Consider the following 55120-nt stretch of genomic DNA (forward strand, 5'->3'; position numbering starts at 1 on the left):
AAGCCATGCCCGGTGCCGGAGTCAAGAAGGGCGATGTGGTCAAGGCCGTCATCGTCCGGCAGAAGAAGGAACGCCGTCGTCCGGACGGTTCGTACATCCGGTTCGACGAGAACGCCGCCGTCCTGGTGAAGCCGAACGGTGAGCCGCGGGGCACCCGCATCTTCGGGCCCGTGGCCCGCGAGCTGCGCGACAAGAAGTTCATGAAGATCATCTCGCTCGCGCCGGAGGTGTTGTGATGAAGATCAAGAAGGGCGACTCGGTCGTCGTCATCTCCGGCAAGGACAAGGGCGCCAAGGGCAAGGTCATCCAGGCCTTCCCGAAGGAGCAGCGGGTCCTCGTCGAGGGCGTCAACCGGATCAAGAAGCACACCAAGGTGTCCCGGACCGAGCGCGGTGCCCAGTCCGGTGGGATCGTCACGCAGGAAGCTCCGATCCACGTCAGCAACGTGATGGTGCTGGACGCGGACGGCAAGCCCACGCGGGTCGGCTACCGCATCGGTGAGGATGGCAAGAAGGTTCGCGTTTCTCGTCGTAACGGTAAGGACATCTGATCATGACCACCGCTGAGAAGATCGTCCCGCGGCTCAAGACCCGCTACCGCGACGAGATCCGCCAGGAGATGACCGACCAGTTCGGCTACAGCAACCCGATGCTGGTGCCCGGCGTGGTCAAGGTCGTGGTGAACATGGGCGTCGGCGACGCCGCCCGGGACAGCAAGCTGATCGAGGGCGCGGTTCGCGACCTGACCATCATCACCGGCCAGCGGCCGGAGATCCGGCGGGCTCGCAAGTCCATCGCCCAGTTCAAGCTCCGCGAGGGGATGCCGATCGGCGCGCGGGTGACCCTGCGCGGCGACCGGATGTGGGAGTTCGTCGACCGCCTGGTCACGATCGCCCTGCCGCGCATCCGCGACTTCCGGGGCCTGTCGCCGAAGCAGTTCGACGGCAACGGCAACTACACGTTCGGGCTGAACGAGCAGTCGATGTTCCACGAGATCGACCCCGACAGCATCGACCGTCCCCGCGGTATGGACATCACCGTCGTGACTACGGCCACCAGTGACGAGGAAGGCCGGGCGCTGCTGCGCAAGCTGGGCTTCCCGTTCAAGGAGAACTGACGTGGCCGGCGTCGAGGGTCGAAACGAGGAGAACTGAGCCGATGGCCAAGAAGGCGCTGATCATCAAGGCCGCTCGCAAGCCCAAGTTCAAGGTGCGCGGGTACACCCGCTGCCAGAAGTGCGGGCGTCCGCGTGCGGTGTACCGCAAGTTCGGCCTGTGCCGGGTGTGCTTCCGCGACATGGCGCACGCGGGCGAGCTGCCCGGCGTGAGCAAGTCCTCCTGGTGAACGCCCGCCTGATGGGGGACTGCCGGTAACCGGTACCCTCATCAGGCGTTAGGAGTGCTTTCAGAACTGCGTGCGGAGCGGTGCTGGTGGCGGAACCTCAGCCGCCGCCTCGCTCCGGGAGCCCTTCCTCATGTACCACCGCGTACACAGCGTCAGGGCTTCCTCACGAGGCGACGACTGAGAACCCGCGGCGGTGCCGGTCGCGTGCCGCACCGCAAGCGGCTCCGCCGCTTTCTGAGAGGACTTCAACCAGGGCTGATGCCCGCTCCGCGGCGAACGCCGTACTTGCACGCCCCATGACGAGCTCCGCCGCCCGCGGCGGGCGCTCCCCAGACCCCGACTTCGTCCAGGCCAGGGTCCAGACGGCCAGCCGGTGCGCCGGGTGGTACGCGGTCCGGACCCGTCGGAACCAGACGAGAAAGGTGAGTTGGTCATGACGATGACCGATCCCATCGCAGACATGCTGACGCGTCTGCGCAACGCCAATTCGGCGTTCCACGACGAGGTCGTGATGCCGCACTCGAAGCTGAAGGCGAACATCGCCGAGATCCTCAAGCGGGAGGGCTACGTGTCCGGTTCCCGCGTCGAGGAGGCCGAGAAGGGCAACAACCTCGTCGTCGAGTTGAAGTTCGGCCCGAACCGCGAGCGGAGCATCGCGGGCCTGCGCCGGGTGTCCAAGCCCGGTCTGCGGGTCTACGCCAAGTCGACCAACCTGCCGAAGGTGCTCGGTGGTCTGGGCGTGGCGATCATCTCGACGTCCGGCGGTCTGATGACCGACCGGCAGGCCATGAAGAACGGCGTGGGCGGGGAAGTTCTCGCCTACGTGTGGTGAGGGAGGAGGAACGGCGCATGTCGCGCATCGGAAAGTTGCCGATCACCGTCCCCTCCGGCGTCGAGGTGACGATCGCCGGTCAGCAGGTGACGGTGAAGGGCCCCAAGGGCTCGCTGGAGCAGAACATCGCGGAGCCGATCGTCGTCGAGCACGACGAGGACGGCTCGGTGCTGGTCAAGCGGCCGGATGACGAGCGGGTGAACCGCTCGCTGCACGGGCTGTCCCGCACGCTGGTCAACAACATGGTGATCGGCGTGAGCCAGGGCTACCGCAAGGACCTGGAGATCCACGGCGTCGGTTACCGCGTGCAGCTCAAGGGCGCGAACCTCGAGTTCGCCCTCGGCTACAGCCACCCGATCGTGGTCGAGCCCCCGGAAGGCATCCAGTTCGCGACCGACGGGCCGACCAAGCTCTCGGTCAGCGGCATCGACAAGCAGCTTGTCGGCGAGATCGCGGCGCGGATCCGCAAGCTGCGCCGTCCGGACCCGTACAAGGGCAAGGGTGTCCGGTACGCGGGTGAGAACATCCGCCGCAAGGTCGGAAAGACGGGTAAGTGACCATGAGCGAGAGCACAGCTACCAAGCGCAAGCCGGTGGGCAAGGACGTCTCGACCGTGCGTCGGATCTCCCGCGCCAAGCGGCACACGCGGATTCGCAAGAAGATCAGCGGCACGGCGGAGCGCCCCCGTCTCGTCGTCACCCGGTCCACGCGGCACATCGTCGCGCAGGTCATCGACGACACCCGGGGCCACACGCTCGCCTCGGCCACCAGCCTGGAGACCGACGTCCGGGCCTTCGAAGGCGACAAGAAGGCCAAGGCCACCAAGGTGGGCGAGCTGGTCGCCGCCCGGGCCAAGAACGCCGGTATCGACAAGGTCGTGTTCGACCGCGGCGGTAACGCCTACCACGGACGGGTCGCCGCACTGGCCGACGCCGCCCGTGACGGCGGTCTGGAGTTCTGACAAGTGCGCAAGAACAACGAAAGGGACGCCTGATGCCTGGACGCACTCGGCGTGAGGGCGGGGAGTCCGGCGGCAAGGACCGCCGGGACCGCCGCGACGGTGGCCGTGGCGGGGCGGCCCAAGAGAAGACCCCGCAGTTCGAACGCGTGGTGACCATCAACCGCGTCGCCAAGGTCGTCAAGGGCGGTCGGCGCTTCAGCTTCACCGCGCTGGTCGTCGTCGGTGACGGCGACGGCATGGTCGGCGTCGGCTACGGCAAGGCCAAGGAAGTTCCCGCGGCCATCGCCAAGGGCGTCGAGGAGGCGAAGAAGAACTTCTTCCGCGTCCCGCGCCTCGCCGGCACGATCACCCACCCGGTCCAGGGCGAGGACGCCGCGGGCGTCGTGCTCCTGCGTCCGGCCAGCGCCGGTACCGGTGTCATCGCCGGTGGCCCGGTGCGCGCGGTGCTGGAGTGCGCCGGTGTCCACGACGTGCTGAGCAAGTCGCTGGGCAGCGACAACCCGATCAACATCGTGCACGCCACGGTGGACGCGCTGAAGCAGCTCCAGCGTCCGGAGGAGGTCGCGGCCCGCCGCGGTCTGCCCCTGGAGGACGTCGCCCCGGCGTTCGTGCTGCGCGCCCGCGCGGGTCAGGGGGCCTGATCGCGATGGCACAGCTGAAGATCACGCAGGTCCGCGGTCTGGTCGGCACCAAGCAGAACCAGCGGGACAGCATGCGCACGCTCGGGCTCCACAAGATCCGCCAGACCGTCGTGCGTCCGGACGCCCCGGAGGTCCGCGGCCTGGTCAACACCGTTCGCCACCTGGTGACGGTCGAGGAGGTCGACTGACATGGTCATCAAGATTCACGACCTGCGGCCGGCCCCTGGCGCCAAGCGCGACAAGATCCGCGTCGGTCGCGGTGAGGCGTCCAAGGGCAAGACCGCCGGTCGCGGTACCAAGGGAACCAAGGCCCGCAAGAACGTGTCGCCGCGCTTCGAGGGTGGGCAGATGCCCATCCAGATGCGGCTGCCGAAGCTGCGGGGCTTCAAGAACCGGTTCCGCGTCGAGTACCAGGGCGTCAACGTCGGCAAGCTGGCGAAGGCCTTCCCGCAGGGCGGCACCGTCGGCATGGACGAGCTGGTCGGCGCCGGCCTGGTGAAGCGCAACGAGCTGGTGAAGATCCTCGGCGACGGGGACCTCGAGGGCATCAAGCTGGAGGTGAGCGCCCACGCGTTCACCGGCAGCGCCCAGGAGAAGATCAACGCCGCCGGCGGTTCGGCCACCAAGCTGGAACGCTGAGACAGCACGAGAGGAGCCGACCGGTCCACCCAGGACCGGTCGGCTCCTTTTCTTTCTCCCGAGGCCCAACCACCCGCACCACCGGCACCCCCGGACCACGCCCGGACGTGAAGTGAGTGAGGGGCACCCTTGCCCAAGTAACTGGGACAAGGGTGCCCCTCACTCACATCACCAACGGGTGAGCCGAGCCCGTCGGTGTTCCAGGTGAGGGGCACCCTGTACCCAGTGACGTGGTACAGGGTGCCCCTCACTCGGGTATCGGACGGGTGAGGACCCCTGGCGGATTCGGCCGGAACCCCTGGCGGATTCGGCCGGAACCCCGGGTGGGGTCGGCTGGAACCCCGGGCGGGAGTCCGGTGCGGGGTGGGCGGTGCCGGGGGTCGCCGGGCGGGTGCGGTCCGCCGGTGGGGGTCGTGCGGGAGCCGTCCGGTTGCCGGGTTCGGTTGCGCCGGTGGGGGTTTCGGGCGCGCGGTGGTTGCGGCGGAGGATCGGGCGTGCACTGACCGTGGTTCTCGTCGGTGATCCTTCGGTCGCTGATTGTGCACGTGTCGGCGCCTGCTAGAGTCGCCCCGGCGGCACCTGCCAACCGGCGGTGCTGCGATGCTTTTACCGCCGCGCCGGCCTGCCAGCCGGCCACCGTCCCGGCCGGTTCCCACCGGCTCGCGTACAGGAGGTTCGCGTGCTCGGCGCCTTCCGCTCGGCTCTGACGACGCCGGACCTGCGGCGCAAGATCCTGTTCACCCTGGGCATGGTCGTGCTGTACCGGGTCGGGGCGACGATTCCGTCCCCCGGGGTCTCGTACCCGAACATCCAGCAGTGCATCCAGCAGATCGAGGGCGGCGATTCGCAGAGCGTCTACTCGCTGCTGAACCTGTTCAGCGGTGGTGCGCTGCTCCAGCTCTCGGTGCTGTCGCTGGGGATCATGCCCTACATCACCGCGAGCATCATCATCCAGTTGCTCCAGGTGGTCATCCCCAGGTTCGAGCAGCTCAAGAAGGAAGGCCAGTCCGGCCAGACCAAGCTCACCCAGTACACCCGGTACCTGACCATCGCGCTCGCGGTGCTGCAGGCGACCGGCATCGTGGCGCTGGCGGTGCGCGGGCAGCTCTTCCAGGGCTGCACGGTCGAGGTCATCCCGGACGACTCGATCCTGAACCTCATCGTCATCGTCGTCACGATGACCGCCGGTGCGGCGCTGCTGATGTGGATGGGCGAGCTGATCACCGAGCGCGGCGTCGGCAACGGCATGTCGCTGCTGATCTTCGTGTCCATCGCGGCCCGCATCCCGGCCGAGGGCGGCGCGATCCTGAACTCCCACGGCCCGCTCGTCTTCACCGTGGTCTGCGCCTTCGCCGTGGCGATCATCGCCACCGTGGTGTTCATCGAGCAGGCCCAGCGCCGGATCCCGGTGCAGTACGCCAAGCGGATGATCGGTCGCCGGATGTACGGCGGCACCTCCACCTACCTGCCGCTGAAGGTGAACCAGGCGGGTGTGATCCCGGTCATCTTCGGTTCCTCGCTGCTGTACCTGCCGCAGCTCCTCGGCCAGCTCACGGGCAACGCCGACAGCTGGTGGAGCCGGTTCATCCAGAACCACATCGTCGATCCGTCGAGCTGGGTGCACATCCTGCTGTACATGGCGTTGATCATCTTCTTCGCCTACTTCTACGTGTCGATCACGTTCAACCCGGAGGAGCGGGCGGACGACATGAAGAAGTTCGGCGGGTTCATCCCGGGCATCCGCCCGGGGCGGCCGACCGCCGAGTACCTCAGCTTCGTGCTCTCCCGCATCACCCTGCCCGGGTCGCTGTACCTGGGCATCATCGCGATCCTCCCGAACTTCTTCCTCGGCCTCACCGGCAGCGGGCAGAACCAGAACTTCCCGTTCGGCGGTACGGCCGTGCTGATCATGGTCAACGTCGGTCTCGACACCGTGAAGCAGATCGAGAGCCAGTTGACCCAGCGGAAGTACGAAGGTTTCCTTCGGTAGTTGACCAGCGCGCCCCGTTCGGGGCGCAGGTCGCCGAGGGCCTCGCCCGTCGGGATCCGGTGTGCCATGCGTATCGTGGGAACATGTGCCGGTCCCCCGGGGAGGTGGGGCGGTACGCGGTGCGCTCGTCGGCAAGGCGGCGTGCGAACGGATGATTCGGAGGCAGACCGTTGGTGCGATTGGTTCTCGTCGGCCCGCCCGGAGCGGGCAAGGGCACCCAGGCGGCCGTGCTGAGCGAACAGCTCGCGGTACCGCACATCTCCACCGGAGATCTGTTCCGCGCGAACATCGGCAACTCGACGCCGCTGGGCCAGAAGGCGCAGAGCTTCATGGACGCTGGTGAGCTCGTCCCCGACGAGGTGACCAACGAGATGGTCCGCGAGCGGCTGGCGGAGTCCGACGCGCAGCAGGGCTTCCTGCTGGACGGCTACCCGCGCAACACGGCGCAGGCCGACGTCCTCGCCGACATCCTGGCCGAGAACGGCACCGAGCTGGGCGCCGTGCTCAGCTTCGACGTGCCGGAGGAGGAGCTGGTCCGGCGGATGCTGGCCCGCGGCCGTTCGGACGACACCGAGGACGTCATCCGGCGCAGGCTGGCGGTGTACCGCTCGGAGACCGAGCCGCTGCTCCAGCACTACGGCGAGAAGGTCATCACCATCGACGCCGTCGGCTCCGTCGAGGAGATCACCGCGCGGGCGCTGGACGCGCTCGGCGCGCGGAGCTGAACCCGACGTCGGGGCGGGTGCGCACCGCCTCGACGTCCCATCGAACCTGCGGAGGGGCGGCAGTGTTGCGTCGAGGCAAGGGCATCGAGCTCAAGTCGACCGGTGAGATCCAGGCGATGCGGGCGGCGGGCCTGGTCGTGGCGCGCGCGCTCGGCGCGGTGCGGGCGCACGCCGCGCCCGGGGTGAGCACCGGTGAGCTCGACGAGGTCGCCGACCAGGTGATCCGGGACGCGGGTGCGGTGCCGTCGTTCAAGGGCTACCACGGGTTCCCGGCGTCGATCTGCGCCTCGGTGAACGAGAAGGTCGTGCACGGTATCCCGTCGCGCACCGAGGTGCTGGCCGAGGGCGATCTGCTGTCGGTGGACTGCGGCGCGATCCTGGAGGGCTGGCACGGCGACTCCGCGGTGACCCTGCCGATCGGCGCGATCAGCGCGGCCGACCAGGCGCTGTCGGCGGCCACCGAGGCGGCCATGTGGGCGGGCGTCGAGCAGGTGCGGGCGGGCAACAAGCTGACCGACATCTCGCACGCCGTGGAGTCGGCGGCGCGGGCCGCGGCGGACCGCGACGGCGTGGCCTACGGGATCATCGCCGAGTACGGCGGGCACGGCATCGGCACCCAGATGCACATGGAGCCGTTCCTGCCGAACCTGGGCAAGCCGGGCAAGGGCCCGAAGCTGCGGGTCGGCATGGCGCTGGCCGTCGAGCCGATGCTCACCGGCGGGACGGCCGACACCGAGGAGCTCGACGACGAGTGGACCGTGGTCACCGCCGACGGCTCCCGGGCGTCGCACTGGGAGCACACGGTGGCCATCACCGAGGACGGCCCGTGGGTGCTCACCGCGCCGGAGTGAGCGGCCGCCGGCACGCGTAGACGCGGGCCGGCGGGACGTTGCGCCACACCGCGCTGCGCGGCAGCACCTCGTCGAACACCTCGTCGAGGGCGCCGACGAACTCGCGGGTCCGGACCCGCCAGAGCGTCGTGAGGTACGTGACGGTGGTGAACACGCCGTTCGGGTCGAGCACCCGCGCGATCTCGTCGAGCAGGGCGCGCTGCTCCCCGGGCGGCAGCAGGGTCCACGGGAGGCTGCTGATCACCGCGTCGACGCTGCGCACCCCGGCCTCGTCGAGCAGGGTGCGCAGGTGCGCGGCATCGCCTTCGACGACCTCCAGCCAGGGCTTCGCGCGGCGCAGGTAGTCGACCATCCCGCGGTCGATCTCGACGGCGAGGTGCCGGGACCCGTCCGGGATGCGGGCCCGCAGCGCGTCGCTGAGCGGCCCGGTGCCGGGGCCGAGTTCGAGGACGGTGGGCGTCCCGGTGGACGGGACCACCTCGGCGACGGCCTCGGCGACGTAGCGGGAGGTGGGCAGGACGGCGCCGAAGGTGGCCGGTTCGCGCAGCGCGCGGGTGGCGAACGTCCGGTACTCCCGCAGCTTCGCGGCGATGCTCACGGTTTCTCCTGGGGGCGCAGCGGGCGCCGGCAGATGTAGTGCAGGATCGGTGGTGCGTTGAGCCAGGTGACGCTGGTCAGCACCTCGTCGAAGGTACCGCCCAGCAGCTCCCGGAACCGCTTGCCGCCCACGCTGCGGCTGGCGGGCAGGTAGGTCAGCGCGGTGAACGCCCCGTGCGGCACCAGGACCTCGACGGCCTGGTCGAGGATGCGGCGCTGCCCGGCGTCGTCGATCAGCGACCACGGGATGCTGCTGATGACGGCGTCCACCCGCTCGACGCCCCGGTCGGCCAGCAGCGCGGTGAGCTCGCCCGCGTCGCCGTTGACGACTTCCAGCCAGGGCTTGTTCCGCCGCAGGTGGGTTGCGAGCTCGGCGCCGAGTTCGACGCCGAGGTGCCGGGCGCCCGGGGGCAGCCTGCGGTGGATGCCGTCGCTGAGCGAGCCGGTGCCGGGGCCGAGCTCGACGACCACCGGTTCACCCGTGGTGGGGACCACCTGGGAGACCACCGCGGCGACCGCCGGGGAGGTCGGGGTGGCGGCGCCCATCATCCGGGGGTTGTGCACCGCGCTGGTCAGGAAGGTGCGGTACTCGTCGAACTTGCCGACCGCGTCCCGCACGGTCCGGCCGAGCCGCGAATCGCGGTGGTCCTGGTGGGCTGTCACGATGCTCCTCGGAGTCGGTGTGTCCGGCGCGCCTGGCCCTGCCGGGTGACGATCTCCGGCTGCGCCGGGATGACTGTGACACGTGTGGCGGGCGGTGGCTGCCGAGGGACCGGGTGCCGTGGCTCACCTCCGACCGCTGGTAGCGGTGCTGCCGGTACCAGGGCGTTGCCTGGAACCTAGTGAGGCGGCGAGCGGCGTCGCAACCGCCGTGCCGGGGGCCTCACCCGGCGGTGTGGCCGCCATGAGCTGCCCCGATGTGGAAGCCGGTTCACGCGGCGCGTACGATGGAGCCTCGGCGCATTCGTCGCGCCGGTTCGTCGTGCCTGTGCACCTCGTGGCGGCTCTTCCGAGTCCGGTACCGGGGCAAACTCGTTCGTCCGGACCGTAGCGGCGTGCGTCCGCTGCTCCCGCCGGGCCTTCCGGTGCGCGCAGCGGGACTCCAAGTCCGAAAACCGTCACCGTCACGAAACGCGGAGGACATGGGCAAGAAGGACGGGGCCATTGAGGTCGAGGGTCGCGTGATCGAGCCGCTCCCCAACGCGATGTTCCGCGTCGAGTTGGAGAACGGCCACAAGGTCCTCGCACACATCAGTGGCAAGATGCGTCAGCACTACATCCGCATCCTGCCCGAGGACCGGGTCGTCGTGGAGCTCTCGCCGTACGACCTCTCCCGTGGGCGCATCGTCTACCGCTACAAGTGACCTCCACGGTGTCCGGGTCGAGCCCGGACACGCGTCCGAGCAGGAGAGCACGACCGTGAAGGTCCAGCCGAGTGTGAAGCGAATCTGCGACAAGTGCCAGGTCATCCGCCGTCACGGGCGGGTCCTGGTGATCTGCGACAACAAGCGCCACAAGCAGCGCCAGGGTTGATCGCGGCGCTCGTCGCCACCGCAGTGGAAGAACTCCCCAGACCTGCGGGCCCGCACGTGGGTCCGTTGACCCCCGGAGCCAGGCCGGGGCTGCCGCTCCCGCGGCAGGTGGTGGGGGAGCAAACCTGGACGACAGAAGGAGAACCTGCCTGATGGCAAGGGTTGTCGGCGTCGATCTCCCGCGCGAGAAGCGCATGGAGATCGCGCTCACCTACATCTACGGGGTCGGCCGCACGCGGGCCAAGGAGATCCTGGCGGGCACGGGCATCTCGCCCGACGTCCGTCCGAAGGAGCTCGACGACGAACAGCTCACCGCGCTGCGCGACTACATCGAGGCCAGCTACCGGGTCGAGGGCGACCTCCGCCGCGAGGTCCAGGCCGACATCCGCCGGAAGATCGAGATCGGGTGCTACCAGGGCGTGCGGCACCGCCGCCACCTCCCGGTGCACGGGCAGCGGACCAAGACCAACGCCCGCACCCGCAAGGGACCGAAGAAGACGGTCGCCGGCAAGAAGAAGGCCAAGAAGTAAACCTCGCGAGGAGCTGAGCTATGCCACCGAAGGCTCGCGCCGGGGCCGTCAAGAAGGTCAGGCGCAAGGAAAAGAAGAACGTCGCTCATGGGCAGGCCCACATCAAGAGCACGTTCAACAACACGATCGTGTCGATCACCGATCCCACGGGTGCGGTGATCTCCTGGGCCTCCGCCGGCCACGTCGGGTTCAAGGGCTCCCGGAAGTCCACCCCGTTCGCCGCGCAGATGGCCGCCGAGAACGCGGCCCGCAAGGCCGCCGAGCACGGCATGAAGAAGGTCGACGTCTTCGTCAAGGGCCCGGGCTCGGGCCGCGAGACGGCGATCCGCTCGCTGCAGGCCGCCGGCCTCGAGGTCGGCACCATCCAGGACGTGACCCCGCAGCCGCACAACGGGTGCCGCCCGCCGAAGCGGCGTCGGGTCTGAGCCGCGGGAAGGAGAGTAGACACCAATGGCTCGTTACACCGGTCCCGCGACCCGCAAGTCCCGTCGTCTGAAGGTCGACCTCATCGGAGGCGACCAGGCGTTCGAGCGTCGTCCGTACCCGCCGGGGCAGCACGGTCGCGCCCGCATCAAGGAAACCGAATACCTGCTGCAGCTCCAGGAGAAGCAGAAGGCGCGCTACACCTACGGTGTGCTGGAGCGGCAGTTCCGCTCGTACTACGAGGAGGCCAACCGGCTTCCCGGCAAGACGGGTGAGAACCTGCTGCAGCTCCTGGAGTCCCGCCTGGACAACGTCGTCTACCGGTCGGGCCTGGCCCGCACCCGGCGGATGGCGCGCCAGCTCGTCAGCCACGGCCACTTCGTGGTCAACGGCAAGCGGGTCGACGTCCCGAGCTTCCAGGTCTCGAAGTGGGACATCATCGACGTCAAGCCGAAGTCGCTGGGCACCACGCCGTTCCTGATCGCCAAGGAGACCCTCGGCGAGCGGCCGGTCCCGGCCTGGCTGCAGGTCGTCCCGTCGAACCTGCGGATCCTGGTGCACCAGCGCCCGGAGCGCGCGCAGATCGACACCCCGGTCACCGAGCAGCTCATCGTCGAGCTCTACTCGAAGTGATGCTGCGCCGCCGGCGGTCGTGCGACCGCCGGCGGTCGGCGGTGGTGGCTCCGGACGCCGCCACCGGGCTCGTTCCACATCGGAACGGGCACGCCATTCCATCGGCGTCATATGGCGGGCGCCGTGAGGAAAGGAAACCGAAGTGCTCATCTCCCAGCGACCCACACTGGCCGAAGAGGTCGTGTCGGACACCCGCTCCCGGTTCGTCATCGAGCCGCTGGAGCCGGGCTTCGGCTACACCCTCGGGAACTCGCTGCGCCGGACGCTGCTCTCGTCCATCCCGGGCGCGGCGGTCACCAGCCTGCGCATCGACGGTGTGCTGCACGAGTTCACCACCATCCCGGGCGTGAAGGAGGACGTCACCGACGTCATCCTGAACCTCAAGGAGCTGGTCGTCAGCTCCGAGGAGGACGAGCCGGTCACGATGTACCTGCGCAAGCAGGGGCCGGGCGAGGTCACCGCCGCCGACATCGTGCCGCCCGCGGGCGTCACGGTGCACAACCCCGATCTGCACATCGCCACGCTGAACGCGAAGGGCAAGCTGGAGATCGAGCTCGTCGTCGAGCGCGGTCGCGGTTACGTCCCGGCGATGCAGAACAAGCAGACCGGCGCCGAGATCGGCCGCATCCCGGTCGACTCGATCTACTCGCCGGTGCTGAAGGTGACCTACAAGGTCGAGGCCACCCGGGTCGAGCAGCGCACGGACTTCGACAAGCTGATCCTCGACGTCGAGACCAAGCCGTCGATCACCGCCCGCGACGCGGTGGCCTCGGCCGGTCGGACCCTCGTCGAGCTGTTCGGGCTCGCCCGCGAGCTCAACATCGACGCCGAGGGCATCGAGATCGGCCCGTCGCCCGCCGAGGCCGACACCATCGCGGCCTACGCGATGCCGATCGAGGACCTCGACCTGACGGTGCGCTCGTACAACTGCCTCAAGCGCGAGGGCATCCACACCGTCGGCGAGCTGGTCTCGCGCAGCGAGGCCGACCTGCTGGACATCCGCAACTTCGGTGCGAAGTCCATCGACGAGGTCAAGATGAAGCTGGCCGGTCTGAGCCTGGCGCTCAAGGACAGCCCGCCCGGGTTCGACCCGTCCGCCGCCGCGGCGGAGTACCCGTCCGAGGGCTGGGCCGCCGAGCCCACCGTCGGCTCGGTGGGTCCGCTCGACGACAACGGCTTCGACGACGGTCAGGACTACGCGGAGACAGAGCAGCTTTAAGGCTGTGTTGCGCGTCCGGGGTACCGGCGCGCCCTGAGAGGAGCTACCGATGCCCACCCCGACCAAGGGACCGCGCCTCGGCGGGTCGTCCGCGCACGAGCGGTTGATGCTGGCCAACCTGGCCACCGCGCTGTTCGAGCACGGCCGGATCACCACCACCGAGGCCAAGGCCAAGCGGTTGCGCCCGCTGGCCGAGCGGCTGATCACCAAGGCGAAGAAGGGCGACCTGCACAACCGTCGCGAGGTCATGAAGACCATCCGCGACAAGGACGTCGTGCACAAGCTGTTCGCCGAGATCGGGCCGTTCTTCGCGGACCGCAACGGCGGTTACACCCGCATCATCAAGACGATGCCGCGCAGGGGCGACAACGCGAAGATGGCCGTCATCGCGCTGGTGACCGAGAAGACCGCCACCGCTGAGGCGGAGGCCGCTCGGGGCACCACCTTCGCGAAGGACGAGCCGAAGGCCGAGGAGCCGGCCGCGGAGACCACCGAGGCCGCCGAGTCGACCGAGTCCGCCGAGGCCCCGGCCGACACCGAGGCCAAGGCCGAGGACACCGCTGCGGAGAAGAAGGACGAGTCCTGACTCCAGCTCGCGCTGACGAGCCCGCCGCCCCCACCGGGGACGGCGGGCTCGTCCGTCTTCGCCTCGAAGTGTCCTACGACGGGACCGGCTTCTCGGGGTGGGCGCGGCAACCGGGCCTGCGCACGGTGCAAGGCCTGCTGGAGGACGCCCTCGCCAAGCAGCCGCCGGGCGCGGAGGTCCCGCGTTCGGTCGTGGTGGCCGGGCGGACCGACGCCGGGGTGCACGCCGAGGGGCAGGTCGTGCACGTCGACGTGGTCCCGTTCGGACCGCAGGACGGCCGCCGGGGGCTCCCGGTGGACGAGGGCGGCATCCCGGACCTGGACCGGATGCGCCACCGGTGGAACCGCATCCTGCCCGGCGACGTCCGGGTGCTCGGCGCGGCGGTGGCCCCGGAGGGCTTCGACGCCCGGTTCTCCGCGCTGCGGCGGCACTACCGCTACCAGGTCTCGGACGCGCCGTGGGGCGTCGATCCGCTGCGCCGGGCCGACACCCTGGCCTGGAACCGCCCGGTGGACGTCGCCGCGCTCAACGCCGCGGCGGCGGACCTGCTGGGACTGCACGACTTCGCCGCGTACTGCAAGGCCCGCGAGGGCGCGACCACGGTGCGCGAGCTGCAGCGCTTCGAGTGGGAGCGGGTGGACCGGCACCTGATCGTCGCCCGGGTCAGCGCGGACGCGTTCTGCCATTCGATGGTGCGCAGCCTGGTGGGCTCGCTGCTCATGGTCGGCGACGGCAGGCGCGGCACCGGCTGGCCCGCCGAACTGCTCGGCGGCACCGACCGGACCAGCGCCGTCGCCCCGGCCCACGGTCTCACCCTGGTCGGCGTCGACTACCCGGACCCGACCGAGCTCGCCGCCCGGGCCGAACGCACCAGAGCCCTCCGCACCCTCTGAACCCCCCGAACGTGAACTGAGTGAGGGGCACCCTTGTCCCAGTAACTTGGGCAAGGGTGCCCCTCACTCATCTCCCGAACGGGTGAAACGGGTGGGGAATGCGCGAACCCCGCCTTCCCGGGGGAGGGCGGGGTTCGCGCGGTGGTGCGCCGGGATCAGTCGCCGCGGCGGACCGGGCCGAGGATCTCCTGCTCCTTGTCCTGGGTGACCAGCCGGATCTGCGACCAGAGCATGTTGCCCAGCGCGATGGCCTGGTCGTCCTTGAGCTGGGTGAGCTGGTGCGCCTGCTGCGGGTGCAGCGTCCAGATCCGCTGGGCGAGCTGCGCCTGGTTCAGCGGGAGCCGTTGCAGCAGCACCAGGTCCGCGGTGTTGGCCGCCGCGCCGCTGCTCACCTGCGGGTGCAGGTAGGGCAGCACGTAGAGCGTGGTCTGCCACGGGGCGCGCGGCGGGAACAGCTCCTGGGGCACGGCGCCGCCGTCGTGGATCACCAGCAGCGGGGTGTCCTCGGAGGACCGGGGCAGCGCGAACGGTTCGAGGCGGCGGACCTGCACCAGCGGCACCGGCTTGCCGTCGGGCGTCTGCCCGGCGGCGCGTTCCAGCATCTTCCAGGCCGCCGGGCGGCCGGTGGCGATGAGCACCCAGGCACCGGTGGCCATCGCGCGCAGCGCCAGCAGCCGGGCCAGGTAGAGCCCGCCGACGCCGACCATCCTGGTGGGCTGCGGGCGCAGCACCGAGGCGGCGAGCGCGTTGCCCGCCGCGTCGGACCCGATCACCATGCCGCCGCGGTCGCCGGGCGGGCTGACCGCGTCCAGGGTCTCGGGCGTCACCAGGAATTCCGGTGCGGCGCCCTGGGCCCCGGGAACGTCGATGGTCCTGCTCCGGCTCATGCCGCACCTCCCAGCGGCACCGTCGCGGCGTAGCCCGCGAGTTGCGAGCCGCGCAGCGGGGTCAGGGTCAGGCCGAGCCGGTTGCTGATCGACTGCAGCCGCTCGTCGGCCTTGTCGAGCTCGGCGGGGGTCCGGGCGCTGACCCGGACGAGACCGCGCAGGCCCACCTCGTTCTCCTCGCCGACCGGCGAGATGGACATCGCGATGCTGGTGGACAGCGCGCGGATGCCGCTGAGCGCGTTGAGGCTGTGGCTCATCTGGTTCGGCCAGCCCGTGATCGCGTAGCTGGAGTGGCCGACGCCGCCCGCGGTGACGCCGTTCCAGCGCTCCTTGAGCCCGACCGGGCGCTGCGAGCCGAGCACGCCGTGCAGCTCGGCCGAGGAGATCCCGGCCTGCAGCAGCTCGTCCGGGCCGAGCGGCCGGGTCGGGATGTTCTGCCGCTCCAGGGCGCTGCGGACCCGGGACAGGGCGCCGATCAGCGCCCGGTGCGCGCCGACGATCCCGCCGCCGCGCTCGCCGATCGCCTTGGCGCACAGCTGCGGGTCGAGGCGGACCGCGACCCAGGTGGTGCGCCGCGCGGCGGCGGCGAGCGGGCCGAGCACCTCCAGGTAGGAGTTCAGCGCCGGCGAGTTCGACGGCAGCGCGGCGCTGCCCGGGTAGCAGTGCCAGATGACCTGGATGGCGTCGAGCACCACCCCGCGGTCCTCCAGGCACGGCGCGAGCACGCCCAGCGGCAGGTTCTGCGCCGAACCCACGGTGTTGAGCAGCGACGGCGTCGGCTCGACCATGAGGACCGCGGTCCACTTGCCGTTGTGCCAGGCGAGTCCGACCGGGTTGCGGTCGTGGTCCTGGGTGCGCGCGATCACCAGGTCTTCGACGACCAGCCGCAGCAGCGCGATCCGGTGGTTCTCGTCCGGACCGATGATGCCGTCGCCGTCCTTGTCCTCAGCGGGCTCGGACAGGTCGACGTTCGCCGGGTCGGACACCCGGGTGTGGCTGCGGCCGCGGTATTCCAGCACCAGGCCGAACCACTGGGTGAACCAGCGGCCGCGGCGGCGCAGCAGCGCGATGATCAGCGCGACCAGCGCGACGCCCGCGCTCGCCGGCCACAGCATCGGGTTGATCAGCACGAGGACCAGGCCGATGGCCAGGCCCACCTCGATGAGCACGATGTTGGCCGCTGGAATGCCGCCGAGCGTCACGCCGTTGAGGCGCCGCCGCCGTGCGCGGATCCGGGCGCGGGGCGGGTTGGCGGACGCGGGAGCTTTCGGCTGGGCCGGATGTTGTGCGGTGACGGACATCCGTTCGGTCTCTCCCCCTCGCAGGTAGGTGCGGCACACGGCGCGCGGAGTAGCGGGCCTCGGAGCAACCGCGTGACGACAATACTGATGGACTAGGTCGAACCGCACCCATTCGGCATGTCTCTGCGGCTATCCTGCGAAACCGTACCTCGGACGGGAGAGCTGTAGGCGAAGAATGGCATCAACACCCACGACCAAATCACAGGTCCAGGCATATCGCTTCGTGCTGCGCCGGATGGAATCGGCGCTGGTGCGCAAAGACGCGGTGATGCTCCACGATCCCATGGGCTCCCACAAGCGCGCGACCGTCACCGGTGTCATCCTCGCGGGCATCGGGATGATCGGCTTCCTGGTGTGGGGCCTGTTCAGCGGCAAGGGAACCGTTCCCGACCCGGGCTCGATCGTCATCGCCAAGGAGAGCGGCAGCGTCTTCGTCGTCACCTCCGACGAAGCCGCGGACAAGCGGCTGATCCCGATGATGAACATGGCCTCGGCCCGGCTGCTGGTGATGGCGCAGGGCGGCGGCGCGGGCGGCGGTCCGGCGCAGCCGACCGTCGTCAAGGAGACCGCGCTGGCCGAGGTGCCGCGCGGCTCGCTCACCGGGCTGGTCAACGCCCCGACGTTCCTGCCGGACGCGAAGAACCAGGCCAAGCCGTCGTGGGCCATCTGCGACGTCGGCCAGGTCAGGGGCAACCTCAACGAGTCGATGATCGAGGGCGCGACCGAGGTCCACACCACGGTGATCGGCGGCGACGACCAGCACGGCACCGAGCTGGCCCCGGGCCAGTCCCTGTTCGTGCGGGACGAGTCCTCCGGCCAGGACTACCTGGTCTACCGGGTGGACGACCCGGGCCGGCCGAACACCGAGACGGTGAAGGCCAAGGTCGGTTCCGGCGAGAACACGGTGCGCGACGTCTACGGCCTCCGGGGCGCGACGCCGCGTTCGATCAGCACCAACATGCTCAACGCGATCCCGAACGCCCCGGACCTCACCGTGCCCGAGGTGAGCGGCACGGGGCAGAGCCTGGACTACATGGGCGGTCGCTACGAGGCCGGTGACGTGGTGCGCCGCACCGTGCCGGGCCAGCCGGACCAGTTCTTCGTCCTGCTGAGCTCCGGCAAGCAGGAGATCGGCGAGGGCGCCGCCGCGGTGCTGCACGCGGACAAGAACGGCGCCCAGGACATCCCCAACGCCACCGGTGCGGTCACCGACGCGCCGCAGGCCGAGGACGCCGACCAGCTCCGGGTCGGGCAGTTCCCGATCGAGGTGCCCGAGCCGGTGTCCTTCCGGGAGTCCGACACGTCCTGCCTGAGCTGGAACAACCTCAACGGCGACCACCACATCACGGTGACCCTGAGCAAGGGCTCGCCGACCGCGAAGGCGCCGGTGGAGCTGGCCCAGGCCGACCAGGCCGGCCCGCAGGTCGACTTCTTCTACATGCCGCCGGGCAAGGCCGCCGTCATCCGCGGGGCCTCCAACGAGGCGGGCGCCGACAGCGGGCCGATCTTCCTGATCAGCGACCGCGGTGTGCAGTACGGGGTCAAGGACGCCGCGACGGCCACCGGGCTCGGCGTGGTCGGCAGCGGACGGGACATCGAGGCCGGACCGGCGTGGTTGCTGCGGACCCTGCCGGAGGGCGACTTCCTCGACCCGGCCGCGGCGAACATGACCTACGACTCGGTGCCGGTCGGTCCGGGCGTGAACCGGGCGGCGGGCGACCAGCCCCAGCAGGACCAGCAGCAGCAGACCGGGGGTGGCTCCGGGAGCTGATGCCGGAACCGAACCGGCTGGTGCCGACGTCCGAGGGGTGAGCGATCCGCCCGCAGCGCCGCGTCGCTGCGGGCGGATCGTCGTTTCGTCCGGCGGGCGCGGGGCGCCGCCGGGGAGGGAGGGGTGCATGTCCGGGATCAGGGTCGACGTGGAATGGCTGGACCGCTACGCGGGCGAGGTGCGCGCGGCGGGGGAGGAGCTCGTCTCGGCGGAGGGCGCGCTGGAGCCCGCCGAGCTGGGGACCGAGGCGTTCGGCGAACTCGGCCGCGACGCCGCCCGCTCCTACCAGCGGTTGTGCGCGCTGCTGCGGGACCAGACGCGGCGCGCGGGGGAGGCGCTGAGCAGCGCCGGGGACGAACTGGGCGAGGTCGTCGCGCACCACTCCGGCGGCGACGACGACACCGCCGCCGATCTGGCCAGGAAGCAGGAGTGGTGACCATGACGCGCACCGGCGTGGAAGTGCAGGACCACCTCGACTACCTGTCCCGGGTCGCCCGGGAACTGGACACGAGCGGTCCGGTGGACCGGCGGGCCGCCGAATTCGTCGGCAGGCACGAGGAACTGCGGGAGGCGGCCGAGGTGTGGCGGCGCGCCGCCGACCGGGTCGAGACCACCTCGGACGACGTGCAGTCCCGTCTCGGCGCCATCGACTCGGCGTGGCAGGGCGCGGACGCCGACGCGTTCCTGGAGCACCTGCGGGCGGTCGGCCTGGCGGGCAACGACCTGCTGGACACCATGCGCGGACTGGCCGACGCCCTGGAGCACACCGCCGAGGCGGTGCGGCTGCTCCAGGAGGACCTCGTCGAGCTGGTCGCCGAGGTGGCGGACTCGGTGTCGGCGGCGCTGCTGGCGCCGGACGGCGCGCAGCGCGCGCGCAAGCACCTGGTCGACCTGGTGGGCCCCGCGGCGGAGCAGGTGACCGCGCTGGAGGAGGTCTTCACCGTCTTCGCGCGGTTCTGCGAGGAGTTGGCGGGCGGTCGCCCGGTCGGCGAGCTCGCGTTCGACGACCGGATGCCGGAGCAGAACTGGAACTTCACCGCGCCCGCCCCAGCACCCGACACCCCGGCACCCGACACCCCGGCACCCGACACCCCGGCACCCGACACCCCGGCTCCGGCGACCCCGGCCGCCGCGGGCGACGCCGCTTCGGACGCCCGCGGCGGCACCGGCCCGGGCGGCGGCGGTGGCGGTGTCGGTGCCGTGGGCGGCGGCGCGGTAGGTGGAGGCGCCGGAGGTGGGGGCGCCGCACCGGAGTCCCCACCCCTCCCACCGGGCGGAACCACCGGCAGCGCCGAACCCGTGTCGCCGCCCGCCGCGGCGGCCTCGGCAGCCCCGGGCGGTGCGGGCGGTTCCGGGGGGACGACCGGCGGCTACGGCATGATGCCGATGGGCGGCGGCATGATGGGCGGGATGGGCGGCGCCCAGGGCGGTGCGCAGGAGCGCCAGAATTCCTCGCGCATCAAGGCGAACCCGGACGAGCTGTTCGGCGGGCGGGGCGACGAGGCCGCGCCCGCGGTCTTCGGCGAGGGCAAGCGCCCGGCCACCGTCACCGAGGCGGACGAGACCACCGCGCAGCGAACCCCCACCGCACCCCCGGGAGCAGGTGCCGCGACCCCCGACCAGCAGAACACCCCCGCCACCACCCCAGGCACGACGACCACCCCACCCCCGAAGCCGACCGGCACGGCGTCCATCGACGACGCCCCGCCCCCGCGCCGCCGCCGCAAGCGCACCTGACCGCGAACCGAGTGAGGGGCACCCTGTACCACGTCACTTGGTACAGGGTGCCCCTCACTCACAACCCGAACGGGTGAGGCGCGGGCCCGGCGGTGCCACGCAGCGCACCCGCCGACGGCGAGCGCACCGCCCGTGAACTGAGTGAGGGGCACCCTTGCCCAAGTAACTTGGACAAGGGTGCCCCTCACTCATCTCCCGATGGGGTGAGGCGCGGTCAGTCGCCTCTGGTCCGGGCCCGGACGTTGCGGACGGCGTTGGTGAGGAACGCGGTGAACACGATCGCCGCGACTCCCGCACCCGCGCCACCGATCGAGATGATCAGCGCGGGCCAGTCCTTCTGCGGCAGGACGTCGGCCGACAGCTCGGTCGGTCCCGGCGGGGCGGGCGCCTTGCCCCACTCGGCGGGCACCACGTCGCTCAGCGCGGCCATCGGGTCGACCATCCCGTAGCCGACGATGTCGTTGCGCCCGCCGGTGCCGCCGGGGTGCAGCGCGGTGCTGGTGATCCGGTGCATGATCTCCTCGGCGGTGAGATCCCTGCCCTGCGCCTCGAACTTCTGCTTGATGAGCAGCACGAGCCCGGACACGTACGGGGCGGCGAAGCTGGTCCCCTGGATCGGCGTCATCTGCCCGTCGGGGCCGGAGGAGATCTGGGTGGCCAGCCCGTCGCCGCCGCGGCCCGGGTCCAGCGAGGTGATGTTCTCGCCGGGGGCGGCGACGTCGACCCACGGGCCCGGCACGGTGAACTCCGACGGCGCGCCCGCCTGGTTCACCGACGCCACGGTGAGCACGTACTCGTCGAACCACGCGGGCAGCACGGCGGTGCTGGGGCTGCCCGGGGAGTTCTTCTTGCACGCCTCGCTGACGTTGCCCGCCGCCGCGACCACGACGATGCCCGCGTCGTAGGCGCGCTTGACGGCGTTGTGCAGCATCTGGTTGAACCGCTCGCCGGGGTTGCTCGCCTGCTCCATCGGCTGGCAGGACGACTGCGAGATGTTGATGACCCCGACGTTCGCGTCCACCGCGGAGTTGATGGCCTCGGCCATCGTCTGGGTGTTGCCGATGGTCTGGTCGGTGTCGCTGACGTAGAGGTTGGACTGCTGCCGGATCGACAGGATCGACGCGTCCGGCGCCATGCCGACGAAGCCGACCTCGTCGTTCGTCGGCTGCCCGGAGATGAGTCCGGCCACGACGGTGCCGTGGCCGTCGCAGTCCGTGGTGGCGCCGCCTTCGGGGACGCTGTTCTCCCCGGCGGCCACCCCGCCGCCGAGCCAGGGGTGCTGGTTGACCCCGGTGTCGATCACCGCGGCCGTGTACCCACTGCCGGTCAGCCCTTGGACGTGGGCCTGCTCGTAGCCGAGCACCAGCTGGGCCCAGGGCTTCTCCTCGATGATGCCGCCACCGGGGTTGCCCTGCATGCAGCCCTGCCGCCGGTCGTACGGGAACGTCTCCAACGTGGAGTCGGCGGTGATGCCGGGGTTTCGCGGTGGTGGGCCTTCGTAGCCCTGGGCCGCGGCGGGGCCCGCCGCGACGCCGAGGGTGAGGCCCGCCGCGGCGGTCAGCGCCAGACCGCGGCGGACCCTCGGGAGGGTAGAGCGCATCACGCCGCTCCTCAGAAGAAGTTGATGTTGAGGTCGCGGAGGGTCATGTAGAGGTCCATCACGGCCAGCGCCAGCGGTAGCACCAGGGCGATCAGGATCGCCTCGATGATGTCGACGGTGCGGCGCTGCACCGGCGAGAACCGCCGGTTCGGGAAGACCACGCCGAAGATGATCGCGAGCACGCCCAGCAGCAGCAGCGGCGGGAACGTCCACGCCACCGCGATCGGGGCGGTCGAGACCTGGATCAGCAGGCCGACGGTGACCCCGAGCGAGGCGAGCAGGCCGCTCATCAGCAGCGCGATCGCCTGGCTGCCGTTGGCGTAGTTGCGGCCGCGCAGCAGCAGCACCGCGGAGACCACGACGGCGAACACCGCGCCCCAGACGCCGGCCAGCGCCGAGACCATCGCGCCGATCGCCGCGACCACGCCGCAGCCGATGATCAGCCCGGTCATGTACTGGTGCGCGAGCCCGGTCTGCCGCTCGATCTCCCGGTAGTCCGGGAAGCCGCTGTCCTCCTTGAGGTCCTCGGCGCTGCCCGGCACGTGCGGCAGCGGCAGCTTGGCGAGCTGGATGGTCAGCCGGGGCAGCAGCGAGATGCCCGCGAGGCCCACGGCGGCGGCACCGGCGGCGATGCCCGCGCCCGGCGTGTCCGGCATCAGGGTGGCGACCAGGAACGAGATGGTGCCGAACGTCGCGGCGGTGGCGGCGGCGATGAAGGTGATGATCCCGGCGCCGATGACCATGATGGACACCGCCGCGAAGATCAGCACCAGGGCGCTGCCCAGCAGCATCCGCGGTTCGGCCGCGTTTCCGGGCACGATGTTGAAGCCCGCCACGAAGGCCATCGGCAGCCCGCCCGCGGCGGCGATCACGGTGCCCGTGGTGGGCGCCGCGTAGGCCCGGGTGACGATCGAGCCGACGCCGGTGGCGAAGATCGCGACGACCGCCCCGACCACCGCGGCGATGATCTGGTAGACGATCGCCAGGGTGCTGTTCAGCCCGGGGTGCAGCATCCCGGCCGGTCCGGCCAGGCCGAGCCCGGCGGCGGCGGCGATCAGCGCCAGCGCGCCGGCGGTGTGGCCGACCTTGGCGGCCGTCTCCTTGGTCCACGGGCGGTAGCTGCCCGGCTCCGCCTCGGCGAGCGCGTCGACCACGTCGTCGTAGAGCGGCGGCGGCGGGTCGTCCGAACGCCTGCGGAGCTGGAGCATGTCGCCGTCGACGATGCCCTGCGAGGCGAGCGTCTGGCTCGGGTCGAGCGGCTGGCTGGCACCCAGCTTGGCCAGGGCCCAGCCGCCGTGGCGCGAACCGCCGTCCGGTTTGATCTCGCGCGCCATGTCGAGCAGCATCGGCAGCAGGTCAGCCACGGACACGTCCGCAGGCAGCGCCAGGTCGATGCGAGTTGTCGGTGCCACCACTGTCACGCGGCTGAACACCGTGGTCCCGGTCGCCACTTGGGCCCCCTACTCCCTTGGTCGATTGCCTTGCAACTTTCGGCTCGGCTCGATCCAACCAAGGCCGGTTTTTCTTCCGAAACCCACCCGCCCGGTCGGAGAGCGCCCCTAGTATGGCCGCACCGACCGCCGTGAGGTGATGGGTTTGGTGGAACTCGCACCGATCAATTCGCGACCGGCTCGCGCGAGCCGATCGGTGGTCGGGCGATCCGCTCCGCACCCCGCTGCGCGCGGCGACGTGGGCAGTGCGGAATGCTGCTCGCGGGAAGGCTCTTCGAGCACGTTCGACAGGGAAGGAAGCTGCGTCCGGTGAGCACGCTGCAGTTCAAGCGCACGCCACGCCTGGCCGCTCCCAGGCCACCGGGCGGGGAGGTGCACCTCGAACCACCGCCGGAGATCCCGAGGACGATCCCGGGCAACGTCGTCCAGAAGATCCTTCCGGGCGTCATGATCGTCGCTTCGCTGGGGATGATGGTCTTCATGCTCCAGCGGGCCCGGGACAACCCGATGATGATGATGATGCCCATGATGATGCTCATCTCCACCTTCGGGATGATCGCCGGCGGCGGCCAGAGCGGCGGTCAGCAGAAGGCCGAGATGAACGAGGACCGCAAGGACTACCTGCGGTACCTCGGGCAGATGCGGGATCGCGCGCGGGAGGCCGCCGACGAGCAGCGGCTGGCGCGCGAGTGGGTGCACCCGGACCCGCGGGCGCTGTGGTCGATCGCCACCAACACCCGCCGGATGTGGGAGCGCCGCCCCAACGACAACGACTTCTGCCAGGTCCGGGTCGGCCGCGGTTCGCAGCGGCTGGAGACCCGCCTGGTGCCGCCGCAGACCGGTCCGGTCGACGAGCTGGAGCCCATCACCACGCTGGCGCTGCGCCGCTTCGTCCGGGCCCACTCGCTGGTGCCGGACCTGCCGATCGCGACCTCGCTGCGCGGCTTCGCCGCGGTCGGGTTGCAGGGCGAGCGGGAGCTGGCCCGCGGGCTGGCCCGCGCCATGATCTGCCAGCTCGCCACCCTGCACACGCCGGAGGACGTGCTCATCGCGGTGGCCAGCAGCGGTCGCGCGCGCAGCGAGTGGGACTGGGTGAAGTGGCTGCCGCACGCCCAGCACCCCGAGGAGACCGACGGCATCGGTGCCATGCGCCTGATGTCCGGGTCGCTGCGCGCCATCGAGGAGATGCTCGGCGAGCAGCTCGCCGAGCGCCCGCGCTTCCAGCGCAACGCCGCCCCGCCGGACGGCCAGCCGCACATCGTGATCATCATCGACGACGCGGAGATCAGCCGGGAGGAAGCGCTGATCGTGGAGGGCGGCCTGGCGGGCGTCACCATGATCGACGTGTCCGATCTGCTCGGCCAGCTCACCGCGCGGCGCGGGATGCGGATGGTCATCGAGGAGGACCGGATCGGTGCGCGCGGCGGCACCGGCGTCGAGTGGTTCGGCACGCCGGACTCGCTGAGCCTGGAGGAGGCGACCGCGCTGGCCCGCCAGCTCGCCCCGTACCGGGTGGCCGGCGGGGTCGCGGCCGACGTGGACTCCGGTGGCTACGAGCCGCTGACCACGCCGCTGAACTACGTCGAGCAGCTCGGCCTGGCCGGGGACGTGGTGACCTTCGACCTCAACGAGGCGTGGCGGCCCAAGCCCAAGGACGACCTGTACCGGGTCGCGATCGGCCCCGGCGAGACCGGCGAGATCGTGCACCTGGACATCAAGGAGACCGCGTCCGGCGGGATGGGCCCGCACGGCCTGTGCATCGGTGCGACCGGTTCCGGCAAGTCCGAGTTCCTGCGCACCATCGTGCTGGGGCTCATCGCCACCCACCCGTCCTCGATGCTCAACTTCGTGCTCGTCGACTTCAAGGGCGGTGCGACGTTCAACGGGTTCGACCCGGCGCCGCACGTGTCGGCCAACATCTCCAACCTCGGCGACGACGCCACGCTCATCGACCGGATGCAGGACGCCCTGGCCGGTGAGATGAACCGGCGCCAGGAGGTGCTGAACAAGGCGGGCGCGAAGAACGTCTGGGACTACCGCAAGCAGCACGAGGCCGGGGACGGGCGCGCGCCCGAGCCGATGCCCGCGCTGTTCGTGGTCATCGACGAGTTCTCCGAGCTGCTGTCGAAGAACCCGGACTTCATCGACCTGTTCAACGAGATCGGTCGGCTCGGCCGGTCGCTCCAGGTGCACCTGCTGCTGGCGTCCCAGCGGCTGGAGGAGGGCAAGCTGCGCGGCCTGGACGCGCACCTGTCGTACCGGATCGGTCTGAAGACCTTCAACGCCGCCGAGTCGCGCGCCGCGATCGGCCTGCCCGACGCCGCCGACCTGCCGGCCACCGGTGGTCACGGCTTCCTCAAGCACCCCAACGGGATGGACCGGTTCCGCGCCGCCTACGTCTCCGGGTTCCTGCACCAGACCAGCGGTCGCCGCCCGGCGTCCCAGGGCGGTGCCTCCCCGGTGACCGGCGACAAGATGCCGCGCCTGTTCATCCCGGACTTCATCGAGAAGCCGCCGGAGCCGGAGGTCCCGGAGGTCGTGGAGGAGCCGGTCCAGGAGCGCAACGAGCTCGACCCGACCGACTTCCAGGTGGTCATCGACCGGGTGCACACCGCCGGTGGCGCGCCGGCCCACCAGGTGTGGCTGCCGCCGCTGGACGCCCCGCCCACGTTGGACACCATGCTGCCGCCGATGCAGCAGACCGACGACCGCGGCTACACCGCGGCCGGGTACACCAACAGCGGACGGCTCCAGGTGCCGGTCGGCATCATCGACGTGCCCTACAAGCAGCGCCAGGACACGATGGTGCTGGACTTCAGCGGTGCCAACGGCCACGGTGCCGTGGTCGGCGGTCCGCAGACCGGCAAGTCCAACATGATGCGGACGCTGATCGGGTCGATGGCCGTCACGCACACCCCGCAGGAGGTGCAGTTCTACTGCGTCGACCTCGGCGGTGGTTCGATGGCGGCGCTGCGGAACCTGCCGCACGTCGGCGGCTTCGGCGGTCGGCGCGACCCGGACACGGTGCGCCGCACGGTCGCCGAGATCAAGACGCTGATGGCCGAGCGGGAAGCCCGCTTCCAGCAGCACGGCGTCGAGGGCATGCAGGACTTCCGGGCCCGCAAGCGGCGCGGCGAGATGACCGAGGACCCGTACGGCGACGTCTTCCTGCTCATCGACGGGTGGCGGGCGTTCCGCGAGGACTTCGAGGCGATCGAGCCGGACGTGCTCAACATCGCCGCGCAGGGCCTCACCTTCGGCATCCACGTGGTCGTCTCGGCGAACCGGTGGGCGGAGATCCGCCCGGCGCTCAAGGACCTGCTGGGCACCCGGCTGGAGCTGCGGCTCGGTGACTCCAGCGAGTCGGAGATCGACCGCAAGATCGCCAAGAAGATCCCGGCCGGCCGACCCGGTCGCGGGCTGCACCCCTCGGGGCTGCACTTCCTCACCGCGCTGCCCCGGGTGGACAGCGAGAACATCGGTGACCGGATCGGCCTGGAGGCGGAGCGGTTCGCCCGCGAGATGCGGGAGGCCGAGGAGGCCAAGGACGGCCGCGAGGTCGCGCCGCCCCGGATGGGCTGGGAGCTCTACAACGACGACCTGTCCACCGGTGTCTCCGACCTGGTCAACCGGGTCCGCAGCTCCTGGAAGGGACGTCCGGCGCCGCAGGTCCGCCTGCTGCCGGAGGTGCTGCCTGCCGAGCAGCTCCCCCGCCCGGAGCAGCAGCCCTACCCGAAGCTGGTGCCGATCGGCGTCAACGAGGACGGCCTCAACCCGGTCTACCTCAACTTCGCCGCGGAGCCGCACTTCTACGCCTTCGCCGAGCGCGAGGCGGGCAAGACGTCGCTGCTGCGCACCATCGTCCGGGGCATCACCGAGCGGTACACGCCGAAGGAAGCCCTCATCCTGCTGGTCGACTACCGGCGGACCATGCTCGGCTTCCTCAACACCGGTCACCTGATGGAGTACGCGGTCGGCGCCGACCAGCTCAAGAGCAACGTCAAGGACGTGTCGGCGGCGTTGAAGAACCGGCTGCCCGGCCCGAACGTCACCCAGGAGGAGCTCAAGAACCGCTCCTGGTGGAAGGGCCCGGAGCTGTTCGTCATCGTCGACGACTACGACCTGGTGGCGCCGCAGGGCAGCAACCCGCTGGCCCCGCTGGCGGACTTCGTCCCGCAGGCGGGCGACGTCGGCCTGCACATCGTCGTGGCGCGCAACTCCGGTGGTGCGCAGCGCTCGCTGTTCGAGCCGATCATCGGCAAGATGCGCGAGGTCTCGACCCCGGGCCTGGCGATGAGCGCGAACAAGGACGACGGCCAGCTCGTCGGCAACATCAAGTCGCGGCAGCTCCCGCCGGGACGCGGTGTGCTGCTGAGCCGCCAGTTCAAGGAAGGTCCGCAGACGATCCAGACGGCGTTCCTGCCGCCGGAGTGATTCGACGCCCCGGAGCCTCCCCCGCCGACCAGGTGGGGGAGGCTTCGTCGTTCCGGGGTCCGGTCAGGACAGCAACCGGTTGATCCAGTCTCGTCGGGTGGCGCGGGCCCGGCGCGCGGCGGTGGACCCGGGCACGAACAGGTCGAACCCGTGGAAGGCCCCGGGCCAGACGTGCAGCTCGGCGTCCCCGCCGCTGTTCCACATCCGCTGCGCGTAGGCGACGGTCTCGTCGCGGAAGGTCTCCGCCGAGCCCGCCTCCAGGTAGGCCGGGGGCAGGCCCGCCACGGTCCGGGCGCGGGCCGGTGCCGCGCGTTCGGGCGGGTCGTCGCGCAGCGCTCCGAGCACGCAGTCCCACGCCGTCCGGTTGGACACCTCGTCCCAGACGCCGAGTCCGCGCATCTGCCGGTGGGACGGCGACTCGTCGCGGTCGTCGAGCATCGGGTAGAGCAGGACCTGGCCGCGCGGGCGCACCTCGCCCGAGTCGCGGGCGCGGAGCGCCAAGCCGGCGGCCAGGTTGCCCCCGGCGCTGCCGCCGTGGAGCACGATCGCCCCGGGGTCGCCACCGACGTCGGCGATGTGGCGGGCGGTCCACAGCAGCGCGGCGTAGGCGTCGTCGTGGGCGGCGGGGAAGGGGTGCTCGGGGGCGAGGCGGTACTCCACCGAGACGGTGATCGCGCCGAGGTCCGCCGCGAGGTCGAGGACCTCGGGCAGGCCGAACCGGTTGTTCCCCATGATCAGTCCGCCACCGTGCGCCGTGAACAGCACCGGGCGACCGCTCGGGCGACCGGTCGGCACCGCCAGCAGCACGCCCACGTCGGGGCCGCCGGGCGGTCCGGGGACGGTGCGCTCGGAGAACTCGAACCGGGGGTCTGCGGCGATCTCGTCGAACGAGGGGATCCCGGCCGCGACCGCGGCGCGGCTCGCCGCCACGGCGTCCGGGGTGACCCCCACCGAGAGGGTCCGCACCCCCATCGCGTCCAGTCCGGCCTGGAGTTCGGGGTCGAACTCCGGTGCGCTGCTGATCGGTTCGGCGGTCGGCATGGATTTCCCTTCGCGGTGCGGGGCTCGGTCACGGATGGGGGTGCCGGTGCGACGACGCGCGCAGCTGGGCGGTGAGCGACTCGGCCGCGGTGAGGAACGCCTCGACGTCGACCCCGGCGTCGGAGGCCGCGCCGTGGAACCCGTCGGCGAGGAACACCGCGCAGTCGTGCTCGGTGGCGGCACCGGCGCGGGTGAGCCGGACGCGGCGGCGACGCCCGTGCGCCGGGTCGTCCTCGACCAGGCACCAACCGCCGTCGATCAGGCCAGGCAGCATGCGGCTGACCACCGCGTCCCCGACTCCGAGGCGGCCGGCGAGCTCGTGCTGCGTCGCGGCGCCGTCGCGCCGCAGCGCGCGCAGGACTCGGTAGCGCGCGAACGAGATCCCGTGCCGCTGGTGGAGGAGCGCGTCCGCCGCCCTGCCCAGCTCGGCCGCCAGCTCGTGGACCGTCACCGCCGGATCGATGCGCATGGCACGATGTTGACCCATCAATATTGATGTGTCAACACTGAGATCGCGCTCAGCGCGGGTCCGCGGGCGGAACGTCTTCTCGCCGCCGCTCCCGGCGGCCTCCTCGGCGTGGTCCGACACCTGGCATCCGGGCGTCCCGGACCGGCGCGGCGCGGCGGCGCACGGCGATGGTGCCCGGAAAAGGTGACGGCCCCACCGGCGGGGAGCACCGGTGGGGCCGTCCTGGGTCGAGGGTCAGGAGACGGACTCGATGTCCGACTTCTTCACGTAGACCCAGCGGTGGTTGTAGGAGATCGGGACGAACTCCTGGTCACCGTTGATCAGCGTGTGGTTGTTCGGGTCGTCGACGCCGTCGAAGCGGGCGTAGTAGTCGAACGACTCGATCGCGGGCTGGGCCACGTAGCGCTGCCCGGCCGGGAGCTCGTAGGGCAGCGCCTCCAGCGTCTGCGGCTCGATGCCCTCCGGGTACGCCCCGGGTTCCGGCAGCGCGCGGCCGTAGACCGGGATGCCGTCCCGCTTCGGCCGCACCAGTTCGGCGTCCTCGGCCGGGGTGGTGTTCTTGCCGCCCGGGTCGCGCAGCCACGCCTTCTTGCCGTCGAACCAGATCGCCAGCCAGTCACCGGAGCGCTCGGCCACCGCGTACTGCCTGCCGTGGGTCGCCTTGTTGCCCCAGTCGCCGATCCAGGTGCTGCCCGGAGTTCCGTCCGGGTGCACCACCTCCGAGGTCAGCAGCGGCGCGTCCGCGCGCGGTTCGGTGCGCAGGGGCAGGAAGTTCGCGCCCTGCTCGGGCAGGAGCTCGCACTTGCCGTCCGTGCAGGTCGTCACCTCGGGGCGATTGGTGTCGAAGTCGGGGGAGATCGTGACGGCCCGGTTCCCGCCGGTGCCCTCCTCCGCCGGGGCGCCGATCAGCTCCATGTAGCGGTCCCAGTCCCAGTAGGGACCCGGGTCGTAGTGCTCCAGGCCCGCCTTCGCCGGGGTTTCGGCGCTGACCTCGTCGTGCCCGATGATGTGCTCGCGGTCCAGCGGGATGTCGTACTTGTCCGCCAGGTGCCGCACCAGCTTCGCCGAGGAGCGGTACATCTTCTCCGTGTACCAGGTGCCGCCTTCGGCGGCCCAGCCCTCGTGCTCGATGCCGATGGAGGTGATGTTGCGGTCCCAGCTACCGGCCTGCCACGCCATGTCCTTGGTGGGGATCATCTGCGTGATCTGGCCGTCGGAGGAGCGCACCACGTAGTGCGCGGCGCTCCCGCTGGCCGGGTTCTGGAACGCCGAGATCGTCGCCTGGTACGACAGTTCGGTGTCGTGGATGACGATCGAGTCGATGCGGGCGTCGTCCGGGCGGTCGGCGGTGTCGTAGTTGCCGTAGCCGCCGGCCGGGTTCTCCGGGTCGGTCGGCGCGTAGGCCGCCGGGATGTAGCGGCAGTCCAGCTCGCTCGGGCACTCCGCCTTCGGCTTGGTGTCCTCGTCTTCGTTCCCCGCGGTCTGCCGGGTCGCGGTCCGCGCCTGGGCGAGTCCGGTGCCGGTGAGGTCGCGGTCCGCGGTCACGTCGGTGACCTTGGGGAAGGCGAGCTCCTGCCCGGTGGACGTGGTGCGCTTGCGGCCCTGCCCGAGCACGTCGTAGACGTCGTCGGCGAACGACCGCGCGCCGCTGGCCCGCGGGCTGCCGCTGAGCTCGGCGACCGCGGGGTACCAGCCGCCGATGGTCTCCGGCAGGTTCCCGTCGCCGAGTTCCCTGGCGTTGTCGGCCAGCAGCGCGGCACCGGCGCGGATGTTCTGCGCCATGTCCCGCTTGACCTGCTCCGCCGGGACGTCGATCAGCTCGGCGGCTTCCACCAGGGTGTGCAGCCGCGGGTTGTCCACCGCGAGCCCGATCAGCTTGGGGTTGTCGGCGCGCAGCTGCTCGGGGTCCACATCGGTCAGGTGCATGGGGCCGTAGCCGCCTGCCGTGCTCTGCTCGCCGCCGTGGTCCTCCCACCGGGTGAGCTGGAACGAGACCGCCATGAGCAGCCGGGTCGGCACGTCGAACTCGTCGGCGGCGGACTCGAACGCGCGCTGCTCGACGGTGTGCGGGGCGAGCGGGGTCCGCGGCTCGGCGGACGCTGCTGGTGCGACGCCGGCCAGCAGCCCGGTGGCGATCGCCGTCGCCACCACCGGCCGCGTCCAGCGCCGTCTGTTCGTTCTCAAGTTGGCCACCTCGTGATTCGCTTGCGGTTGCCCGTTTCGACGCGCGCAGGGGCAGCGGAGTTCCGCGCTGGCGGTCGCTGCGCGCATGCTCGGCCGCGCGGACGGGTCGACGGCGCGCGGGAGCCTCCGGTCGTGACGAATTTTCCGGGCCGGTGCCGAGCCTATCCATCCGAACGGGTGACTGTGCCCGGGTTCGTCGAGTCCTCCGGCGATGCTCGGGAATTCCCTCACCAACCGGCGCGGCTCCACCGCGGACGCGGCGCCCGCTCCGGGGCGCGGGCCCGCCGGTGGACCCCCGGTTGGCGGCCGGTGCGGGCGACGTGCGGCAATGGCGGGGTGATGCAGCGGAAGCACATGGTGTTCGTCGTCGTGGTCCTCGTCGTGCTGCTGGTGCTGGCGGCGGCCTCCCAGGCGTTGTGGGTGTTCTTCGACTGGCTGGGCTGATTCACGCCTCGCGGCGGTGCCGACCGGCGCGCGTCCGGCGGCACACCGGGCAGGCCGGGCGGGGCGGGGACTCGGCCGCGACGCGGGCGATGAGCAGCGCAGCGGGGTGCACCACCTCGGCGGCCGGCTCGCTTCGCGCCTCGACCTCCCGCATCGCGCCGTCCAGCAGCGCGAGCCCCAGCAGGCACAGCACCACCAGGTTCACGCTCAGGACCCAGACCACGGCACCGTTCCTCCCCGCAGCCCCGCCGCGATGAGCCGCCAGCACTCCATGCACGACTCCTCCCGGATCCAGTCCAGCTCGGTCCGGTCGTGCAGCTCCGCGGCAGCCGCCAACGCCCCGCAGAACGCCGTCACCTCGTCCTCCCGCGGGCGCTCCCGATCCCCAGCGGCGAACGCATGCCGCCCACCACTCACCGGCCGCCACACGTACGTCAAGTAAGGCGTCATAGGTGCCTCGATTCGTAAAGTTTTCGACATTATGGCAATTTTTGCCGGACGGACTCGCGGGTTCAACTACCTGAAAGGGCGAAAGACCTGCGAAGATGCTCATGTTCGTAAGCTCTTCGTCATGCCGGAGACTCCGAGAGCACGTGCTCTTGCCAAGGAACTGCGAGCGGCGCGCAAAGCCGCGGGCCTGACGCTGCGGCAGCTCGGGGATCTTCTGGGCTGGTCGGAGGCGAAGATCAGCCGGGTCGAGAACGCGCACCGCGGCATCAAGGAAGATGCGGTGGCCGCGATGCTCGACGCCCTCGGGGTGGAGGGTGACCCGCGTGAACGGATGCTCAAGTTGGCGCGGGAGATCCGCGCTCCTGCGTGGTGGGAGCTCGGCAGGACGCTTCCGCACCAACTGGTTGCGCTGGTCGACGCGGAGAAGCGGGCAACGAGGATTACGAGCCTGTCCCTGAACGTCGTCCCGGGCTTGTTGCAGACCCGCAACTACACACGGGAGATCATGGAAGCGGCCGGGGTCGATCCGGACGAGATCGAGGACCGCGTCTCGATCAGGCAGGTCAGACAAGGCGTGCTCAGCCAGCGGCGTCCCGTCGAGCTGTGCTCCTTCGTCGACGAGGCGGTGCTCAATCGTCCGCTCGGCGGGCCTCGGGTCATGGTCGAACAACTGCGGCACGTTCTGGTGGCCAGCGAGGTCGGCAATGTGGTGGTCCGGCTGCTACCGCTGTCGGCCGGGGCGCACGCTGGATTGAGCGGGAACTTCGTCTTGTTCGAGTTCGTGCAGTCACGACCGACCGTGTACGTCGAGGCGCGGAGTTCCGGCGCTTTCATCGACGCCCCGGATGACGTGCGGATCTTCCACGAAGCCGTGGAAAGACTCCATTCGCAGGCGCTCGACCCCGCTGCCTCGCGCGAGATAATGCAGTCGTACCTGGCGCGTTACGAGGAGGAGGCGGCATGACGGGTGATCCGACGGCAGCTCGGCAAATGCGTACCGCGGCCAGCTCGATGTGGCAGGTGTCCAGCTACTCCGGTCCGAGGGTGAACTGCGTCGAGGTGTGCCATGACTTCGCCGGATGGCGGAAGTCAAGCCACAGCGGCGCCGAGGGTGATTGCGTCGAGGTGGGAACGGCGCCCGGCGTCGTCGGCGTCCGCGACTCGAAGCATCGCGACGGGGCGGTGCTCGTCTTCGGCCGCGCAAGTTGGCAGCGGTTCATCACTGCGATGTCGGAACGCAGCTGAAGGGTCCATTCGGTGCGACTTCGTCGTCGCCCGCGCTGCGGCCGAGTCCATCGCGGGACGATGGCGCGTCGGATCTGCCCAGGAGGAGGCGGCATGAGCGACGGTTCGAGGCGCGCCAATCGATCGCCCGAGATTCTTGATGAGTTGGCCCAGGTGACGTGGAGGGCGTCGAGTTACAGCGGCCCGGAGGGCAACTGCGTCGAGGTGGGCGCGGCTCCCGGCGTTGTCGGCGTCCGCGACTCGAAGGACCGCGACGGGGCAGTCCTCGTCTTCGACCGGCAGCGCTGGTCCCGCTTCCTCGCCGCGCTGCGTGATGGTGACGCGCGGTCGGATGTGACCTGATCGGCTCCGGCGGGCCATTTGCCGCATTTGGGCAGTGGGAGGGCTACCGGCCTGCGTAAGCTCCGAGCGCCACGCGCGACGTCACATCGGAGAACCCGTGCACTACCCCAACTTTCCGCAGCAGCCGCCGCACCAACCGGGTGTTCCACCTGGTCAGCCTCAGCCTGGCTACTACCAGCAGCAGTGGGGGCCGCACGGGTACATGCCGTATCCGCCGGGCAAGCCGCCTCACAAGCGGCGGACCGGTCTCATCGTGACCTTGTCGCTGCTCGGCGTCGTGCTGCTCGGCGCTGGCGCGGTGACCGCGGTGACGCTCGCGAGTGGCGATGAGCAGAAGCAGCAGGAAAAGGCAGGGCCGTTGCTGCCGCTCGCTCCCGGAGAGGGAACCCCCGCGCGGTACGGGCCGGTGGAGGCGCGCAACGCCTGCCAGATGATTCCGGTGGAGTTCCTCGTCCAGCAAGGTTTCACGCTGGAAGGGGACTCCGATATCTGGGAGAGGCTGCCCGATCCTCACACCTCGGTCGAACCGGTGACGCAGGAGCCGGGTTCCATGTTCATGGGACTGAGCAGTTGTGCCGTGTTCTTCGCCGACGGAGGTCGCGTCGACATCGACATCAAACGACCTCCTTACAACACGTCGGAGGAGATCGCGAAGACCATCGAGATGTACGAGGAAGATGGTCAGCCGCCCTACACCGAGCACGGCTGGGAGATCTACCTCCTTCCTGACGAGGACGACCCCAAGTGGGTCGACGGTGCGCTGCGCAAGGGCGACACCGTGGTCCAGACGTTGTTCGGGAATTCGTCCAATCTGCCCGACGGTCGATCGCAGGATCTCGCGAAGCAGGTATTGAGCAGGATCGCCGCCGCACTCGAACAGCCGCCCGCGCCGCCGAATGTGGCGACCTACCCCGCGCCGTACGGCCGTGTTCCCGACCCCTGCGAAGCGCTCACGGCCGAAGACCTGAGTTCGATGGTCGGCCTGCCGGATTCCGGGGTGATCGAGCGGGAGTGGACTGTGGGCGAGGTCAGGCTGCTCGACCGCGGGATGGCGCAGACGGGACGTTTCGTGGAGACCAAATGCCGTCGTACGAGTCAGCAACGCGACCTGTTCGACGACGTCGGGGGCCTGGGACTGACCTTGCAAACCTTCCGCGATGAACGGATCGCCGGAATGGCGCTGGACCAGTACCTCGACCCCGCTGCAAAGGTGAGCGTCTTTGGAGGGCCTGCGCGGACCTTGCCCGAGACTGTGGGTGACTCGCAGGCACTGGCGGTCACCAGGCTGGATCAGGAAAGCACCTACTTGTTCCGCGTCGGCCGCCACCTGGTGCACTTCCAGGACGCGAAGATGGACGACGCGGCGCTCTCGGCCAAGTACTCCGCCGTGGCCAAGGCCGTGGCCGAACGTCTCCGTACCTTGTGACGGCCTTGCCCGCTGGTGAGCGCGCCGGTGCGGGCCTGTCCGCTCGCCGGGTGGTGTGACCAGGATGTCGCGTTCTCTTTCGTGAAAGTTGTCCGCGTTGAGAGCGCCACACGGTATGCTCATCCGCCGTGATCGTCGCCGAACGAGGCGCGACGATCACCGTCCGTTTGAGGGGGTGGGCGATGACGACGGGCATGGAAGGCTTCGCCGCAGGGGCGAAGGCGCTCAGCGGGCGCGCCGATGGGTTGCGTGCGGCGGTGGACTCGGGCCAGCTCGTGATGGACCCCGAAGCGGCCGAGCGAGTCGCCAAGGTCTACGAGGACAAGGCTGATGACGTGCGAAACATGATCAGTCACGCCAGCCGTCTTGTAGTGGCGGGCATCTACGGTGACTGCAACATAGGGCGTGGCCTGGAGCAGAAGTTCAACGACAAGGTCACGGGAGGATCCGGAGGTCCGGGACTAGCGACGATCTTGCGCGATATGGAAGAAATCCTTCGGAACATGAGCCAGGCGTATCGGGACTCAGGGCGTGCTACGCAAAGTGACGATGAGGAGCAGGCTCGTCAATTGGGGCGGAGTGTCTGATCTGATGAAGAGCATGCGTACTAAACGGGTCTCCGGGGTGGCGGTGGCCGCTGCGGTTGGATTGCTGGTGGCGGGATGCGGGGGAGAACAGGGCGCTGAACCGTCAGCGGCGCCGCCTCCGGCGAAGGATGTGTTCCAGGAATTCGATCCGTGCACCGTGCTGGCGCCTGAGGAGATCCAAGCTTTCGGGGCTGAGCCGCAAGGCATTCCCAATGATCTTGGGGTTGGGCAGACGGGTTGCGACTTCGAGGGCGAGAACCTTCAGTTTGGTGTGCTGGAGGCGCCAAAGGACGACCGTGCCTTCTGGGAAGGGCAGCGGAGCCAGTTCGATATGTTCGCCCCGAACCAAGTGGGTTCGCACGAAGGTTTTCAGGGGATCGCGTTGGGTTTTGAGGGCGAAGGGACGTGCAACCAGACCATGTATGTCGGTTCAGGTTCCGTGATCGTCGACATCACGCTCACCTCTGACGTGATGGCGAATGTTGACCCTTGCGCTGAGGTTCTGAAGATCGCAGAGGTTGTCGAGTCGAGATTGCCTGCGTGAAGGTTGTTTGAGGGGGTAGCAGGACGTGGGGAACTGGTTCACCGACGGCGTTGACTACGTCTCGGACAAGGTCGATGCCGTCACGGGTGCGGTGCATGACATTCACGCTTCCGTCACCGGTGGGGAGACCAACGCGCAGGAAGCGCAGCGGCAGGCTCGGGAAGAAGCTGCCCAAGCCGCTCGGCAGGACCAAGCGGCGTTGACCCGTGAGCAGCGCGGTCTGGAGGTCTCCGGCTACGATCCCGCGTCGATCACGCAGCACGACAACTGGAACGACTGGGACCAGGCGCGGCTGGCGAGCCAGCTCAAGCCGTCCCTCAAGGCTGACCGGATCGAAGCCTTCGGGCTCGCGTGGGAAAAGCTCGGGGCCGAGGTCGCCGAGGTTTTCGGCGACCTGGACAGCCAGGCCCGCGCAGCCGCTGGGGACGGGATGCGCGGGGAGGCCGCCGAGGCCGGGTTCACCGCCGCGAAGCCGTTGCAGGACTGGGGGCGGTCGTTCGGCGATGCGGTGAAAGCCACTGGTCTGAAGATCCGGGAAGCCGGGGTTACCGCTGGACAGACTGAAGCCGCGCTCGTGCCGCCGCCGGAGCCGAGCACTGCTCGGGCGGTGATCACGGGCGCGGGTTCGATGATGACCGGCGGGATGATGGGCACCGCCGACGCGGCGCTCCAGATGCGGGAGCGGATGGAGGCCGACAAGCAGGCCCGCGCCATCGTGCAGAACGTCTACGGCCCCGGGTACGAGGCCGTGGACCAGAGCACGCCGACGTTCCCGCCGCCGGTGAACCCGCTGAACCCGCCGCCTCCGCCGCCTTCGGCGACGGACCGCTCGTCGATCCCCGGTGGTCAGCAGCCCAGCGCGCTCGGCACGAGTCCCGGTGGTGGCGGCAGCGTCGGTTCCGTGCCGGGTGGTGGCGGCGGTGGTGGTGGGTTCTCCGCGACGCCGAACGTTCCGGCGCAGAGCAGTTCGGCGTGGGCTACCCCGCCGAGCACTCCTGGGCCCGGGTACGCGCCGACGCCGGGCTCGTCGACGCCGACGCCCGGCGGGCCGGGGTACGGCGCGGTCGGTGCGATGCCGCCCGGTGGTCCCGGTGGCGCTCGGCCGGGTTCCGGTGCGGGCGGTGGGCGTGGTCCCGGTGGTGCTGTCGGGGTGCGCGGCGGTGCCGGTGGCGCCGGCGGTGCTCGCGGGCTCGGCGCCGGGCCCGGTGCCGGGGCCGCGCCGGGTGCCGGTGGTCGCGCCGGGATCGGTGGTGCGGGCGCGGCCGGGGCCGGTGGTGCCGCCGCCGGTGGCGCCGGTGGTGCCGGTGGGCGCGGTGGGATGGCCGGTGGCATGGGCGCCGGTGCGGGGCAGCGCGGCCAGGGCCAGGAGGACGAGGAGCACCAGCGGCCCGGCTGGTTGGAGGAGCAGGACGACGTGTGGCTCGACGAGATGCCCAAGACCGCGCCGCCGGTCTTCGGGGCGTGACGCCGATGCGCTGGTTGCTGCCCCCGCTGTGGTTCGACCTGTGCTGGGAGCTCGGGCGGTTCGACGAGCAACCGTTCCCGCTCGCGGTGCGTTCGCACGGCGCGACGCTGGAGGAGCGCGCCGCCCTCCTCCAGCGCACGCTGCCGGAGCTGCGCGCCGCGGGGCTGGTCGACGGCTCGGCGCTGAACCCGGCGTTCGCCCGCGCGCTCGACCGCATCTCCAAGCCGGGCCTGTGGATCGAGGGCATCTGGATGCCCGACGCCGAGTCGGAGTCGCCCGCGCGGCTGCTGTCGGTCGCCACCGAGGACGGCGCGGTGGTCGTCGAGCAGTTCCCCGGCGAGACCGAGCAGTTCGGCGGTGACGTGCGGATCACCGAGCACCCGCGGACCTCGCTGGCCGCCGCCGCGGTGCAGGGGATGCCGCCCGCACCACCGGGCAGCAAGCCGCGGGTCGCGGTGCCGCTCAGCGCGCTCGGACCGCAGGAGGAGCGGGACTTCAGCGAGCTCGACGTGATGAGCTCCGGTCCGCAGGGCCTGGAACGCGAGGTGCGGGAGCTGCGCCGGTTCGTCGACGCACCGCACCTCCGGGACGGCCAGTTCACCGCCAACCACCGCGACCGGCTCGGCCGCGCGCACCGCTCCCCGGTGTTGCAGTGGTTCGACGCCTTCGAGCCGGACGGCCGCTACGGGCTCACCGGCACCGGGACGGAACTGGTGCTGGCCCCGCTGGGCCCGGCCGAGATCGGCCGCGCGCTGGACAACCGCGTCCAGGAGGTCCGCGCCGCGGGCGGGTAACCCGTTCGATATCTGGGTCAGGGGCCCCCTCGTCCCAGTATCTTGGGCGGGGGTGCCCCTCACCTCGCCGGGCGGGCGCGGGACCGTGCGGGCACCCGCACCCGTGCCTCTAGGGTGCTCGGGGAGCCGGCGCGCGAGGCGGTCCGGCTTCGCGGACGTCCCGGATCGCGCCGACGGTGAAGGAGTTCTGGGTGTCGCTGCACGTCTCGATCGACTTCGGCACGTCGAGCACGTGCACGGTGGTCTCGGTGGGCGGTGGTGAACCGCAGGTCGTCGTGATCGACGGCCAGCCGCTGGTGCCCTCGGCCGTGTTCGCCGCCGCCGACGGCACGCTGTTCGTCGGCCACGAGGCCGAACGGCAGGCCGCCGTCGACCCGTCGCGGTTCGAGCCGCACCCCAAGCGCCGCATCGACGAGGGCGAGCTGCTGCTGGGCAGCAGCGTGCTCAAGGTCGGCGAGGTGGTGCGCTCGGTGCTGCGGCGCGCGGTCGACGAGGCCCGCCGGTACGCCGGTGGCGCGGTGGTCGACCTGCTGGTGCTCACCCACCCGGCCGACTGGGGCGCGCTGCGCGCCGGGGAGCTGCGCGGTGCCGCCGCCGGGCTGGCCAAGGAAGTCGTCCTGGTGCCCGAACCGGTGGCCGCCGCGGTGTTCCACTCGGCGGGCAACGGCCTGGCCGAGGGCGCCGCGCTGGCCGTCCTCGACCTCGGCGGCGGCACCGTGGACGCGAGCGTGGTGCGCAAGCAGGGCGCCCGGTTCCAGGTGCTCGCCACCAAGGGCGATCCGAACTTCGGCGGCGCCGACATCGACCAGGCGCTGCTGGAGCACATCGGCGGCGTCGTCGCGGGCACCGACCCGGAGGCGTGGCGGCGGCTCGTCGAGGGCCGCGACATGGCCGACCGGCGCCGCCGCCGGGTGCTGCGCCAGGACGTGCGCGGCGCCAAGGAGACGCTGTCCCGGCACACCTACACCGACGTGCCGATGCCGCCGCCGTTCTCCGACGCCCACGTCACCCGCGCCGACCTCGAAGCGCTCATCGCCGAACCGCTGGCCCGGGCCGCCGACCTGGTGCTCGCCGTGCTCCGCGACGGCGGGGTGCCGCGCGGTCAGCTCTCCGGGGTGTTCCTGGTCGGCGGGTCGAGCCGGATCCCGCTGGTGTCCCGGCTGCTGCACGAGCGCACCGGGGTGGTGCCGACCACGCTGGACCAGCCGGAGACCGTGGTGGCCCGCGGCGCGCTGCGCGCCGTGCGGCTGGACCCGGACCGCACCGGCGGGCTGGCGCCCGCGGGCGGGTACTCCGGTCCCGCGGTGCGACGTCCCCCGGAGCAGGACCCGCTCAGCACCGCCTCGACCATCGTGATCGGCGCGACCGACCGGACGCGCCCGGTGGCGCTGCCCGCGGCGCCGCGGCGGACCCGACGGGTCCCGCTGCTCGTCGGCGCGGGCGCGGCGGCCCTGGTGGTGGCCGGGGTGGTCGCCGCGCTGCTGCTGTTCGACGGCGGTGGTGCGGCCGAGGACAGCAGGCGGGCGCGGGCGTTCAACTACGCCTTCTCGCACCCGGCCGACTGGCGGTCGGCCGAGGGCGACCGGGACAACTGGGAGACCGTGCTGACCCCGGTCGAGGCCACGCCCGGCGCGGTGATCTCGGTGCAGCAGGGCGGGCTCACCTACAACGCCGAGGCCGGCCGGGACCGGGCCGTGCAGGAGCTGCGCACCCAGTACGAGGGCCTGGTCTCCGCGGGCCGGCCGTTCAGCCATTTCGACCCCGACGCCAGTTTCAGCGGACGCGACGTGGTGTTCTACCAGCAGCGGTTGGACGGGCGGACCGTCAATTGGTACGTCCTGCACGAAGGACGATTCCGCATCAGCGTCGGATGCCAACGGGGTGCCGCGGAAAAGGACGCGGTGCTGCGCGCCTGCGAACAGGTCGTCGCAACGATGAAGGTGCGGTGAATTCCGGGCCGGGCGGTGCCCCGGAATCGCCGGTGAGGAGGCGCGGTCGTGGAACGGGAAGAATCCATCCGGAGATTGCGGGCGGCGCTGACCGACGCGGTCGGCCGCGGGCGGCGGGCGCGCACCGACGCGCACCGGCACGCCGAGGAGTTCCGGCAGCGCACCGGGGAGCTCGCGCGGGAGGCGCCCGGCGGCGGCGGTGATCACGCCGCGGCGGCGGCCGACTACCGGCGGCGCGCCGGACTGCCGGTCGAGGAGTTCCCGGAGAAAGCGGCGGAAACGTCCGATGCGACTCCGGAATCGCCGGAGCACACGTCTTCGGACGGCAGCGACCTCGACTTTTCGCAAGCGCGAATCATGCGGTGACCTGCGGTTCCCGCGTTCCGCGTTCACAACAGCAACGGGTTGCGGGAAAAACCGGGACAGGGTGGAACCGGGCGTGGCAATGTCTGCGTCGCAGGGTTCGAGTCGAGCACGAACGAAGGGGGTCAACCCGAGATGAGCGGTTTCGGTACCGACGCGCAGTTGATGGAGCAGGCCGCGGGGCAGGTCGAAGAGGTCAAGAACAACGTGGAGACCGCGGTCAACCAGCTCCAGTCCAACCTGGAGCCCGTGCTGGCCGGCTGGAAGGGCCAGGCGTCCGACGTCTTCCGCAAGCTGACCGACCAGTTCCACGAGAACGCCAAGGTCATCAACCAGCGCCTGCAGGAGATCAGCGACAACATCCGCAGCTCCGGCCAGGACTACGTCCAGCAGCAGGAGGAGAGCGCCCAGGAGATCTCCAAGATCGAGGGCCTGCTCAACGGCTGATCCAGCCGGTCACCACTTTTCTCCACTGATCACGACACCACCTGAGGGGACGACAATGGGTGAGATCAAGGTTGACTTCGGGCAGCTGAGCCAGGCTGCCGACGACTTGGGCCAGACGGCCACCAAGATCCAGTCCGAGCTGGACCAGCTCGAGCAGATGCTCAAGCCGCTGGTCGAGACCTGGGACGGCTCGGCCAAGGAGGCCTACTACGCCGCCCAGCGCGAGTGGGACCAGGCCGCGAAGAACATGCAGGAGATCACCGCCAAGATGGGCCTGGCCGTCGGTGCGGCCAACGAGTCCTACCAGGCCGGTGAGAAGCGCAACGCCGCTCGCTTCGGCGGCTGAGACCGCTCCCGGTCCGCAGCACACCCGGCCCCGGCCTCGCGCCGGGGCCGTCGTGCTGCTCGGGGCCGTCGCGCAGGGGGCGGCGGGGCCGTCCCGGGGCGGCCGAGTACCATGAGGTGGGCGAAATGGCCCTGGTCGGCAGCGCGGGCAACGGCGGCGTCCGGTAAGTCGGACCCGTTTTGACCGGGCTGAAGGCCACCAAGTACCCTGATTCTTTGTTGTGCGGTGCGCGACTGCGGCACGCGCCCGAGGACCGCGAGGGATGGCGGTCCCGGCGGTGCTGGCGGATGTGCGACTCCCGGACGGATCCGCGGTAGTCGACCAGCGTGATCGAGGCGGGCTCCGCACTGAGATTCCGACGCGAACGACGAGGTAGATCCGTGCGCACGTACAGCCCGAAGCCCGGCGAGGTGACCCGCGCCTGGCATGTGATCGACGCCGAGGATGTGGTGCTCGGCCGGTTGGCGACGGAGGCCGCGACGCTGCTGCGCGGCAAGCACAAGCCGATGTACGCCCCCCACATGGACGTCGGCGACTTCGTCGTGATCGTCAACGCCGAGAAGGTCGCCCTGACCGGCAACAAGCGGGAGCAGGCCTTCCACTACCGGCACAGCGGTTACCCCGGCGGTCTGCGCAAGCAGTCCTTCGGCCAGGTGCTGCAGAGCCACCCCGAGCGGCTGCTCGAGAAGGCGATCAAGGGCATGCTGCCGAAGAACAAGCTCGGCCGCGCCATGAGCAAGAAGCTCAAGGTCTACGCGGGTCCGAACCACCCGCACGAGGCCCAGAACCCGCAGCCGTTCGAGATCAACGCGAAGGTCGAGAAGTGACTGACGAACTCCAGGAAGAGACCGTGACCGCGCCCGCTCCGGAGGACTACGTCGCCGAGGACGTGGCCCCGATGCCGATCGGCCAGCCGGTGCAGACCGTGGGCCGTCGCAAGCAGGCCATCGCCCGGGTCCGGCTGGTCCCCGGCAACGGCAACTTCAAGCTCAACGGCAAGACCCTCGAGGGGTACTTCCCGAACAAGGTCCACCAGCAGCTCATCAAGGAGCCGATGGTGACCGTCGAGCGCCTCGAGAACTTCGACGTGATCGGCAACCTCTCCGGCGGCGGCCCCTCCGGTCAGGCCGGTGCGCTGCGCATGGCCATCGCCCGCGCGCTCGCCAGCTACGACCTGGACGACCGCCCGGCGCTGAAGAAGGCCGGCATGCTCACCCGCGACTCGCGGGAGAAGGAGCGCAAGAAGTACGGCCTCAAGAAGGCCCGCAAGGCGCCGCAGTTCAGCAAGCGCTGATCTCGCTGCCGAGGGCTCGCGCGGAGAGGGCGGAGCCTGCGCGCGGCGATGCGCTGCGCGATCGCCGGTCGCCGCGGCTCCGCTGCGACACCTTCCTCCGCCTTGCGGTTCGTCCACCTGGACGCCGCTCACGACGGCAGCCCTGCACCGCGTGAGCCCTTACCATCCGCGGGAGTGGTCCCTCGCCCACCGGGCGCCGGACCGCTCCCGCGGATGTCGTATACGCCCGTGCGGGCTGAGGAGGAGCTGCTGCTGATGTCCCGGTTGTTCGGCACCGACGGGGTCCGCGGTCTGGCCAACGCCGACCTGACCCCCGAACTCGCGATGTCCATCGCCGCCTCGGCGGCCCGCGTCCTCTACGACCGGGACGGTGCCCAGCGGCGGCGGGTGGCCCTCGTCGGCCGCGACCCCCGGGCCAGCGGCGAGATGCTGGAGGCCGCCGTCACCGCCGGGCTGGCCTCCGCCGGTGCCGACGTGCTGCGGGTCGGCGTGCTGCCCACGCCCGCCATCGCCTACCTGGTCGCCGACCAGGGCGCCGACCTGGGCGTGATGATCTCCGCCTCGCACAACCCGATGCCCGACAACGGGATCAAGCTGTTCGCCGCCGGGGGGCACAAGCTGCCCGACGCGGTGGAGGACGAGATCGCCGCGCGCCTCGACGAGGCGGTGGACCGGCCCACGGGGGCGCAGGTCGGCCGGGTCCGGGACGTCTCCGACTCGGTGCAGCGCTACGTCGATCACCTGCTGGTGGCCACGCCGCAGCCGCTGGACGGCCTGCGCGTCGTGCTGGACTGCGCCAACGGCGCCGCCGCCGCGGCCGCCCCGGAGGCCTACCGCCGGGCCGGGGCCGAGGTCATCGCGCTGCACGCCGATCCGGACGGGATCAACATCAACGACGGCGTCGGCTCCACCCACATCGACGTGCTCCAGCGCGCGGTCGTCGAGCACGGCGCCGACCTGGGCATCGCCCACGACGGCGACGCCGACCGCTGCCTCGCGGTGGACCACAGCGGCACCGTCGTCGACGGCGACCAGATCCTGGCGATCCTGGCGGTGGCCATGCACGAGGCCGGCGAGCTGGTGGACAAGACGCTGGTCGCGACCGTGATGAGCAACCTCGGCCTGCACCTGGCGATGCAGGACCACGGCATCCAGGTGCGGACCACCGCGGTCGGCGACCGGTACGTGCTGGAGGAGCTGCGCTCCGGCGGGTTCTCGCTGGGCGGCGAGCAGTCCGGCCACGTGGTGCTGCCCGGCCACGCCACCACCGGCGACGGGCTGCTCACCGCGCTGCGCCTGATGGGCCGGGTCGCGGGCTCCGGGACCTCGCTGGCGTCGCTGGCGAAGGTGATGCGCCGATTGCCGCAGGTCCTGGTCAACGTGCGGGTCCACGACAAGGCCGCGGTCGCGGTCGCCCCGGAGGTCGCCGAGGCGGTGGCCGCCGTCGAGGCCGAGCTGGGCGCCACCGGTCGCGTGCTGCTGCGGCCCTCCGGGACCGAGCAACTCGTCCGGGTGATGGTCGAGGCGCCGGCCGAGGACACCGCGCAGGCCGCCGCGCAGCGACTCGCCGAGGTCGTTGCCGCGATCCGGTGATTCTTGTGATCTAGGTCTCCGGTCGGCGAAATCTGTGAGACCCTGCTCACATGGGTGCCATCGTCGTCGCCACCACCATCGGACTCGTCGCCATCGGGCTGGTCCTCGGAATCATCGTGCTCGCGGTCTTCGCGCTGGCCGGGATCAAGGCCCTCAACGCAGCGCACGACGGCCGGTCCAGGTTCGTGAACCGCACCCAACGGCAGCGGAGCTGATCACCATGCGCAGTCGGATCGGGGGAGACCTGCTGATGGTGCTGGTGCTGCCGCTGGTGGGGCTGGCGCTCGGCGGCGTGATGGCGATCGTCATCTCCCAGGCCTGGGGTATCCCGCTGTACCTGCTCTAGGCCGTCCCCGGAAGCCGGGCGGCTCCCGGATCGTTCGTGAATCCGCTCCTGGCGGGTGGGTGGTTCCACTACGTTCGGGATGGTCGAACGGAAGCGGAGGTCGCCCATGCTGTCCGGAGCCGTCGGAATCCTCCTTCCCGCCGTGGTCGGACTGCTCGCCGGTGGTGGCGCGGGTGCGCTCGTCGCGGTGCTGCTCCGGCCCGGGGCCGGCGGGCCGCCCCGGCAGCGGTAGCCCCCGGTGGGGCCGTTCGTCGGCGTGTCACAGTGGCGCATGCGGCCCGGTCGTCGGCGGGCCGCCCCACGAGCGGAGGAGGGCACCGTGAACATCGTGATCCCCGTGCTGATCAGCCTGGTCGTCGGCGGTGGTGCCGGTGCGCTGGCGGCGTTCCTGATCGTCAAGTCCCGCGAAGGCAAGACCGGCGGGCAGCAGACGGGTGGCTTCCCGCAGCACGGTTACCCGCACTACCCGCAGACCTTCCAGCAGCAGGCTCCGCCGCAGCAGCAGTACCCCCAGCAACCACAGCACCCGCAGCAGCAATACCCGCAGGGGCACTACCCGCCCCAGTGAGTCTTCGCTTCTGCAAGTGGTTCACCGGTTCAGACCTGCTCCGGTGCCGAACCTGCCAAGATGAGGAAGCCGATCATCGGCGCATCGCTGATCGGCGGCAGGCTTGGAGCACGAGGAGGGGGCACGGTGACGGGATTCGGTGCCAACGCGGGGGAATTCGCCTCCGCGGCCGGGAACATCCGTGGTGCGGCGGATCCGATCCGGGACGACCACAGCAAGAAGATCAAAGATCTCGGCATGGGCGCGAAGGACTTCGGCAAGGCCCACGGTGACCACTTCACCGGCTACCAGGACGCGATGAACAAGCTCTCCGCGTGCGCCACCAGCCTCGCCAACGCGATGGACGACTTCGCCGGGAAGCTGGAGCAGACGGGCGCGGGCTACGACTGGTCCGACGCCGAGGCCGCCGACACCGTCGGCCAGTCGGGGGGTAACTGATGGCGGGCGAGAACGGCTGGAAGTACCCCTACGAGGACGCCGACAACTACGACGAGATCCAAGGGCTGCTCGACAACCCGAACGTGTCGCATGATCTCAAAGAGCAGCTCATGCGCGGGCCCTACTACGGCGGCTACGGCGGTGCCTACGGCGGCTACGGCGGGAACTACCAGTTCGACCAGGCCGTCGAGGAGGCCAAGAAGCAGCGCGACGACGCCAAGGAGAAGGAGGAGAACCACGACCAGGCGGTCACCGACGGCCGGGCCACGCTGGAGGACAGCCGCACCCAGGGCGAGTCCGGTTCCCACGGCGGCGCCGGGGTGGCCACCGCCGATGAGCTCCTCGACGCGGGCAAGCCGGGCCTGCGCTTCTTCGAGCGCTTCGTGCCGCTCTACGAGAAGATCGAGCACGCCTACAACGACAAGAGCAAGGTGCTCGCCGTCGACAAGGTCAAGGAGCTCTACGACCAGCAGCGGGGCTTGAACTTCGACAAGTTCGCCAAGTCCGCCGAGGACCTCTCCGCCGCCGAGAAGGGGATGCGCGAGGCCCACCAGGGCATGTCGGACCGGCTCGGCAAGCTCTGGGGGAGCTGGACCGGCGCCGCCGCCGATTCGTCGCAGCAGTACTTCTCCGGCACCTTCACGCCCACCGCGCAGGAACGGGTGATCACCCGCATCGGTGACGCCGCCGCGATCACCAACGAGAGCTGCAAGTCGATCTCCGAAATGGTCCGGACCAAGGCCGAGTCCGTGCTGGAATTCGACCAGTACAGCGAGAACATCGGCGGGAAGGGGACCTCGGACTGGGACATCACCATCCAGGTCGCCAACCAGACCGAGGACGAAGAGCTGATGCGCACCGCGTGCCGCGTCTGGGAAGTCAAGATCGACGAGGGCTGCAGCGGCGGCCTCACCGACGAGGCCAAGGAGAAGATCCGGGACGAGTGCATGAAGCAGGTCCGGGAGTGCTTCGCCAAGTCGGTCGAGGACAACTGCGCGAACTTCAAGACGCTCTGCGACGACACCAAGAAGAACATCGACGAGGCGTGGAAGGGCCTGAACGAGGAGCTCGGCAAGGCCGAGGCGAACCCGTTCCAGAACCCGGGCGGCGAGGACTCCGAGAAGCCGCCGGGTGACCAGGGCGGCGACCCCGGCGCGGGCGGCGGCTCGGGTCCGGGCGCCGGTGGCGGTTCCGGCCCGGGTGCGGGCGGCGGTGCTGGTCCGGGTGCCGGTGGTGGCGGCGGTGGCGGTGGCGAGATGCCGCCGGCGCCGGAGGTCCCCGAGGTCGAGACGCCGGAGATGCCGCCGGTGCCGGAAGCCCCGGGTGCGGGCGGCGGTTCGGGTCCGGGCGCCGGTGGCGGCGGCGGTGGCGAGGCGCCGCCCACGCCGGAAGCACCGCCGACGCCGGAGACCCCGCCTGCCCCGGAGACCCCGCCTGCCCCGGAGACCCCGCCGGCGCCGGAGGTGCCGCCGACCCCGGAGATGCCGCCCGCACCGGAGGTGCCCACGCCGGAGGCGCCGCCGGTGCCGGAGATGCCGCAGGGGCCTGGCGCTGGTGGCGGTTCGGGTCCGGGTGCCGGTGGTGGCGGCGGGACGCCGCCCGCGCCGGAGATGCCTCCTGCGCCGGAGGTGCCGCCGACGCCGGAGATGCCGCCCGCGCCGGAGGTTCCCCAGGTCGAGGTGCCCGACGTGTCCCCGGGCCCGGAGATGCCGCAAGGCCCCGGTGAGGACGGCGGCATGGGCGGCAGCACGGGCGGCGGCGCTGGTGGCGGCGCTGGTGGCGGTGCCGGTGGTGGCATGGGCGGCGGTGCCGGTGGCGAGATGCCGCCCACGCCGGAGATGCCGCCGATGCCGGAGGTCCCCGGCGTCGAGACGCCGGACGTGCCGGGAATGCCGGAGGGTCCTGGTGAGGACGGCGGCATGGGCGGTGGCGCCGGTGGCGGCATGGGCGGCGGCGCCGGAGGTGGCGTCGGCGAGCCCGAGACCATCACCGTCGGCGCGGGCGAGAACGCCGTCGACGTGCGGGAACCCGGCCCGGACGGGCACGTCCAGGTGGAGCTGACCGGCGAGGACGGGCAGCCCAAGACCTACGACGTGATCTTCCCGCCCGAGGGCGAAGCCGGGCAGGCCGTGCCCGCCGGAGTTCCGGGCTTCCCGGCATCCCCGGGCGTTCCACCGCAGGTCGGCGGGTTCGACGCCCAGCCGGGGCAGGTGCCCGGCCTGGGCGCACCGGGTTCGCCGGGCGTCCCGCCGCAGGGATTCGAGGGGCAGCCGATGCCCGCCCCCGGGTCGACCAGCGGCTTCGGCGGGCAGCCGATGACGCCGGGTTCGCCGGGGATGCCGCTGGGGCCCGAGGGGCAGCCGATGCCCGCACCCGGGTCGACCAGCGGATTCACCGGGCAGCCGATGCCTGGGCAGCCGATGCCGGGCGTGCCGCAGGAGGGCGGCTTCGACGGGCCGCAGGCGATGCCGGGCGTTCCGCCGCAGGTCGGCGGGTTCGACGCCCCCGACGCGCCGGCGATCCCGGTGCAGGCGGGCGAGGACGGCAAGGCGGTGATCCAGGAGGGCGATCGCACGATCACCTTGGAGCGCACGCCCGAGGGTGAGGTCCGGGTCTCCGTGGACAACGGTGATGGCAGTCCCCGCCTCGACGAGTCCCTCGACTTCGGGGCGGAGCCCCGCCGGTTCGAGGCCGTGACCAGCGAGCCGATGGCCGCCGGTCCGCGGATCGCGGCCGAGGAACCGATGGTCGCTCCCGGGGCGCCGTCCGAGCCCAGCGAAGGGTTCCGCTCGGCCCGGCCGGTCGAGGACGTGCAGGGCGGCGTCGCCGCGACCCCGGCCGGGGTCGCCGGGATGCCCGCCGAGCCGCCCGCGGAGCCGCCGAGCGGTCCGCAGCCCGCGCCCACCACGGCGCAGTCCGCCGGGTTCAGCTCGTTGTTCGGGCAGGCCGACGGCGCGCAGAACTCGTTCGGCAGCGCCTCCGGGCAGCTCTTCGGCGGGGTCGGCGACTCCGGCGGTGCCCAGGGCGCGGGCTCGGCAGTGGGCGGCCCGGCCGTCGGTGGACCGGCGGGCGGCGGCCCGGGCGGTGGTGCCCCTGGTGGCGGTGCCCCGGGCGGTGCGCCGGGAGGCGGCGGCCCGTTGGGCGCGGTGCCCCTGGGCGGCGGTCCGGGCGGCGCCTGGGAACCGCCCGCCGAACCGCCGCGCGGTCCTGGGGCGACCGGCCTGGCCAGCATGGCCGGTGACGCCCCCGCGCCCGAGGCCGCCTCCGGGAGCGCGCAGGGCGCCAGCGGCCTGGCCTCGATGGGCGGCGAGTCCGGTGGCGGCGCGACGTCCTCCGGCGGCGGCCAGAGCTCCGGGGCGATGGGCGGCGGCATGATGGGCGGCATGGGTGGCATGGCCGGTGGCGGCCAGCAGCAGGGCGCCGACCAGGAGCGGACCAACTCCAGCCCGTGGCGCACCCAGGGCCAGCTCTTCGATTCCGGCGTGGACGCGTCGAACGTGCGGTTCCGGTCGGTGCTCGGCGAGGACAAGCAGCAGGAGCAGTGATGCCCGGGGTGGCTGAGGAGGCAGGAGCGCGGTGACCGAGGTCAGCGAGAACGTCAAGGCGTTCCGGAACCGGATGGCGGGGCTGGTCGCGGAGAACTCGGCCAGCGCGAGCGCGGTGCGCCAGCGGTGGCAGGAGTCGGCCGCCGACGCGGACAAGAACTCCGCCGAGCGGATCGAGAAGGCGCAGAAGCTGGCGGAGCGCATCGCCGAGCGCACCCAGGCGCTGCGCAAGGCGCAGGAGAAGGAGGCAGCCGGGTTCGCGGAGATCTCGGTCCGGGACGACTACGACGAGGACGACGTCGATCCCGAGGTCGAGCGGTTCTCCCAGGGCATCCTCGCCCAGCAGCCGAAGCCGGAGCCGACGGAAGCGGCCGGCACCGCGCCGCAGTCGGCCCAGCAGTCGGGGCCGCAGCCGGGCGAGGCACCGCGCCACGCCCGGCCCGAGCCGGCGCGCCAGGAGCCCGCCGGCTGGGGGGTCCAGGCGGGCCGCTTCGGCCGCCGCGCGGAACCGGAACCGCCACCGGCTCCGCCCCGCGCGCAGCCGAAACCGGCTCCCCGCCCGGCTCCGCGCCGTCAAGCCGCCTACGACGACGACGAGGACTTCGAAGAGCGGAAGTGGCTGGACTGAGCTGGTGCTGACCGGGCTGCGATCCACGCGGATCGCAGCCCGGAGCGCTACTGCGGGGGCGGGTAACCCCCGTACTGCTGCGGGTACTGCTGCTGCGGCGGGTACGGCTGCTGAGCGGGCTGCTGGGCTTGCGGCGTCCCGTACTGCTGCCCCGGGTACTGCGGTGCGTACTGGTGGGGTGCGCCGTAGTGGGCCGGGGCCTGGGCGGTCGCCGACCGGGGTTTGAGGCCGTTGCGGGTGAACGGCAGCAGGCTCAGCGCGGTGACGATCAGGGTCGGCACCAGCGTGATGACTTCGGCAAAGGAGTACAGGATCTCGCCGAGCGATCCGCCGAGGTACTCCGACGTGGCCCGAAGCACGATGCCCTTGACCACGAACGCCAGGCACAGCACCGTCGCGCCGATCAGCAGGAACGGGCCGATCCAGTGCCGCAGGATCAGCAGCACGCCGCCCCCGATCAGCGCCAGCCCGGCGGGCACGCAGATCAGCGTGTTGACCAGGTTGCTGAAGGCGAAGTCGAGGGTGATGGCCAGGCCGATGACGATCGCCAGCACGCCGAGCACCCGGGCCGGAACCGCCGAACCGGACGGGCGCGGCGGCTGCGGCTGACCCCACTGCTGCGGCTGTTGGTACGCCTGCGGATGGCCGGGTTGCTGCGCGTACCCCTGAGGCCCGGGGTAACCGGGTTGCTGCTGGTAACCGGCTTGCTGCGGGTACCCGGGAGGTACGCCGGGCTGCTGTGGTGGCTGAGGCGCGCTCATGGCCGCTGATTGTCCCGCACCGGACAAGGGCGGCAGGCGACTCCATCGCAATCGGCGGGCGAACCTGGCCGTGACCGGCACCACCGCGCGCACCGCCCGGCACCCGTTCGGAAGCTGAGTGAGGGGCACCTTCATCCGGCATAGTCGGACGAAGGTGCCCTCACCTGGCGTCGATCACCCGGGCGCGGGTCCGAACCCGGGTTGCGATCCACCGTGGAGTGCGGCCGGGAGCGCTACTGCTGGGGCGGGTGGCCCCCGTACTGCTGCGGCGGGTACTGACCGCCGTACTGCTGCTGCGGGGCGTACTGCTGCTGAGCGGGCTGCTGGGGTTGCGGCGTCCCGTACTGCTGCCCCGGGTACTGCTGACCCGGGTATTGCTGCGGTGCGGCCTGGGCGGGTGCCGCCGACCGGGGTTTGAGGCCGCGGCGGGTGAAGGGCAGCAGGCTCAGCACGGTGACGATCAGGATCGGTACCAGGATGCTCAAGTCGCGCCAGGAGAACAGGACCCCGCCGAGCGTGTCGTAGAGGTAGTTCAACGAGGACCGGTGCACCATCTGGTCGATCACGTGCACCAGCCACAGCACCGTCGCGCCGATCAGCAGGAACGGGCCGATCCAGTGCCGCAGGACCAGCAGCACGCCGCCCGCGATCGACACGAGCCCGGCGGACACGCAGAGCAGCGGGTTCACGCCGTGGAAGAAGTAGCCGATGATGATGGCCAGGCCGATGACGATGGCCAGGGCGCCGAGCACCCGGGCCGGAACGGCCGAAGCGCCCTGCGATGGCGGCTGCGGCTGCTGCCCCCACTGCGGCGGCTGGCCCCACTGCTGCTGCGGCTGCTGGTACGCCTGCGGGTGGCCGGGTTGCTGCGGGTATCCCTGGGGCCCGGGGTAGGTGGGTTGCTGCTGGTAGCCGGGTTGCTGCGGATACCCGGGGGGCTGGCCGGGCTGCTGGGGCGGTTGGGGCGCGCTCATGGGCGTGATTCTCCCGCACCCGGCAAGGCGGCGGGCGCGTCGTCGGCGATCGGTGGACCTCAGGCGGCGCGGGTGTGCTCGCGGTCGATCTTCGTCCCCGCCACGTCGGCGTCGAGCAGTTCCGCGCCGCGTTCGTCCCCGCGCAGGGTGCGCAGGAAGAACGCGGTCAGCAGCGCCTTGCCCACCCGCTGCGCGGCGTACTCGGAGCGGCCGTGCAGCACCAGCTCCGACCAGTGCCGTCCGGTGGTGAACCCGAGGTGGCTGGCCTTGGGCAGCATCCGGAGCTGGACCGGACCCGCCCAGGCGCGGGCGATCGGTTCGGCGTTGGCGACCGCCGGGGCCAGCAGGTCGTTGCCCGCGGCGAGGTGCAGCCCGGGCACCCGCACCCGGTGGGCCGCCGCCAGCGCGGACGGCCGGGTCTCCGAGGCGGCCAGCGTGGCCACCGCCCGCACCCGCTCGTCCTCCGCCGCGGCCAGCACGGCGCAGCCGCCGCCCATCGCGTGCCCGGCGGCACCGAGCCGGTCGGGGTCGACGCTGATCCCGCCCTCGCCGAGCCGCACGCCGGTGCAGACGTCCAGCGCGGTGCGCAGGTCGGCGGTGAACAGCCGGTGCGAGGCCAGCGCGCCGCGCTGGGTGCCGGGTGCGGCGACCACGAACCCCCAGGACGCCAGGTGCCGCAGCAGCGCGAGGTAGCGCCGCGGCGGTTGCAGCCAGCCGTGCCCGAAGGTGATCGCGGGCAGCCCCGCCCCGCTGCGCGGGGTGCACACCAGCCCGGGCATCCCGACCAGGGACAGGTCCCCGTGCAGGACGTCGTGCGGTCCGCGCCGGGAGAGCTCTTCGAAGGCCTTCTTGGCAGTGCGCCCCATGGTCGGCAACGGTAGCGGACCGGTCGCGCCACGCGCGGTGGCGACCGGACGGGGGACGGCTGCGACCGTCCTCACGAGGTTGCGGCCGCGCGGAGTCGTTACCCTTGGCCGGGTGTGCGGCATCGTTGGTTACGTAGGACATCGCCCGGCGCTGGACGTCGTGCTGAACGGTCTCCGGCGCCTGGAGTACCGCGGATACGACTCCGCCGGGGTGGCGCTGGCCGACGGCGCCGGCGGGCTGGCGGTGGAGCGGGCCGCCGGTGCGCTGGCGAACCTGGAGAAGCGCCTCGGTGAGGTCGACGGCGACCGCTTCGCGGGCACCAGCGGCATGGGGCACACCCGGTGGGCCACCCACGGGGCGCCGACCGACCGCAACGCCCACCCGCACCGGGACGCCGCCGGCGCGGTCGCGGTGGTGCACAACGGGATCATCGAGAACTTCGCCGCGCTGCGCGCCGAGCTCGAAGCCGCGGGCGTCGAGATGGCCAGCGACACCGACACCGAGACCGCGGCCCACCTGGTCGCCGCCGCCTACGCCGACGGCCCGACCGCCGGGGACCTGACCGCGAGCACGTGCGCGGTCGCCCGCCGCCTGGAGGGCGCGTTCACGCTGGTCGTGACGCACGCCGCCGAGCCGGACCGGATCGTCGCGGCGCGCCGGTCGTCGCCGCTGGTGGTCGGGGTCGGCGAGGGCGAGCACTTCGTGGCCTCCGACGTCGCCGCGTTCATCGAGCACACCCGCGAGGCCGTGGAGCTCGGGCAGGACCAGGTCGTCACGATCACCGGCGACGGCTACCGGGTGACCGACTTCACCGGCGCGGAGGTCGCCGCCAAGCCGTTCACGGTGAACTGGGACCTGTCGGCCGCCGAGAAGGGCGGTCACGACTACTTCATGCTCAAGGAGATCGAGGAGCAGCCGGAGGCGCTGCGGGACACCTTGAGCGGGCACTTCACCGGCGGCAGCGTGGTCCTCGACGAGCAGCGGCTCACCGAGCAGGACCTGCGCGACATCGACAAGGTCTTCGTCGTGGCCTGCGGCACCGCCTACCACTCCGGCCTGGTCGCCAAGTACGCCATCGAGCACTGGTGCCGGCTGCCCGTGGAGGTGGAGCTGGCCAGCGAGTTCCGCTACCGCGACCCGGTGCTCGGGCGGGACACCCTGGTGGTGGCGATCTCGCAGTCCGGGGAGACCGCCGACACCCTCGAAGCGGTCCGCCACGCCCGCACCCAGCGGGCCCGGGTGCTGGCGATCTGCAACACCAACGGCGCGCAGATCCCGCGCGAGTCCGACGCGGTGCTCTACACCCACGCCGGCCCGGAGATCGGGGTCGCGGCGACCAAGACCTTCCTGGCCCAGGTGGCGGCGAACTACCTGGTCGGGCTGGCCCTGGCGCAGGCGCGCGGCACCAAGTACTCCGACGAGGTGGCCCGCGAGTTCGAGGAGCTCTCGGAGATGCCGGACGCGGTGCGCCAGACCCTCGCCACCGTCGACCAGGTCCGGGACCTCAGCACCCGGCTGGCCACGTCCAAGGCGGTGCTGTTCCTCGGCCGCCACGTCGGCTACCCGGTGGCGCTGGAGGGCGCGCTCAAGCTCAAGGAGCTCGCCTACATGCACGCGGAGGGTTTCGCGGCGGGTGAGCTCAAGCACGGGCCGATCGCGCTGATCGAGGAGGACCTGCCGGTCGTGGTGGTGATGCCCTCGCCGAAGGGCCGGGCGCTGCTGCACGCCAAGATGGTGTCCAACATCCGCGAGATCCAGGCGCGGGGCGCCCGCACCGTGGTGATCGCGGAGGAGGGCGACGACGCGGTGCGGCCGTTCGCCGACGAGCTGATCACCATCCCGTCGGTGCCGACGCTGTTCCAGCCGCTGGTCTCCACGGTGCCGCTGCAGGTGCTCGCCGCCGAGATCGCCCGCGCCCGCGGCTACGACGTCGACAAGCCCCGCAACCTCGCCAAATCAGTCACCGTCGAGTGATCTTTCGCTGAGTGAGGGGCACCCTTGACCGAGTAACTCGGACAAGGGTGCCCCTCACTCATGACCCGAACGGGGGGTTCTCGTGATCGTGGGCGTGGGGACCGACCTGGTCGACGTGGCGCGCTTCGGGGCCTCGCTGCGCCGCACCCCGGGGCTGGCCGACCGGCTGTTCAGCCCGGCCGAGCGCACCACCTCGGCGGGCACGCCGCGAGCGGCGCGCTCGCTGGCCGCCCGGTTCGCCGCCAAGGAGGCCGCCGCCAAGGCCCTCGGCGCCCCGGCCGGCTACCGGCTCACCGACTGCGAGGTGCTCAGCGCCGCCGACGGCCGCCCGGACCTGCGGGTGACCGGTCGGCTCGCCGAGGCCGCCGTCGCGCTGGAGGTCACCACCTGGCACGTCTCGCTCAGCCACGACGGCGGGACGGCCTGCGCCTTCGTCGTCGCCGAGCACCGCTGAGCACGC

At 71.3% G+C, this 55120-nt stretch carries 63 protein-coding genes (1 of these 63 running past the window's edge); 49 read left to right on the plus strand and 14 right to left on the minus strand.

Going from position 1 to position 55120, the window contains the following annotated elements:
- The 13 genes from rplN to map all read left to right on the plus strand — a co-directional run.
- Positions 1-236, plus strand: partial view of a 50S ribosomal protein L14 gene (gene rplN, locus ABD976_RS04630; protein WP_345357608.1) — the 3' portion only. Its footprint begins 133 nt before the window's first position; 236 of the gene's 369 nt are visible here — the last part of the coding sequence; its start codon lies beyond the left edge, outside the window; the stop codon is at positions 234-236.
- Complete coding sequence (rplX, locus tag ABD976_RS04635) at positions 236-550, plus strand: 50S ribosomal protein L24 (RefSeq protein WP_345357611.1); 315 nt, start codon at positions 236-238, stop codon at positions 548-550. Before rplN ends, rplX begins: the two co-directional genes overlap by 1 nt.
- Positions 551-552: 2 nt before the next feature.
- Positions 553-1116 carry a 50S ribosomal protein L5 gene (rplE, locus tag ABD976_RS04640; protein ID WP_345357614.1) on the plus strand — a complete coding sequence of 188 codons (564 nt, stop codon included), beginning with the start codon at positions 553-555 and terminating at the stop codon, positions 1114-1116.
- Between the two features lie 41 nt (positions 1117-1157).
- The gene (locus ABD976_RS04645) at positions 1158-1343 is read left to right on the plus strand and encodes a type Z 30S ribosomal protein S14 (RefSeq protein ID WP_345357617.1); all 186 of its coding nucleotides are present in this window, start codon (positions 1158-1160) and stop codon (positions 1341-1343) included.
- 433 nt (positions 1344-1776) lie between these two features.
- Positions 1777-2175, plus strand: a complete 399-nt coding sequence (gene rpsH, locus ABD976_RS04650) for a 30S ribosomal protein S8 (protein ID WP_345357620.1) — start codon at positions 1777-1779, stop codon at positions 2173-2175.
- Between the two features lie 17 nt (positions 2176-2192).
- Entirely contained in the window at positions 2193-2732 is a 540-nt protein-coding gene (gene rplF / locus ABD976_RS04655; protein WP_345357623.1) for a 50S ribosomal protein L6, read from the plus strand.
- A gap of 2 nt (positions 2733-2734) precedes the next feature.
- Entirely contained in the window at positions 2735-3136 is a 402-nt protein-coding gene (rplR, locus tag ABD976_RS04660; protein ID WP_345357626.1) for a 50S ribosomal protein L18, read from the plus strand.
- Positions 3137-3168: 32 nt separating this feature from the next.
- A complete protein-coding gene (rpsE, locus tag ABD976_RS04665) occupies positions 3169-3777 on the plus strand; it encodes a 30S ribosomal protein S5 (protein ID WP_345357629.1) in 609 nt (202 codons plus the stop codon).
- 5 nt (positions 3778-3782) lie between these two features.
- Positions 3783-3965 (plus strand): 50S ribosomal protein L30, encoded by a 183-nt coding sequence (gene rpmD, locus ABD976_RS04670; RefSeq protein ID WP_345357632.1) that lies wholly within the window; start codon positions 3783-3785, stop codon positions 3963-3965.
- Between the two features lies 1 nt (position 3966).
- A complete protein-coding gene (gene rplO, locus ABD976_RS04675; RefSeq protein ID WP_345357634.1) occupies positions 3967-4416 on the plus strand; it encodes a 50S ribosomal protein L15 in 450 nt (149 codons plus the stop codon).
- Positions 4417-5095: 679 nt separating this feature from the next.
- Positions 5096-6406 carry a preprotein translocase subunit SecY gene (gene secY / locus ABD976_RS04680; RefSeq protein WP_345357637.1) on the plus strand — a complete coding sequence of 437 codons (1311 nt, stop codon included), beginning with the start codon at positions 5096-5098 and terminating at the stop codon, positions 6404-6406.
- Between the two features lie 170 nt (positions 6407-6576).
- Positions 6577-7131 (plus strand): adenylate kinase, encoded by a 555-nt coding sequence (locus ABD976_RS04685; RefSeq protein ID WP_345357640.1) that lies wholly within the window; start codon positions 6577-6579, stop codon positions 7129-7131.
- Between the two features lie 62 nt (positions 7132-7193).
- Positions 7194-7982: a type I methionyl aminopeptidase gene (gene map / locus ABD976_RS04690; protein ID WP_345357643.1), complete on the plus strand. Its 789-nt coding sequence runs from the start codon at positions 7194-7196 to the stop codon at positions 7980-7982.
- On the opposite strand, the gene ABD976_RS04695 is transcribed toward map, so the two are convergent.
- Both ABD976_RS04695 and ABD976_RS04700 read right to left on the minus strand, forming a co-directional pair.
- Positions 7966-8580: a class I SAM-dependent methyltransferase gene (locus ABD976_RS04695; RefSeq protein ID WP_345357646.1), complete on the minus strand. Its 615-nt coding sequence runs from the start codon at positions 8578-8580 to the stop codon at positions 7966-7968. The two genes, map and ABD976_RS04695, sit on opposite strands and share 17 nt — an antisense overlap.
- Positions 8577-9242: a class I SAM-dependent methyltransferase gene (locus ABD976_RS04700; RefSeq protein ID WP_345357649.1), complete on the minus strand. Its 666-nt coding sequence runs from the start codon at positions 9240-9242 to the stop codon at positions 8577-8579. The genes ABD976_RS04695 and ABD976_RS04700 overlap by 4 nt, the downstream gene beginning before the upstream one ends.
- Before the next feature lie 479 nt (positions 9243-9721).
- On the opposite strand from ABD976_RS04700, the gene infA reads away from it, so the two are divergent.
- The 8 genes from infA to truA all read left to right on the plus strand — a co-directional run bounded on the left by infA (position 9722) and on the right by truA (position 14395).
- Positions 9722-9943: a translation initiation factor IF-1 gene (gene infA, locus ABD976_RS04705; RefSeq protein ID WP_009948665.1), complete on the plus strand. Its 222-nt coding sequence runs from the start codon at positions 9722-9724 to the stop codon at positions 9941-9943.
- Between the two features lie 55 nt (positions 9944-9998).
- Positions 9999-10112, plus strand: a complete 114-nt coding sequence (gene rpmJ / locus ABD976_RS04710) for a 50S ribosomal protein L36 (protein ID WP_345357652.1) — start codon at positions 9999-10001, stop codon at positions 10110-10112.
- A 151-nt stretch (positions 10113-10263) separates the two neighbouring features.
- A complete protein-coding gene (rpsM, locus tag ABD976_RS04715; protein ID WP_345357655.1) occupies positions 10264-10641 on the plus strand; it encodes a 30S ribosomal protein S13 in 378 nt (125 codons plus the stop codon).
- A gap of 20 nt (positions 10642-10661) precedes the next feature.
- The gene (gene rpsK, locus ABD976_RS04720) at positions 10662-11066 is read left to right on the plus strand and encodes a 30S ribosomal protein S11 (RefSeq protein WP_093414154.1); all 405 of its coding nucleotides are present in this window, start codon (positions 10662-10664) and stop codon (positions 11064-11066) included.
- Positions 11067-11091: 25 nt separating this feature from the next.
- A complete protein-coding gene (gene rpsD, locus ABD976_RS04725; protein ID WP_345357660.1) occupies positions 11092-11697 on the plus strand; it encodes a 30S ribosomal protein S4 in 606 nt (201 codons plus the stop codon).
- A 142-nt stretch (positions 11698-11839) separates the two neighbouring features.
- The gene (locus tag ABD976_RS04730; RefSeq protein WP_345357663.1) at positions 11840-12916 is read left to right on the plus strand and encodes a DNA-directed RNA polymerase subunit alpha; all 1077 of its coding nucleotides are present in this window, start codon (positions 11840-11842) and stop codon (positions 12914-12916) included.
- Positions 12917-12965: 49 nt separating this feature from the next.
- Positions 12966-13502 (plus strand): 50S ribosomal protein L17, encoded by a 537-nt coding sequence (rplQ, locus tag ABD976_RS04735; protein ID WP_345357666.1) that lies wholly within the window; start codon positions 12966-12968, stop codon positions 13500-13502.
- A 68-nt stretch (positions 13503-13570) separates the two neighbouring features.
- Complete coding sequence (gene truA, locus ABD976_RS04740; protein ID WP_345357669.1) at positions 13571-14395, plus strand: tRNA pseudouridine(38-40) synthase TruA; 825 nt, start codon at positions 13571-13573, stop codon at positions 14393-14395.
- Between the two features lie 155 nt (positions 14396-14550).
- On the opposite strand, the gene ABD976_RS04745 is transcribed toward truA, so the two are convergent.
- Positions 14551-15282, minus strand: a complete 732-nt coding sequence (locus tag ABD976_RS04745) for a hypothetical protein (RefSeq protein ID WP_345357672.1) — start codon at positions 15280-15282, stop codon at positions 14551-14553.
- A complete protein-coding gene (gene eccE, locus ABD976_RS04750; RefSeq protein ID WP_345357675.1) occupies positions 15279-16583 on the minus strand; it encodes a type VII secretion protein EccE in 1305 nt (434 codons plus the stop codon). The genes ABD976_RS04745 and eccE overlap by 4 nt, the downstream gene beginning before the upstream one ends.
- A gap of 175 nt (positions 16584-16758) precedes the next feature.
- Between eccE and eccB the strand changes: the two genes are divergently transcribed.
- The 3 genes from eccB (at position 16759) to ABD976_RS04765 (ending at position 20091) form a co-directional block, all read left to right on the plus strand.
- Positions 16759-18354 carry a type VII secretion protein EccB gene (eccB, locus tag ABD976_RS04755; RefSeq protein WP_345357678.1) on the plus strand — a complete coding sequence of 532 codons (1596 nt, stop codon included), beginning with the start codon at positions 16759-16761 and terminating at the stop codon, positions 18352-18354.
- Between the two features lie 127 nt (positions 18355-18481).
- A complete protein-coding gene (locus ABD976_RS04760) occupies positions 18482-18790 on the plus strand; it encodes a hypothetical protein (RefSeq protein ID WP_345357681.1) in 309 nt (102 codons plus the stop codon).
- A 2-nt stretch (positions 18791-18792) separates the two neighbouring features.
- On the plus strand, positions 18793-20091 hold the full coding sequence (locus ABD976_RS04765) for a WXG100 family type VII secretion target (RefSeq protein ID WP_345357683.1): 1299 nt from the start codon (positions 18793-18795) through the stop codon (positions 20089-20091).
- Positions 20092-20305: 214 nt separating this feature from the next.
- Here ABD976_RS04765 and mycP read toward each other — a convergent pair whose 3' ends face one another.
- Both mycP and eccD read right to left on the minus strand, forming a co-directional pair.
- Positions 20306-21691, minus strand: coding sequence for a type VII secretion-associated serine protease mycosin (mycP, locus tag ABD976_RS04770; RefSeq protein WP_345357686.1), 1386 nt, complete (start codon positions 21689-21691; stop codon positions 20306-20308).
- A gap of 11 nt (positions 21692-21702) precedes the next feature.
- A complete protein-coding gene (eccD, locus tag ABD976_RS04775; RefSeq protein WP_345357689.1) occupies positions 21703-23142 on the minus strand; it encodes a type VII secretion integral membrane protein EccD in 1440 nt (479 codons plus the stop codon).
- A 309-nt stretch (positions 23143-23451) separates the two neighbouring features.
- Here eccD and eccCa point away from each other — a divergent pair, with 309 nt between their 5' ends.
- Entirely contained in the window at positions 23452-27576 is a 4125-nt protein-coding gene (eccCa, locus tag ABD976_RS04780; protein ID WP_345357692.1) for a type VII secretion protein EccCa, read from the plus strand.
- 63 nt (positions 27577-27639) lie between these two features.
- On the opposite strand, the gene ABD976_RS04785 is transcribed toward eccCa, so the two are convergent.
- The 5 genes from ABD976_RS04785 to ABD976_RS04805 all read right to left on the minus strand — a co-directional run bounded on the left by ABD976_RS04785 (position 27640) and on the right by ABD976_RS04805 (position 32071).
- A complete protein-coding gene (locus ABD976_RS04785; protein WP_345357695.1) occupies positions 27640-28617 on the minus strand; it encodes an alpha/beta hydrolase in 978 nt (325 codons plus the stop codon).
- Between the two features lie 28 nt (positions 28618-28645).
- Positions 28646-29086 (minus strand): MarR family transcriptional regulator, encoded by a 441-nt coding sequence (locus ABD976_RS04790; protein ID WP_345357698.1) that lies wholly within the window; start codon positions 29084-29086, stop codon positions 28646-28648.
- 234 nt (positions 29087-29320) lie between these two features.
- Positions 29321-31270 carry an N-acetylmuramoyl-L-alanine amidase gene (locus ABD976_RS04795; RefSeq protein ID WP_345357701.1) on the minus strand — a complete coding sequence of 650 codons (1950 nt, stop codon included), beginning with the start codon at positions 31268-31270 and terminating at the stop codon, positions 29321-29323.
- Positions 31271-31715: 445 nt separating this feature from the next.
- Positions 31716-31937, minus strand: coding sequence for a hypothetical protein (locus ABD976_RS04800; RefSeq protein WP_345357704.1), 222 nt, complete (start codon positions 31935-31937; stop codon positions 31716-31718).
- A complete protein-coding gene (locus ABD976_RS04805; RefSeq protein WP_345357707.1) occupies positions 31922-32071 on the minus strand; it encodes a hypothetical protein in 150 nt (49 codons plus the stop codon). The genes ABD976_RS04800 and ABD976_RS04805 overlap by 16 nt, the downstream gene beginning before the upstream one ends.
- 214 nt (positions 32072-32285) lie before the next feature.
- Between ABD976_RS04805 and ABD976_RS04810 the strand changes: the two genes are divergently transcribed.
- The 22 genes from ABD976_RS04810 to ABD976_RS04915 all read left to right on the plus strand — a co-directional run bounded on the left by ABD976_RS04810 (position 32286) and on the right by ABD976_RS04915 (position 50084).
- Positions 32286-33128: a helix-turn-helix domain-containing protein gene (locus tag ABD976_RS04810; RefSeq protein WP_345357710.1), complete on the plus strand. Its 843-nt coding sequence runs from the start codon at positions 32286-32288 to the stop codon at positions 33126-33128.
- A complete protein-coding gene (locus ABD976_RS04815; protein ID WP_345357713.1) occupies positions 33125-33409 on the plus strand; it encodes a DUF397 domain-containing protein in 285 nt (94 codons plus the stop codon). The genes ABD976_RS04810 and ABD976_RS04815 overlap by 4 nt, the downstream gene beginning before the upstream one ends.
- A 93-nt stretch (positions 33410-33502) precedes the next feature.
- Entirely contained in the window at positions 33503-33751 is a 249-nt protein-coding gene (locus ABD976_RS04820) for a DUF397 domain-containing protein (RefSeq protein ID WP_345357716.1), read from the plus strand.
- A 253-nt stretch (positions 33752-34004) separates the two neighbouring features.
- Entirely contained in the window at positions 34005-35177 is a 1173-nt protein-coding gene (locus tag ABD976_RS04825) for a hypothetical protein (protein WP_345357719.1), read from the plus strand.
- Positions 35178-35305: 128 nt separating this feature from the next.
- Complete coding sequence (locus tag ABD976_RS04830) at positions 35306-35764, plus strand: hypothetical protein (RefSeq protein ID WP_345357722.1); 459 nt, start codon at positions 35306-35308, stop codon at positions 35762-35764.
- Positions 35757-36308, plus strand: coding sequence for a DUF3558 family protein (locus tag ABD976_RS04835; RefSeq protein ID WP_345357725.1), 552 nt, complete (start codon positions 35757-35759; stop codon positions 36306-36308). The genes ABD976_RS04830 and ABD976_RS04835 overlap by 8 nt, the downstream gene beginning before the upstream one ends.
- 199 nt (positions 36309-36507) lie before the next feature.
- The gene (locus tag ABD976_RS04840) at positions 36508-37773 is read left to right on the plus strand and encodes a hypothetical protein (protein WP_345357728.1); all 1266 of its coding nucleotides are present in this window, start codon (positions 36508-36510) and stop codon (positions 37771-37773) included.
- A gap of 5 nt (positions 37774-37778) precedes the next feature.
- The gene (locus ABD976_RS04845; protein WP_345357731.1) at positions 37779-38567 is read left to right on the plus strand and encodes an ESX secretion-associated protein EspG; all 789 of its coding nucleotides are present in this window, start codon (positions 37779-37781) and stop codon (positions 38565-38567) included.
- A gap of 191 nt (positions 38568-38758) precedes the next feature.
- Entirely contained in the window at positions 38759-40516 is a 1758-nt protein-coding gene (locus ABD976_RS04850; RefSeq protein ID WP_345357734.1) for a type VII secretion-associated protein, read from the plus strand.
- A gap of 48 nt (positions 40517-40564) precedes the next feature.
- A complete protein-coding gene (locus ABD976_RS04855) occupies positions 40565-40882 on the plus strand; it encodes a hypothetical protein (RefSeq protein ID WP_345357737.1) in 318 nt (105 codons plus the stop codon).
- Positions 40883-41014: 132 nt separating this feature from the next.
- Entirely contained in the window at positions 41015-41326 is a 312-nt protein-coding gene (locus tag ABD976_RS04860; RefSeq protein ID WP_345357740.1) for a WXG100 family type VII secretion target, read from the plus strand.
- A 55-nt stretch (positions 41327-41381) separates the two neighbouring features.
- Positions 41382-41672 carry a WXG100 family type VII secretion target gene (locus ABD976_RS04865; RefSeq protein ID WP_345357743.1) on the plus strand — a complete coding sequence of 97 codons (291 nt, stop codon included), beginning with the start codon at positions 41382-41384 and terminating at the stop codon, positions 41670-41672.
- Between the two features lie 380 nt (positions 41673-42052).
- The gene (gene rplM / locus ABD976_RS04870) at positions 42053-42499 is read left to right on the plus strand and encodes a 50S ribosomal protein L13 (protein ID WP_345357746.1); all 447 of its coding nucleotides are present in this window, start codon (positions 42053-42055) and stop codon (positions 42497-42499) included.
- Positions 42496-42966, plus strand: a complete 471-nt coding sequence (gene rpsI / locus ABD976_RS04875) for a 30S ribosomal protein S9 (protein ID WP_369775075.1) — start codon at positions 42496-42498, stop codon at positions 42964-42966. Before rplM ends, rpsI begins: the two co-directional genes overlap by 4 nt.
- Positions 42967-43221: 255 nt before the next feature.
- Positions 43222-44559 (plus strand): phosphoglucosamine mutase, encoded by a 1338-nt coding sequence (gene glmM / locus ABD976_RS04880; protein WP_345358724.1) that lies wholly within the window; start codon positions 43222-43224, stop codon positions 44557-44559.
- A 50-nt stretch (positions 44560-44609) separates the two neighbouring features.
- Entirely contained in the window at positions 44610-44774 is a 165-nt protein-coding gene (locus ABD976_RS04885; protein ID WP_345357749.1) for a hypothetical protein, read from the plus strand.
- Positions 44775-44779: 5 nt separating this feature from the next.
- On the plus strand, positions 44780-44905 hold the full coding sequence (locus ABD976_RS04890; protein ID WP_345357752.1) for a hypothetical protein: 126 nt from the start codon (positions 44780-44782) through the stop codon (positions 44903-44905).
- Between the two features lie 106 nt (positions 44906-45011).
- Complete coding sequence (locus ABD976_RS04895) at positions 45012-45137, plus strand: hypothetical protein (protein ID WP_345357755.1); 126 nt, start codon at positions 45012-45014, stop codon at positions 45135-45137.
- An 87-nt stretch (positions 45138-45224) separates the two neighbouring features.
- Complete coding sequence (locus ABD976_RS04900) at positions 45225-45473, plus strand: hypothetical protein (protein ID WP_345357758.1); 249 nt, start codon at positions 45225-45227, stop codon at positions 45471-45473.
- A gap of 126 nt (positions 45474-45599) precedes the next feature.
- Positions 45600-45911, plus strand: coding sequence for a WXG100 family type VII secretion target (locus ABD976_RS04905; protein WP_345357761.1), 312 nt, complete (start codon positions 45600-45602; stop codon positions 45909-45911).
- Positions 45911-49456 (plus strand): hypothetical protein, encoded by a 3546-nt coding sequence (locus tag ABD976_RS04910; RefSeq protein WP_345357764.1) that lies wholly within the window; start codon positions 45911-45913, stop codon positions 49454-49456. Before ABD976_RS04905 ends, ABD976_RS04910 begins: the two co-directional genes overlap by 1 nt.
- A gap of 31 nt (positions 49457-49487) precedes the next feature.
- Entirely contained in the window at positions 49488-50084 is a 597-nt protein-coding gene (locus ABD976_RS04915; protein WP_345357767.1) for a hypothetical protein, read from the plus strand.
- Positions 50085-50131: 47 nt separating this feature from the next.
- Here the strand turns inward: ABD976_RS04915 and ABD976_RS04920 are convergent, their stop codons facing one another.
- From ABD976_RS04920 to ABD976_RS04930, 3 genes are all read right to left on the minus strand, one after another.
- Positions 50132-50845, minus strand: a complete 714-nt coding sequence (locus tag ABD976_RS04920) for a hypothetical protein (protein WP_345357770.1) — start codon at positions 50843-50845, stop codon at positions 50132-50134.
- 233 nt (positions 50846-51078) lie between these two features.
- Positions 51079-51819 (minus strand): hypothetical protein, encoded by a 741-nt coding sequence (locus ABD976_RS04925; protein WP_345357772.1) that lies wholly within the window; start codon positions 51817-51819, stop codon positions 51079-51081.
- 59 nt (positions 51820-51878) lie between these two features.
- A complete protein-coding gene (locus ABD976_RS04930; protein WP_345357775.1) occupies positions 51879-52685 on the minus strand; it encodes a dienelactone hydrolase family protein in 807 nt (268 codons plus the stop codon).
- A 112-nt stretch (positions 52686-52797) separates the two neighbouring features.
- Between ABD976_RS04930 and glmS the strand changes: the two genes are divergently transcribed.
- Both glmS and ABD976_RS04940 read left to right on the plus strand, forming a co-directional pair.
- The gene (gene glmS, locus ABD976_RS04935; protein ID WP_345357778.1) at positions 52798-54660 is read left to right on the plus strand and encodes a glutamine--fructose-6-phosphate transaminase (isomerizing); all 1863 of its coding nucleotides are present in this window, start codon (positions 52798-52800) and stop codon (positions 54658-54660) included.
- Between the two features lie 82 nt (positions 54661-54742).
- Positions 54743-55114, plus strand: a complete 372-nt coding sequence (locus tag ABD976_RS04940; protein ID WP_345357781.1) for a holo-ACP synthase — start codon at positions 54743-54745, stop codon at positions 55112-55114.
- The last annotated feature ends 6 nt before the right edge of the window (positions 55115-55120 follow it).

The organism is Saccharopolyspora cebuensis, from assembly GCF_039542665.1.
Classification (GTDB): Bacteria; Actinomycetota; Actinomycetes; order Mycobacteriales; family Pseudonocardiaceae; genus Saccharopolyspora; species Saccharopolyspora cebuensis.

What these genes read in the sequence shown, in the direction of transcription:
- eccE (WP_345357675.1), bottom strand. Translation starts at nt 16,583, where the DNA reads ATGTCCGTCACCGCACAACATCCGGCCCAGCCGAAAGCTCCCGCGTCC.
- ABD976_RS04930 (WP_345357775.1), bottom strand. Translation starts at nt 52,685, where the DNA reads ATGGGGCGCACTGCCAAGAAGGCCTTCGAAGAGCTCTCCCGGCGCGGA.
- rplR (WP_345357626.1), top strand. Translation starts at nt 2,735, where the DNA reads ATGAGCGAGAGCACAGCTACCAAGCGCAAGCCGGTGGGCAAGGACGTC.
- ABD976_RS04785 (WP_345357695.1), bottom strand. Translation starts at nt 28,617, where the DNA reads ATGCCGACCGCCGAACCGATCAGCAGCGCACCGGAGTTCGACCCCGAA.
- ABD976_RS04895 (WP_345357755.1), top strand. Translation starts at nt 45,012, where the DNA reads ATGCTGTCCGGAGCCGTCGGAATCCTCCTTCCCGCCGTGGTCGGACTG.
- ABD976_RS04920 (WP_345357770.1), bottom strand. Translation starts at nt 50,845, where the DNA reads ATGAGCGCGCCTCAGCCACCACAGCAGCCCGGCGTACCTCCCGGGTAC.
- ABD976_RS04815 (WP_345357713.1), top strand. Translation starts at nt 33,125, where the DNA reads ATGACGGGTGATCCGACGGCAGCTCGGCAAATGCGTACCGCGGCCAGC.
- rplE (WP_345357614.1), top strand. Translation starts at nt 553, where the DNA reads ATGACCACCGCTGAGAAGATCGTCCCGCGGCTCAAGACCCGCTACCGC.
- rplO (WP_345357634.1), top strand. Translation starts at nt 3,967, where the DNA reads ATGGTCATCAAGATTCACGACCTGCGGCCGGCCCCTGGCGCCAAGCGC.
- ABD976_RS04865 (WP_345357743.1), top strand. Translation starts at nt 41,382, where the DNA reads ATGGGTGAGATCAAGGTTGACTTCGGGCAGCTGAGCCAGGCTGCCGAC.
- eccB (WP_345357678.1), top strand. Translation starts at nt 16,759, where the DNA reads ATGGCATCAACACCCACGACCAAATCACAGGTCCAGGCATATCGCTTC.
- rpsH (WP_345357620.1), top strand. Translation starts at nt 1,777, where the DNA reads ATGACGATGACCGATCCCATCGCAGACATGCTGACGCGTCTGCGCAAC.
- mycP (WP_345357686.1), bottom strand. Translation starts at nt 21,691, where the DNA reads ATGCGCTCTACCCTCCCGAGGGTCCGCCGCGGTCTGGCGCTGACCGCC.
- ABD976_RS04760 (WP_345357681.1), top strand. Translation starts at nt 18,482, where the DNA reads ATGTCCGGGATCAGGGTCGACGTGGAATGGCTGGACCGCTACGCGGGC.
- ABD976_RS04790 (WP_345357698.1), bottom strand. Translation starts at nt 29,086, where the DNA reads ATGCGCATCGATCCGGCGGTGACGGTCCACGAGCTGGCGGCCGAGCTG.
- ABD976_RS04910 (WP_345357764.1), top strand. Translation starts at nt 45,911, where the DNA reads ATGGCGGGCGAGAACGGCTGGAAGTACCCCTACGAGGACGCCGACAAC.
- infA (WP_009948665.1), top strand. Translation starts at nt 9,722, where the DNA reads ATGGGCAAGAAGGACGGGGCCATTGAGGTCGAGGGTCGCGTGATCGAG.
- rpsE (WP_345357629.1), top strand. Translation starts at nt 3,169, where the DNA reads ATGCCTGGACGCACTCGGCGTGAGGGCGGGGAGTCCGGCGGCAAGGAC.
- ABD976_RS04925 (WP_345357772.1), bottom strand. Translation starts at nt 51,819, where the DNA reads ATGAGCGCGCCCCAACCGCCCCAGCAGCCCGGCCAGCCCCCCGGGTAT.
- rplQ (WP_345357666.1), top strand. Translation starts at nt 12,966, where the DNA reads ATGCCCACCCCGACCAAGGGACCGCGCCTCGGCGGGTCGTCCGCGCAC.
- ABD976_RS04820 (WP_345357716.1), top strand. Translation starts at nt 33,503, where the DNA reads ATGAGCGACGGTTCGAGGCGCGCCAATCGATCGCCCGAGATTCTTGAT.
- glmM (WP_345358724.1), top strand. Translation starts at nt 43,222, where the DNA reads ATGTCCCGGTTGTTCGGCACCGACGGGGTCCGCGGTCTGGCCAACGCC.
- rpsK (WP_093414154.1), top strand. Translation starts at nt 10,662, where the DNA reads ATGCCACCGAAGGCTCGCGCCGGGGCCGTCAAGAAGGTCAGGCGCAAG.
- ABD976_RS04645 (WP_345357617.1), top strand. Translation starts at nt 1,158, where the DNA reads ATGGCCAAGAAGGCGCTGATCATCAAGGCCGCTCGCAAGCCCAAGTTC.
- ABD976_RS04860 (WP_345357740.1), top strand. Translation starts at nt 41,015, where the DNA reads ATGAGCGGTTTCGGTACCGACGCGCAGTTGATGGAGCAGGCCGCGGGG.
- rpsD (WP_345357660.1), top strand. Translation starts at nt 11,092, where the DNA reads ATGGCTCGTTACACCGGTCCCGCGACCCGCAAGTCCCGTCGTCTGAAG.
- rplX (WP_345357611.1), top strand. Translation starts at nt 236, where the DNA reads ATGAAGATCAAGAAGGGCGACTCGGTCGTCGTCATCTCCGGCAAGGAC.
- rplF (WP_345357623.1), top strand. Translation starts at nt 2,193, where the DNA reads ATGTCGCGCATCGGAAAGTTGCCGATCACCGTCCCCTCCGGCGTCGAG.
- rpsM (WP_345357655.1), top strand. Translation starts at nt 10,264, where the DNA reads ATGGCAAGGGTTGTCGGCGTCGATCTCCCGCGCGAGAAGCGCATGGAG.
- ABD976_RS04845 (WP_345357731.1), top strand. Translation starts at nt 37,779, where the DNA reads ATGCGCTGGTTGCTGCCCCCGCTGTGGTTCGACCTGTGCTGGGAGCTC.
- ABD976_RS04890 (WP_345357752.1), top strand. Translation starts at nt 44,780, where the DNA reads ATGCGCAGTCGGATCGGGGGAGACCTGCTGATGGTGCTGGTGCTGCCG.
- ABD976_RS04885 (WP_345357749.1), top strand. Translation starts at nt 44,610, where the DNA reads ATGGGTGCCATCGTCGTCGCCACCACCATCGGACTCGTCGCCATCGGG.
- ABD976_RS04765 (WP_345357683.1), top strand. Translation starts at nt 18,793, where the DNA reads ATGACGCGCACCGGCGTGGAAGTGCAGGACCACCTCGACTACCTGTCC.
- rpmD (WP_345357632.1), top strand. Translation starts at nt 3,783, where the DNA reads ATGGCACAGCTGAAGATCACGCAGGTCCGCGGTCTGGTCGGCACCAAG.
- ABD976_RS04745 (WP_345357672.1), bottom strand. Translation starts at nt 15,282, where the DNA reads ATGAGCCGGAGCAGGACCATCGACGTTCCCGGGGCCCAGGGCGCCGCA.
- ABD976_RS04810 (WP_345357710.1), top strand. Translation starts at nt 32,286, where the DNA reads ATGCCGGAGACTCCGAGAGCACGTGCTCTTGCCAAGGAACTGCGAGCG.